Below are 49,295 nucleotides of genomic sequence, written 5' to 3'. Positions count from 1 at the left end.
AAAGACAAGCACATCCTATATTTGGCTAGATCACTAAAAACACGACAATCATTCTTATCTATATGGGAAAAATTAAAGGATTTCTCTTTGCCGTACGACACAGAGAAATCCTAATGACCGATTTGGGATTAACGAAGAAAGCCATTCCGACACCGTGATGATGTCAGAATGGCTTTCCTCCTTTTATATGATAAGATGTATTAGTACTCTTCTTCGGCTACGTCTTCAGCCTCCATGTTCAGGTCTTCGGGGTCGGTGTCGAAGGTGGTGCGATAGCTTTCTTCCGTGAGCTTGTCCTCGTCATAGCTATCGTCGTCCTCGTCATAGTCCTCACCGCTGTCCTCGTTGACATCGTCCAATTCCTCGTCGTCCTCATCCTCGTCAAAGTCACGCATTTTCTTGTCGTCCTCGTCAAATTCCGACTTGTAGCGGGGCTTCTCCACTTCGGGTTTCAGTTTGGCAAAGATGGCCTCCACCCACGAGCCTTTGGGTATCTCGAGCACCTCAAAACCGTCGTTCACTTTCTTCTCATACATGCCGCCGGGCTTGTGCAGACGGTTGGCGGGTAGGGTAGTGGTGCTGATGTCAAAACCGCTGAGGATGATATCCTGAATGCTCTGTGAGAGCGATTCCCAACCACCGCCGAAGTTGCGCTCGAGCACCTCCATGAGCTTGGCAGCCGAGATGTGGCGTATATTTTCATAGGTGAGGTCGGTGACTCTGTTGATAGGACGCTTCTTGACAGCCCACTTCTGTACGTGCTTGTCGTCGAGCTTGATTTGTCCGATTTTGAATCCGCGCTCTTCGTATTTCTCGAAGACTTTGGGGTTGTCAATCTTTATCTCTTCCAGCTCAAAGCCACTCTTGATAATATCCATGTAATGCTGCAGGTTGTCTTTGAAATCGGCTTCCTTTTCGCCACTTTCCCAGAGGCGGAAAATGTCGTTTTCTTGGGCGTCCCAGATATTACTCTTGTTCAAAGTTTTGAGTGTCAGAACTTTATGGTCTTGCTTCATTGTTTGTGTAAAGTTTGGAGTTTGTATTGGCTGCAAATGTATACAACAAATCGTTAAGTTGCAAATTTTTATGCAAAAAAAATCGTATCAATATGAAAAATATCATTAACTTTGCAATAATTATGAGTGAACCGTTAGCTGAAAGGATGCGTCCGCGCACCTTGGATGATTATGTAGGACAGCAGCATTTGGTGGGTCCGGGAGCGGTGCTTCGCAAGATGATTGATACGGGGCATATCTCTTCGTTTATTCTTTGGGGACCTCCTGGCGTGGGCAAGACCACTCTTGCCCAGATTGTTGCCAACATGTTGCAGGTGCCTTTTTACACGCTCAGTGCCGTGACCAGTGGAGTCAAGGATGTGCGCGATGTGATAGAACGTGCCAAGAGTGGGCGCTTTTTCAATTCCGCCTCACCCATACTCTTCATCGACGAGATTCACCGGTTTTCCAAATCCCAGCAAGACAGCCTCCTTGGGGCGGTCGAGCGTGGCGTGGTGACGCTCATCGGTGCCACCACCGAGAATCCCTCCTTCGAGATTATCCGCCCGTTGCTCTCCCGATGCCAGCTCTATGTCCTCAAGTCGCTCGAGGCTTCCGATCTGCTCTCGCTTCTTCATCGTGCCGTGACCCAGGATGTCGAACTCTCCAAGCGCCATATCCATCTGCAGCAGACCGATGCGCTGCTGCGCTATAGCGGTGGCGATGCGCGCAAACTGCTCAACATCCTCGAGCTCGTCATCAGTGCTTCTACCGACGACGAGGTGACCATCACCGACGAGATGGTCGAAGAGCGGCTTCAGCAGAACCCCTTGGCTTACGATAAGGACGGCGAGATGCACTACGACATCATCTCTGCCTTTATCAAGAGCATCCGTGGCAGCGACCCCGATGCCGCCCTCTACTGGATGGCGCGCATGATAGAGGGAGGCGAAGACCCCAAGTTCATTGCCCGCCGCGTGGTGATAAGCGCCGCCGAAGATGTGGGACTCGCCAACCCCAATGCCCTGCTTATGGCCAACACCGCCTTTGATGTGGTCAACAAGATAGGATGGCCCGAGGGCCGCATTGCGCTTGCCGAGGCTGTGGTCTATCTCGCCACCAGTCCCAAGAGCAATTCTGCCTATCTCGCCATCGACGAAGCCCTTGCTGCCGTGCGCGCCACTGGCAATCTGCCCGTGCCACTGCCCATACGCAACGCCCCCACGGCACTCATGAAGGAACTGGGCTATCACGACGGCTATCTCTATCCCCACGACTATCCCGGCAACTTTGTTGCCCAGTCCTATCTCCCCTCCGAGTTGGGTAGCCGCCGCTTCTGGCACGCCCAGCACAGTCCTTCCGAGGAGAAACTCTATCAGCGTATGCTGCAATACTGGGGCGACAGATATAAAGATGACAAGTAAACCAACAATGAATATAGTATTATTGGATATGCAAATAGTATTATTAGACGGATATGCGTCCAATCCGGGCGACCTTACCTGGGAACCCCTCAAAGAGATGGGCGAGGTAACGGTGTACGACCGCACGCAGCCTTCAGAGGTAGTCGAGCGTGCGCATGATGCAGAAATCATAGTAACCAACAAGGTGACACTCACGCGGCAGACGCTTGAGCAGCTGCCCAACCTGCGGCTGATATGCGTCTTGGCCACGGGATACAACACCATCGACACCCTGGCGGCCCGCGACTTGGGCATCACTGTGTGCAACGTGCCTGCCTACAGCACCGACAGCGTGGCGCAGATGGTCTTTGCACAGATACTCAACATGACCAACCGCGTGGCCCACTATGCCCGCCAGACCCGCGAGGGACGTTGGTCGGCAGCGCCCGACTTCTGCTACTGGGATTTGCCCGTGAGCGAGCTCGCCGGCAAGACCCTCGGCATCGTGGGCCTCGGCCATATCGGTGCCAAGGTGGCAAGTATAGCCCGCGAGTTTGGCATGGATGTCTTTGCCTTCACCAGCAAGAACTCCATCGACCTGCCCGACTATATCCAGAAGACCACCCTTGAGGGACTCTTCGGTGTGAGCGACATCCTTACCCTCCACTGCCCGCTCACCCCCGATACCCACGAGCTCATCAACGCCCGCACCCTCGCCCGCATGAAGCGTGGCGCCCTGCTGGTCAATACCGGTCGAGGCCCTCTGGTCAATGAGGCCGATGTGGCCGAGGCTCTTGCCTCCGGACAGCTTGGCGGCTATGGTGCCGACGTGATGTGCAGCGAACCGCCGGCTGCCGACAATCCGCTCTTCGCCCAGCCCAACGCCTTCATCACGCCCCACATCGCATGGGCATCGGTCGAGGCGCGCCAGCGACTGCTCAACGCCACCTTCGACAACATCCGCGCATTCCAGGAAGGCCATCCCCAGAATGTGGTCAATCCCTAAGCGCCATTTGAGATAACCCTTTGCAATGGGCCTGGTCTGTCTGTCAGATTAGGCCCATTGCTTTTTTGTCTGCTGTCTCGCCCCGTCTCTCCCGATGCCATCCATAATATTGTTGCAAACCACGAAACGATTATTTCCCGTCTTTATACCATTGTTTCCAACCACGAAATAACCATTTCGCACCCCGCAAAGATGTTGTCTGTCATCACGGCCATCATCTCTGCCATCGCCGACATCATTGCAGATTGCTGACAACTTTTCGGCTTAACTGCAAAATAATTGGACATTCGCTTTGAATTGCGGGCGAATTGTGCTAACTTTGTCTCATATATAATAATGTAATAGAAAGTAGAATATGGATTTAGTACAACGGTTTATCAATTATACACAGTTTGACACCCAGTCTGCCGAAGACTCTCAGACTGTGCCAAGCACGGCCAAGCAGCTCGTGTTTGCCAAATACCTGAAGGAAGAGTTGGAGCGCGAAGGTCTCTCTGATGTCGAGATGGACGAGATGGGCTACATCTACGCCACCCTCAAGGCCAATACCAAGAAGGAGGTGCCCACCATCGGCTTCATTGCCCACTACGACACCAGTATGGACTGCTCTGGCGCCAACATCAAGCCCCGCATCGTCGAGAACTATGACGGTGGAGACATCGTGCTGAGCGAGGGCATCGTGTCATCGCCCTCCAAGTTTCCCGAGTTGCTCGACCACAAGGGCGAGGACATCATCGTGACCGACGGCCACACGCTGCTCGGTGCCGACGACAAGGCGGGTATAGCCGAGATTGTCGAGGCGATGTGCTATCTGCGTGACCACGACGAAATCAAGCACGGCGACATCCGTGTGGCTTTCAATCCCGACGAGGAGATAGGCATGGGTGCCCATCACTTCGATGTCGAGAAGTTCGGATGCGAGTGGGCCTACACCATGGATGGCAGCGACCTGGGCAACCTGGAGTATGAGAACTTCAATGCTGCTGCCGCCAAGGTCATCATCAAGGGTATGAGCGTACACACGGGTTATGCCAAGGGCAAGATGGTCAACGCCAGTCGTCTGGCTTGCGAGTTCAACGCCTTCATTCCCGAGACCGACATCCCCGAGACTACCGACGGCTACCAGGGCTTCTACCATCTGCTGGGCATCGACAGCCACTGCGAGGAAGCCAAGCTGAGCTACATCATCCGCGACCACGACCGCGAGAAGTTTGAAGACCGCAAGGACTTCATCGAGTCTATCGCTGCCCGTATGAACGAGAAGTACGGCGAGGGCACGGTCAAGGTTGAGCTGCGCGACCAGTACTACAACATGAAGGAAAAGATAGACCCCAACATGCATGTGATTGACATTGTGCTCAAAGCCATGCAGGAGACAGGCGTCACCCCCAAGGTTGAACCTATCCGTGGCGGAACCGACGGTGCCCAGCTGAGTTTCCGAGGTCTCCCTTGCCCCAATATCTTTGCCGGCGGCGTCAACTTCCATGGCCCCCACGAGTTTGTCTCCATCCAGGTCATGCAGAAGGCTGTGCAGGTCATCACCCGCATCTGTGCCATCACCGCTGCATACAACGACTGATTATCCCCAATAGCGATAGAAGCTGTTCCTTGTTGAGGAGCAGCTTTTTCGCTTTTATCCTATACGCTTATGGCTGAACTTCCGGCTCTGGTCAAGGACCTTGCACTCATACTCATCGTGGCTGGCGGCGTCACACTGCTCTTCAAGCGCTTGCGCCAACCCCTCGTTTTGGGCTACATCGTGGCGGGCTTTCTCGTGTCGCCCCACATGCCCTACACCATGTCGGTGATAGACAAGGCCGACGTGCAGATGTGGGCCGACATCGGCGTCATCTTCCTGCTGTTCTCTCTGGGCCTCGATTTCTCGTTCAAGAAGATACTCAAGATGGGCATGGCGCCCATGATAGCCGCCATCACCATCATCCTCTGCATGATGTTTGCCGGCACCGTGGTGGGCCACCTCTTCGGGTGGGCGCGCATGGACTGCGTATTCCTTGGCGGCATGCTTGCCATGTCGTCCACCACCATCATCTACAAGGCTTTCGACGACCTGGGGCTCAGGCAGCAGAAGTTTGCCGGGCTGGTGATGAGCGTGCTCATCCTCGAAGACATCATGGCCATCGTCATGATGGTGATGCTCTCGGCCTTTGCCACCGGGGCCAACCCCGACGGCGAGCAGATGGTGGCTTCGGTCGTCAAGATAGGCTTCTTCCTCACGGTATGGCTGGTGGTAGGCATCTTCTTCATCCCCATGTTCCTGCGCAAGACGCGTCTGCTCATGAATGACGAGACCATGACCATCGTGGCGCTCGGACTCTGCTGCGCCATGGCGTGCATCTCCACGCTGGTGGGGTTCAGCAGCGCCTTCGGAGCCTTCATCATGGGCAGCATCCTTGCCGAGACCATCGAGGCCGACAAGATAATCCAGCTGGTAGAGCCTGTGAAGAACCTCTTCGGTGCCATCTTCTTCGTGTCGGTGGGCATGCTGGTCGACCCCCATATCCTTGTCGCTTATGCCGTGCCCATCGTCATCCTTGTGCTGACCATCCTCGTGGGCCAGAGTGTGCTGGGCTCGATGGGATTTCTCCTGAGCGGTCAGACACTGCGCAACTCCATGCGCTGCGGCTTCTCTATGGCTCAGATAGGTGAGTTCGCGTTCATCATAGCATCATTGGGACTCTCGCTCCACGTCATCGGCAACTTCCTCTATCCTGTCGTGGTGGCGGTATCGGTCATCACCACCTTCCTTACACCTTATATGATCAAGGCTGCCGACCCCGCCTACCACCAGTTGGAGAAGCGGCTGCCCAAGCGGTGGCTGCGGCGGCTGGGCCATCTGGGTCTTGCCACCCACTCGAGTGCGGTGGAAAGCGGCAACTGGCGACTGCTGATGCGCAAGCTGCTCACCACGGCGCTCATCTACAGCATCCTCACCACCGCCACCATCACCCTCATGTTTACCTTCTTCCTGCCCTTCATCCGGCAGATACTGCCCCACTGGTGGGCCAATGGCGTGTGCGGCCTGGTCACAGTGGTACTCATCTCGCCCTTCCTGCGCGCCATCGTGATGAAGCACAACCACAGCGACGAGTTCAAGGCGCTGTGGACGGGCAACCGCATCAACCGTCTGCCGCTGCTCTTTACCATCGTGGCGCGTATCTTCATCGCCGCGGCGTTCCTCTTCTATATCTGCAACTATCTGGCACGCTTTGCCAATGCCATCGTAATCACTCTGGCGCTCATCGTGATAGCCATCTTTGTGATGTCGCGCAATCTGAAGCGTAGCAGCATACATCTGGAGCGACTCTTTGTGCAGAACCTACGTTCTCGCGACATCGAGGCGCAGGTGCGCGGGCGCAAGCGGCCGCTCTTTGAGGGTCATCTGCTTGACCGCGACCTACATATATCCGAGTTTGAGATTCCCCTCAATTCCGCCTTCGCCGGCAAGAGCCTCGCCCGTCTGCAGTGGGGGGCGCGCTTTGGCGTCCTCGTGAGCAGCATCCTGCGCGGTTACCGTCGCATCAACATCCCCGGTGGCTCCACCATCCTCTTCCCCAAAGACAAGATACAGGTCATCGGCAACGACGAGCAGCTGCATGCCTTCGGCATAGAACTCAGCAGCAATCTTGTGCCCGAAGACCCCAATATAGAGAAGCGGGAGATGGGGCTGCACAGTCTCGTCATCCACGCCGGTAGCGCCTTTGTCGGCAAGACGCTCAGCGAGAGCGGCATACGCGAGAACTATGACTGCATGGTCGTGGGAGTAGAAGAGGGGCAGCAGAACCTTACGATGATTAATCCCAAGCGTCCCTTCGAGCAGGGCGACGTCATCTGGGTGGTGGGCGAGCGAGACAGTATTGACCGTCTGCTCCAAGCCTGATGGCGTGGAGATGTGCGTTGCTGTAAAGGTAAAGGGTTGCGTTTAGCCTAAGGTGTTATTACTGGTTTGCCATTATAGCCTACACATTCATGCTCATTATCCTTGCTGCTTGTAACCGGCCGATACTCACATCCGTATCGGCTGAAACTCGCATCCGTGCCGTCCGATACGTATATCCGCATCGTCCGATACGCATCTGCAGAGATGGTCAGCAGAGTTGCCGAGGTACCCTCGGCTCGTGCGGAGGTCATGGCGACGGTGGCGTCTCTTACTATAAACAGAAACAGCAGGCTCTCCCTGATTGGGGGGTGAGCCTGCTGTTGTCTTATGTCTGTGCGAGGGCTGCTGTTGGTGCCCTCGAGTCTTGCCTATGGTCTGGCTGTATGTGGTCAGCGCACCACCACCTTGGCACCCTTGACGATGTAGATGCCCGCGGGCACGCTTACGCGCTTGGTGTCACCAGCCTCGGTACTTACGCGATGCACCAGACGGCCGTCGATACCGTAGATGGCCACGGTCTCGGCCTTGTCGGCACGGATGATAATCTCGCCTTCGCCGCCAGTGATTGCCTTGCCGCCGGTGGTCTCAACATGGTCGATGCCTACGGGCTTGCCTGCCACATAGACAATCTGGAGATTGGCTGGCAGTCTGTACCCCCGACTCTCGTCCTCTACAAGCACCAAATTATAGAAGTAGTTCTCCATGTTTACGTACATTAATGGGCTGAGGTTGTTGTCGATATATGACATCTCGATGCCGCCCATCATGAAGTTAAACCCTACCTCTGCTGGGCTCCATGTCTCTTCTACATAGAGTTCGCTACCATCGTTGGGCACATCAATTTGCTTGTAGCCACCTTTCCAATACTTTTTGCTGCCGTCGCTTGCATCCTCGCAATAGATGAAGTATTGCACCTTACCGGCACCACCTATATTTTTGAATTTATACCTGAATAGGGCGTAGTCATCATTTATCTTGGGGGCTTTGACCCTATTGCCGAAACGGAAAGCGTTCTCGGTCTCGTAGTCGCCCGGTGTGACGTTGGTCTCCACGTTCGTAAGTACCAGGACAGGCTTTGTGGTCATTTCGGCAGTGAATTTCTGGGGCACCGATATATCCTCGCCCGCATCGTCCTTGACCCTGAGGTAGAAGTCGCCTTCTGGTACTTCTACAAGTATAGTGATTTGGCGTGTAATCGTCGAGTGGGCAGGCACACTGATGTAGCAGTCGCCTCCGGGGGTGTTATTGTAATCCTGGTCGTTTCTGCCGGAATGTAGCGTTATAAGTCCGATGTAGTCTTCGTTGCCATTGTTGGTCACCTCCACGTTGAAGGTGGCCTTTTCCAGACCGACTATTTTACCTGCGGGTGTTATGGTGGCGCTGAGCAAGGAGTTGGCCTTGGCCAGCTTATCGGTTGTAGCAATTAGGGTAATGGGCTTCATGCCGTTGATATATAAACACTTGTGCCATGTGGTCTCGCCCTTTTTGCAATAGACGCCGTAGATGGTGTAGGTGCCGTTCTTGGGAGCGAAGTTGAAGTTGGTCTCAACAAATTCACCGCTTAAATTGCTCAGGTTCCTGGGATTGCTGATCAGGGTATATCCGCCCTTGCCATCGCTGATGGCGTAGGCAAACTTGCCGTTAAATGGATTTGCACTGGTGGGGAACAGAGCGTCGCCGAAAGACAGGCTGAATGCCTCTGACTCATTGGCACGGGTGTCCTTGGTGATGTTGAAGTACGTGTTTAGATCATCGCTTGTATATTTGTATACCTCCAACGCGGGTGTAAATACCAATGGCTCGTCTACAATGCCATTGTCGGGCTGGATGCCGATAATCATATCGCAGTTGCGGTTGTATCCATCGGGGGCATTGCCCGAGCCGGCGCCGCCCTTTTTGGGATTGAGGATGGTAATGTCGAAGTATCCGTTCTGATATCCGCCCCAGCCCCAGTTGATGTGGTAAAGTCCAGAACCGTTGCTTCCGTCGCATACAAACTGATGGCCGCTGGTGGAAGAGAAACCTCCATAGAGTATAGGACGTCCGGCGCTGAGCTCGCGGTCTATGAGGTCGGCCCATTCGGCTATGCTGTAGTTGGAACGGAAAACATCGGCAAGCAGGTCGGCGTCGTAACCGAAGTATTTGGACAAATGGTAGTAGTTCACTACGGCTCCCGACGTGCTGCCGTAGTCCATCTCTACCGCTGCGCCGCAATGCAGCATCAGCTTGGCTACTGCCTCTGCTTGTTCAATCTTATAGTTGCCTTCTACATATCGTGGCAACATGTTGTCCCAGTCATAAGTCGCGCCTTGGGAGATACCTGGCATGTTGATTTTGTTGGTTCTGGTGGTGTAGGCGGGAATGTCGGCCATGAGTTTCTTGGGATATTTCCAGAACGCCATAATCTGCGCCATGGCAGTGGCTACACATCCTGTCACCGAACGGTCGTTGCCGTTGTATTTGGGACACATCATGTTGTATGGATAGCCCTGGTTCCACTGTATCTGGCCCAACAGAGGTGCTACCTTTGCTGACGCGCGCTTGGGCGAGGCGGTCATGGCGCGGTGCTCGTTGAGCAAACTCAGTGCGGCGGGGGCTCCAGCCTTGACGGCTTCGGCCATAGCTTTGTAACTATCGAGAAACATGGCCATACCCTCGGTCATCTGGTTTTCGTCGTAGGTTCCGCTGTCGGCATAGCCCAAGATTTCGGGCATACGGTCATCGCCCGACACGATGGTGAAACCCTTGTCGGCGCCGTTGGGAAATACGTAGTAGTCGACTACCTGCTTGAGGTGGCTGTCAACGCCATTGATGGCTCTGGCCTTGGCTCGTGCCTTGCTGTCTATCACTATGCCGAGTCGGGAAGCCTGGTTCTCGGCAATCTTTTGCGCCTGTACGAATGAGCGTGGACCGGCTATAGCCGCCAGCTTCACAAAGAGCACAAGCATCAGAATGAGTAAAGATTTCTTTTGCATAATGAGTTAGTTTGGTTATAGTCAACTGCAAATATACGATTATTTATATACTTTCTATACCAAATCAGTAAAAAATTTTGAATAATAGCTGCTTTTTTGTATTTGATGATATTTATAATGCCTGTTCCGAAGAAAAAACGCGTGGATAATGTCCTTTCTTCTGAACAGGCATTGTGTATGCTTATGGGGTGTCAATGTGACATCAATACCACTGCACGGCGTTGGAATAACCACTGCGCTTGTCGTATTTGAGCGCGTCGGTAAGCGTGGCGGCATTGCAACGGAACGAGAAGTTATAGCTGGTGTATGGCGCGAGCACCACCTGACAGCTCATGTTGAAGCAGTGCAAATCGCGCTGCAACGAGGCGGTGGTCATGCTTATCTTGTGGTTCTCAAAGTCGTAACCCGACGAGAAGCTGATATTCCACCCGTCGCTGATGCGAAGGTTGCCGCTCATGTTGACGGTCTGCGTGAACTTGTAGGGATAGCGCATCTTGTTGTAGTTGAACTTCTTGATGTCGCGGTTCTCGCTCATGGTGACACCATAGCCCACGGTGAGCGACCAGGGCATGGAGAAGAGCATGTAGCCATCGTCGTCGGTGGCAGTCTTTCCGGTGTCCTTGCGCTTCTTGGCTCCGCGCTGTCCTTCTATCATGTCGTCGTCGACATTGCTTTCGATGCCGGTGTCGATGCCTTCCTTCTCTTCTTTGCTGTCTTCTTCGTCGTCACCGCCGTTGAAGAGTTTGCGCAGTTTCTCTGGTGTGAGCGTGAATGAGAAGTTCTGCGACATACCCTGGAAGCGTCCGAAGCGTCCGTAGCCCCACTCTGTGTGGTTGCCCACGTAAGGCCGGCCGTTCTTGTCGAGCTCGTAGGCGTAGGTGGCGAAGACTGCGTGCATGTTGAAGGTATAGTTCTTCCACCATTTCAGACGGATATCCATGCCCAGGTCACTCCAGGGTTTCTCCTTGGCTGCCATGTTGTAAGACATCTGCAGGGCAAAGTTGTCGATGATACTCACCTTCTTGAAGCCGGTACTGTCCTTGTCGCTCTTCATCTTCATCTCGACGTTGTTGGCAAGGCTGAACGACAGGTTGCCGGTCTTTCCGCGTGTGGGGTATCCGAAGGCCGAGCCCTCGTAAGGAGAATACTCGACAAGGTCTACGCTACCGTCGGCATTGGTGCGCTGGTAGGTCTGGTAATAGCCGTAGCGCGCCGCACCGAAGTCTGGGGCGTAGCTGAAGCTGACCTGTGGGGTGAGGACGTGGCGGATGGCCTGTACCTTGTCACCGAAAATCTTGCGGCTGGGCACATAGAAACCATACAACTTGGTGCTGGCGCTCATGGCGAAGTTCCAGTTGTAGACGTTGTGCAGTCCGTTGATGGTATCGTTGACCACGGTGCCGGTGGCCTTGTCCCACGACTTGTTGACCTTACGCAGGTAGGTGCGGTCGGTGAAGTTGAACGCCGGGGTGACGTTTATATAATTAAATAAGGTGAAGGTACCCTGGATAGGGATATTGTGCTGCATACCGTTGCGCCAGTCCTTGGCCAGATTGGACGACATGAGTTTGTCTTCCTTGGTGTCGATGGAGTTGGTGATATGTCCGGTATAGCTCATCGAAATCTTCTCGTACCAGCGCTGCTTTCCGGCTGCGTTCTTGCGACGGAAGGGATAGAAGCGGCTGATGGAGATGTTCATGTCGGGCAGCGTCAGTGCGATGGTGGTATCGCGCATGTTCTGGTTGAGGTTCACTGTCGAGCTCAGCGTCATGCCTATGCTCGAGAAAGTGGTGCTCCAGTTGACCGAAGATGTACGCGTGCTCTGCGTCATGGTCTGCGGATTGTACATACTGTACAGGTTGTTGCGCTCATAGCTGCTTGTGGCGAAGTTGACGCTTGCCGACAGCGTGTTGAACGGATTGGCCTTGGCATCCTGACGGTGACTCCACTGTATCTTGAAGCTGGTCTGTCGGGAGTAGTCGGGCATTCCCTTGTCGCCGGTACGTGTGTCCTGGAAGCTACCTAAGAAACTACCGTTGTATTTGTAACGCTTGCGGTAGTTGGAGGCTGCGCTGAGTCCCCATGAGCCCTTGGTATAAATCTCACCCAAGAGTTTGAGGTCCCACTTGTCGCTCATGGCGAAGTAGTAACCGGCATCGCGCAGATAGAAACCACGGTCTTGCTCGTCGCCATAGCTCGGCATGATGAAACCTGAAGAATAGCTCTTGCTGAAGGGGAAGAAACCATAGGGGATGGCCAGCGGCAGAGGCACATCGGCCACCACGAGATAGGCGGGACCGAACACCACATCCTTGCCGGGGCGCACCTTGGCTCGCGACAGCGCGATGTAGAAGTCGGGGTGCTCGGCGTCGCAGGTGGTGTAACGTCCATGCTTGAGGAAGATTTCTCCCTTGTCGTTGCGCTTGGACAACTGGCTGCTGAGATAGCCTTCCTCCTGGTGGGTGGTCACATTATTGATAAAGCCCTTCTTGGTCTTGAAGTTGAAGGCCATGGTATCGCTCTGGTATTCGGTGTCGCCCATCTTGAATACCGGCTTGTTGCGTATGCCGCCCTTCTCGAGCGAATCGGGGGTACCCACGGCGTGTACCAGACTGCTGTCCATGCTCAAGGCGATGCGGTCGCTGGTCAGGTCCATGTTCTCGTACTTCACATTGGCCTCGCCGTAGATATAGGCACGCTTGGCTTTGGCGTCGTAGACCAGCGAGTCGTTGCCCTTGTAGCTTACCGGTGCGTCGATACCGTTCTTCTTGGCTCGGTTGATAGAGTCGAGGCGTATCGAGTCGTCGATGGCTTTGTTGTGGTGATATATGGCCAGTTGGAGCGAGTCCATCTTGGTGGTATCAATGGCGGGAAGGGTGGGGGTGATGTCTTTCTTAATGGAGTCTTTCAGGGCGATGGTGTCGTTTTTCACCTTCCTGTTTCGCTTCTGACCCGAGGGTGTGGTGGTCTTGGCCATCACAAAGATGATGGCAAACAGGAAGATTACTATAAGCGTTTTAGTCTTCATTAAGACTGCAAAGTTAAAGAATTAATGACTAATTACTATCTGTTTTCTCAATTTTAACGCTATTCGAAGAGATTTTTCCATTCGCGGAAGCGCAAAACGCCCTCTTCTCCGAACTTCTGGAGACTGCGAAGGGCCTCTTCGAAACTCTTTTCGTGGTTGAGCCGGGTCTTGGAGTAGAACTTGTCGGCATAGCAGATGACCTTCTCCTCGATGGTTTCGGGCAGAAAGTCCTCTTCGGGCAACGGCAGCTTCTGGCTGATGATGTCGTGCTTGGTAAGTCCGGCTCCGGTGTGGCGCTCGCATACCCGGGCGTGTCGCGGATAACCTTCGGCGCGCATGAGTTCGGCTCCTATCCGTCCATGACAGATGTAGGGCTCGTCGCCCATGCAGTGTATCGACGGCGCATGGCAGCGGAAGATGCCGATGTCGTGGAGCATGGCAGCCTCGATGACAAACTGGCGGTCGATGTGCAGCTCGGGATGGGCATCACAAATGCGCACAGCACGCTGCATAACGAGCGTGCTGTGCGTAATGAGTATATTCCGGAGGTCGTTGTCCTCCGGATAGTATTTGTCTATTATCTGATTATGCATCTGCCTCGGGGCGCTGAATATAAGCTATCACGTCGCCCTTGCGAACCTTGGCGCCCTGCTTGGCGTTAATCTCTACGAGTTTGCCGCCAAGGTCTGCCTTGACCTCAACAAACTCGCCCCAAGGAGCCTGTATGTAGCAGAATGCGTCGCCTTCCTTGTATTCTTTGCCGATGAATGGCTCAACAGCAGGAGCAGCCTCGCCGTCGCCCTGGAATTCCCAGAACAGCTGTCCCTTGACCGGACATACGATAGCATCGGCCTTTGCGTGCTTGAAAGCAGCCAACTGCTCGGCGCTCAACTGGCTTCCCATCTTTGCATCTTTGGCTTTCTGCAGGTCGGCGAGGAAGTTCTTCTTAGCCTGGCCGCTCTTGAAGTTGCGATACTGCTCGGGGTGCATAGCCAGCTCGAACAGCTCCTCATCGTCCTGACCATACTCCCAACCGTTCTCGTCCATCTCCTTGCGGAAGTCATCGAGGGCGTCGGTGAGCAGTGTGTGGGCGTCGACATCGGTAAACTCGCGGCCCTGCTTCTGAGCCAACTCTACCAGCTCGGGAGCGATGGTGCCAGGAATCTTGCCACTCTTGCCGAGAATCATACCCCACATAGCCTCGTCCATCATCACAAAGCGGCCCTTGCCCTGCTCGATAGTCAGCAGGTTCATCAGCGCGATGTTCTTGACATACTGGCTGAAAGGAGTAACCAGTGGAGGATAGCCCACGCGAGGCCATACATACTCAACCTCATCGAAGAGCTTGATGAGCAGATCGTCCATAGACAGCTCGTCCTCACCCTTCTTCTTGCGTACGTTGTTGATAGTAGTGCGCATACCGCCAAGGTCGGCCATCATAGAACCCATCATACCGCCGGGCAGACCGCAGCCGAGCAGGAGCGAAGACATAATCTTGTTACCGGGGTTGATGAAGTAGCCGAGCCACTCGTCGATAAACTCCTGGGTAAGAGCGCGAGCCTTCATGTAGGCACTCATGTTGATTTCGGGTACCTCGAAGCCCTCGTTCTTGAGCATGCTGATGACAGAGATTACGTCTGGATGCACCTTACCCCATGACAGCGGCTCGATGGCTACGTCGATGATGTCGGCACCGTTGTTGCAGACCTCAAGGATGCTGGCCATAGACAGGCCAGGACCAGAGTGGCCGTGATACTGGATGATGATTTCGGGATGCTTGTCCTTAATCATCTTGGTGAGCTTGCCCAGGAATGCGGGCTGACCGATACCGGCCATGTCCTTCAAACAGATTTCCTCGGCGCCAGCCTCTATCAGCTCGTCGGCGATATTGTTGTAATATTCAAGAGTATGTACGGGAGATGTAGTTATACACAGAGCGCACTGGGGAATCATGCCGCCCTCCTTGGCCCACTTGATAGAGGGCTTGATATTGCGAACATCGTTCAGACCGTCAAAGATACGGGTGATGTTGGTACCCTGCTTGGCCTTAACCTTGTACATCAGAGCTCGTACATCGTCGGGCACGGGATACATGCGCAGCGCGTTGAGACCGCGGTCAAGCATGTGGGTCTGGATGCCCACCTCATTGAAAGGTTTGCAGAATGCGCGCACGGCGTCGTTAGGATTCTCACCGGCCAGAAGGTTCACCTGCTCAAAGGCACCACCGTTGGTCTCCACGCGACTGAAGCAACCCATCTCAATGATTACCGGAGCGATGCGCTCCAACTGGTCCTTGCGTGGCTGGAACTTACCAGAGCTCTGCCACATATCTCTATACACGAGACTGAACTGAATTTTCTTCTTCATATTATCGATAATATTTTTAATATCACTATATTTCAAGGTGCAAAATTATACAAAAAAAACCAATTAGCTCATGATTGCTGCTTTTTTTTGTTCTTTGGTGGAATTTAATTGTCCCATTTCGCTTCCATTGTTGACTTCCGGCCCACTCATTTGGCTTTCCTTTCCCCTTGTTTTCCTCTTCGTCAGCGCCCCCATTGTGCCGCGTTGCAGGCGGGTTATCCCCCTTCTTGCCCTCGCTGTCGCCCTCGGCCGTGGCTTTATTTATAAAAAAATAGTCGCTTCCTCCCTGTTTCTCATAATTTATGAGTAACTTTGCGGCGACTTTTGCCGTGGGCATCCCTTTATCCATGAGAGTGCCGCAGATGAGGAACGCCTTGTCTTCCCTTGTCAGGGTGGCGGCAGAGTCTTACATAACTGACAGACAAACCAAGAATGAAGAAAACAATTTATACCAAGTTTGACAAAACTCTGATTACGGCTCTTCCCGTGGTCGAGTTTCCAGGGCGCATTATCACCATCCTCACAGCGGGTGAGGCCGAGCGCGCCGTCGATTATCTGTTGACGCAGCCCATATTGGGCATTGACACCGAGACACGCCCCGCCTTCCGCAAGGGAAAGACCTACAAGGTGGCGCTGCTTCAGGTTTCGACCCACGACACCTGTTTCCTGTTTCGTCTCAACCGCATCGGCGTGACGCCAGCTATCATTCGTCTGTTGGAGAATACCACGGTGCCCATGGTGGGACTGTCGCTGAGCAACGACTTGCTGTCTCTGCACCACCGCGCCGACTTCAAGCCAGGTATGTTTGTCGATTTGCAGAACGAGGTAGGCCGCCTGGGCATCCAGGACCAGTCGCTGCAGAAGCTCTATGCCAACCTCTTCCACGAGAAGATTAGCAAGCGCCAGCGGCTCACCAACTGGGAGGCCGACGCGCTTACCAACCGCCAGTGTCTCTATGCCGCCACCGACGCTTGGACCTGCATCCGCCTCTACGAGGAAATCTGCCGTCTCGCCGAGACCGGCGACTATGAGCTGGTGACCGTCGAAGATCCCGCTCCGAAACAAGAACGCAAACCCATAAATACAGAAGCATAATGCCACAATACCCATCTGTCATACTCAAGCGAGGCAAGGAAGAAAGCCTGCGCCGTTTCCATCCCTGGATATTCTCGGGCGCTATCATGCGCATGGACGAGGGGATAGGCGAGGGCGACATCGTCAACGTCTTTTCTTCATCGGGCGATTTCCTCGCCTGTGGCCACTATCAGATAGGTTCCATCGCCGTCAGAGTGCTGTCCTTCCGTCAGGTCGAGATTGACGCCGAGTTCTGGGAGAGCCGCTTGGCTTCGGCGCTGCAGATGCGTATAGCCATAGGCATAGCCGACAACGAGCGCAACAATACCTACCGACTCGTACACGGTGAGGGCGACAATCTGCCTGGTCTCGTCATCGACTGTTATGGTGCCACCGCCGTGATGCAGGCCCACAGTGTGGGTATGCACGTGAGCCGCCTGGCTGTGTGCGACGCCTTGGTCCGTGTGATGGGCCACCGCATCGAGAATGTCTATTACAAGAGCGAGACCACGCTGCCCTTCAAGGCCGACCTGCGTCAGGAGAACGGATTTATGTATGGTGGCAGCGACGACAATACCGCTGTCGAGAACGGCCTTCGCTTCCATGTCGATTGGCTCAAGGGCCAGAAGACCGGTTTCTTTGTCGACCAGCGCGAAAACCGTTCTCTTCTCGAGCAGTATGCCCGTGGCCGCACGGTTCTCAATATGTTCTGCTACACTGGAGGCTTCTCTGTCTATGCCATGCGAGGCGGTGCGCAAGCCGTCCACTCGGTCGACAGCAGCGCCAAGGCCATCGAGCTTACCAACCGCAATGTCGCCCTCAACTTCCCTGGTGACGCCCGTCACGAGGCATTCTGCGATGACGCCTTCAAGTATCTCGATGCCAACGACAAGAAGTACGACCTCATCATTCTTGACCCTCCTGCCTTTGCCAAACATCGTGCTGCGCTCCATAATGCATTGAAAGGCTACACCCGACTTAACGTTAAGGGCTTCGAACGCATCAAGCCAGGTGGCATCCTGTTCACCTTCAGCTGTTCGCAGGTCGTTACCAAAGATAATTTCCGCAACGCTGTCTTCACGGCAGCCGCCCAAGCCGGCCGCAAGGTGCGCATCCTGCATCAGTTGCACCAGCCTGCCGACCATCCCATCAATATCTATCACCCCGAGGGTGAATACCTGAAGGGACTGGTACTCTATGTTGAATAAAGAAGTAAGCCAATTCATCGCCGCCCATGACCTCCTGTCTCCGGGCGACACACATCTGATAGCCCTCTCGGGTGGCGCCGACAGCGTTTGTCTGCTGCTGGTGCTCCGACGGCTGGGTTATCAGGTTGAGGCGGCTCACTGCAACTTCCACCTCCGTGGCGACGAGTCCAATCGCGATGAGCAGTTCTGCATCGACCTCTGTCGCCGTCACGCCATCCCTCTTCATCTTGCCCACTTTGACACCCGTGCCTATGCCGACCTCCATAAGGTGAGCATAGAGATGGCTGCACGCGATTTGCGTTATGGCTATTTCGAGCAGTTGCGCCTTTCCATCGGTGCCGCCACCGTGTGTGTGGCCCACCATCGCGAAGACAGCGTCGAGACCGTGCTCCTCAATCTCATCCGGGGTACCGGCATCGACGGACTCACCGGCATCGCTCCCCGCAATGGTCATGTGGTGCGTCCGCTGCTTTCCGTGAGCCGCCGCGACATCGAAGAGTGGCTCAGCGAGCAGGGTGAGGGATATGTCACCGACAGCACCAATCTCGTCAACGACGTCAAGCGCAACAAGGTGAGACTCGATGTCATCCCCCTGTTGCAGACCATCAACCCCTCGGTTGTCGACAGCATCTACCAGACCTCGCTCCGCCTCACCGAGGCTGTCCGCATGGCCAATTCCCCTGTCATCCACGACCGTTATCAGGGCGACACTCTGTCCTTTGCCATGTTGCGCAGCGAGGCGTCTGCCGAGTATGTGCTCTGGCATCGCCTGGCACCGCTCGGCTTTACCCCCGCGCAGGTCGAGGATATGGCGGCAGCCATCGACGGTCGTCCTGGCATGGAGTGGCAGTCGTCTACACACATCGTGGTGACCTCTCGCGACGCCCTGGTCATCGCCCCGCTCGAATCCCAGGCTCCCCAGCCCGTGGTAATGCCCGAGGCAGGTACATACCTCATCTCTTCGGGCGAGCGGTTGAGGCTGGAGCTGGCGCCTTACACCCCCGATATGCCCATTTCCCGTGACCCGCTGAGCGTGATGCTCGACGCCACAGCCGTCGAACTGCCCCTCACCCTGCGCCGAGTGCGCCAGGGCGACCGCTTCACGCCCCTTGGCATGCGCGGCAGCAAGCTCGTAAGCGACTACCTCACCGACCGCAAGCGCAATCTCATCGAGAAGCGGCACCAGCTGGTCGTTACTGATGCCCGTGACCGTGTAGTGTGGCTTGTGGGCGAACGCCCCGACCACCGTAGCCGCATCACCGCCGACACACGACGATATATACAGCTCACATACATACGCCCATGACACCCCTTGTCCTCACAGTCATCATCCCCGTCTACAAGACCGCTGCCACCCTTGACCGCTGTGTCGAGAGCGTGCTCAGCCAGGCTGACGGTTGTGAACTCATCCTCGTCGATGATGGTTCGCCCGACTCCTGTGGTGACCTTTGCGACCGGTGGGCAGAGCGTAGCGACCGCATCAGCGTCGTCCACCAACCCAATCGCGGTCTCAGTGCCGCCCGCAACTCCGGCATCGCCCGCAGCCATGCGCCCTACGTCACCTTTGTCGACAGCGACGATGTGCTCCAGCCCCATACGCTGCCCCCGCTGCTTGCCCTGCTCGCCGCCCATCCCGACTACGACCTCGTCGAATATCCCGTAGAGATACACTATGGCTCGCCGCGCTGCCACCAGCTTGCGTTGGCCGATGCCGTCTATACCGACTGGCGCCGTTACTGGCTTGACGCCCGCGCCTACACCCATACCTACGCCTGGAACAAGGTGTTCCGCCGCAGCCTCTTCGACCATTGCCTCTTCCCCGAAGGACTTACGTTTGAAGACGCCTGGCTTCTGCCGCGCCTGCTGCTCCATTGCCGCGCGATAGCCACCGTCACCACGGGCCTCTATCGTTACTACGACAATCCGCAGGGCATCACCCGCACCGCCACCGGTGCCGACCTCTCCCTGCTGCTTGCTGCCCATTGCTATGTGCTGCCCCTGGTGAGCAACGCCGACTATTATGCCCATGTGGTCAATGTCGCCCTCGATGTTTACCACGCCACCGGCCGTGTGCCTTCGCTGCCCCGGCTGCCTTACTGGCATACTCCCAAGTTATTGATTAACCGATTATTAGGATTCAGATTCTTATGCCGACTACACCAACTGCTCCGGCCACGCCACTGATGACCTTTGTCATCACCTGCTACGACCTGCCCGCCGATATGTTGCGCGAGTGCGTCACCGCCATCTTCTCCTTGGCTTTCCAGCCTGGCGAGCGCGAAGTCATCGTCATCGACGACGGCTCCAAGCTGCCCGCCATCACCGATATCGATGACGTAAAAGACCAGATTATCTATCTGCGCCAGCCCAACAGCGGCCTTGCCTGCGCCCGCAATATGGGTATCAGAGTGGCTACCGGCCGCTACATCCAGTTTGTCGATGGCGACGACTATCTTCTGCGTATTCCCTACGAGCATTGCCTCGACCTCGTGCGTTATCATAACCCCGACATGGTCTTGTTCGACTTCTCCACCCGCTCCTCGGTAGCTACACCTTATTCTTATGAAGGTCCCATGTCGGGCAGCGAGTATATGCAGGGTCACAACCTCCACGGCACAGCCTGTGGCTATATCTTCAGCCGCGAGCTGTTGGGCTCTCTGCGCTTCACAGCCGGCATCCTGCACGAAGACGAGGAATTTACGCCCCAGCTCATCCTCCGTGCCGAGCGCCTGTTTTATACCGACGCCAAGGCATACTACTACCGTCAGCGCCGAGGTTCCATCATGCACGCCGATGCCGCCAACCACATCGACAAGCGGCTCTCCGACTCGCTGGCTGTCATCCTGCGCCTGCAGCAGATGGCTGCCACCATGCCCGAGACCGACCGCCAGGCTCTCGCCCGTCGCGTCGCCCAGCTCACGATGGACTACCTCTACAATACCATCCAGCTTACCCACAGCCGCCAGCGCCTCGACGACGCCATTGCCACGCTCGAGCAGCAGGGACTCTATCCGCTGCCCGACAAGCGTTACACCCGCAAGTATTGGATGTTCCGCCGGCTCGTCCAGTCCAAGATGGGACGCAGCCTGCTGTTACATATAGTAAGATAACGATTATGCGCATACTCCTCATCGGCGAATACAGCAATGTACACTGGACCCTGGCTTGCGGCCTGCGCCAGTTGGGCCATCAGGTCACCGTCTTGTCCAACGGCGACTTCTGGAAAGACTATCCCCGCGACCTCTCCCTCGTGCGTCGTCCGGGCTGGTGTGGAGGCCTCTGTTACCTTATGCGACTCTGCACCTTGTTGCCACGGCTGCGGGGCTATGATGTGGTGCAGCTTATCAACCCCATGTTCCTTGAGCTCAAGGCCGAGCGCATCCAGCCCGTCTATCGCTATCTGCGCCGCCATAACCGTAGGGTGGTCCTTGGTGCCTTTGGCATGGATTACTATTGGGTCCACGAGTGTATTACCCGCAAGCCGCTGCGTTATAGTGACTTCAACTTCGGCGACCAGGTGCGTACAGACCCTGAGGCACAGGTGCATATCGACGACTGGATAGACACCGCCAAGGGGCGGCTCAACCAGATGATAGCCGCAGACTGCGACGGCATCGTCGCCGGTCTCTACGAAGACTGGGTATGCTATCATCCCCACTTCCCCCATAAACTCTCCTTCATCCCTTACCCCATACGCTGCGACGCTCAGCCCGCTCTGCAACCCCACGACAGGCTCAGGGTCTTTATCGGCATCAACCGCAGCCGCTCGATCTATAAAGGCACCGACATCATGCTGCGTGCTGCGCAGGACGTGGCTGCCCGTCACCCCGAGGAGATGACGCTGACTGTGGCCGAGAGCCTGCCTTTCGATGAGTATGTGCGCCTTCTGCACGACCAGGATGTGCTGCTCGACCAGCTCTACAGCTACACGCCGTCGATGAATCCCCTTGAGGCGATGGCCCACGGCGTGGTGTGCGTGGGCGGAGGCGAGCCCGAACACTACGAGATACTGGGCGAGACCCAGCTGCGACCCATCGTCAATGTCCAACCCACCTACGAGAGTGTGGTCGAACAGCTCGAATATCTCGTCACCCATCCCCACGAGGTTGTCCGACTCAGAGAGCAGAGCGTAGAGTATATCCATCGCCACCATGATTATATTAAGGTGGCGCGTCAGTACGAAGACTTTTATCAGAGTTTGCTATAGCGAATGAAAAAAGTAGGCCGAAATCTTGACAGTCCAATCTTTTATTCGTAACTTTGCACTCTGTAACAGACAGGGGTACTTGCTCAACCCCCTTTATCAAAACAAGAATATGAATAATAAAAGACAGAGTGTGAGTATGCTCTTTATGCTTTTCGGCATACTCTTCTGCGTTTGCCTGATTGCGTCAAACGTGTTTGCGACAAAGCAGATAGCGATGGGAAAGTTCAGCGTTACCGGTGGACTGCTTGTGTTCCCAATCAGTTATATCATCAACGACTGCGTATGCGAGGTGTGGGGCTACCGCAAGGTTCGCCTCCTCATCTGGATAGGCTTCGCCATGAACTTCTTCTTCACCCTGGTGGGTGCCCTGTGCGACTGGATACCCGGCGCACCCTATTGGACCAATGACCAGGGCTTCCATGCCATCTTCGGCTTGGCTCCGCGCGTGGCAGCGGCCTCGTTTGCCGCCTTCATCGTGGGCTCTTTTGCCAACGCCTATGTGATGAGCCGCATGAAGATTAGTTCCAACGGCCATCGGTTCTCGCTGCGCGCCATCCTGAGCACGGTGGCTGGCGAGAGTGCCGACTCCCTCATCTTTTTCCCGCTGGCGTTCTGGGGCGTGATACCCTTGAGCGAGATACCCGTGCTGATGCTTATGCAGGTGGTGCTCAAGACCGCCTACGAGATTGTGGTGCTGCCTCTTACCATCCGTGTAGTGCGCTGGGTCAAGGCCTATGAGGGCGAGGATGTCTATGACGAGGGTGTAGACTATAACGTATTAAAAATTTTCAATTTCTAATGGACAGAACTAAAGACGGACTGAAACAGCTGGGATCGGCTACCAAGTATGCCGACGACTATGCCCCAGAGGTGTTGGAGACCTTTGTCAACAAGCATCCGGGCAATGATTATTGGGTAAGGTTCAACTGCCCCGAGTTCACATCACTCTGCCCCATTACAGGGCAGCCCGACTTTGCAGAGATACGCATTTCGTATATCCCGGATATCAAGATGGTAGAGAGCAAGAGCCTTAAGCTCTATCTCTTCAGCTTCCGCAATCACGGCGACTTCCATGAGGACTGTGTCAATGTCATCATGAAAGACCTCATCCGCCTGATGGAGCCCAAGTATATCGAGGTGACAGGTCTCTTCACTCCCCGTGGCGGCATAAGCATCTATCCCTATGCCAACTATGGCAAGCCCGGCACCAAGTATGAGCAGCTGGCCGAGCAGCGCTTCATCCATCACGACATGGGTGACAAGTAACAGCGCGCCAACCACACTATCCCAATCGCCGCAAGCATTCTTCATATTGCTTGCGGCGATTGTCATTTGTGGCTGGAGCGTCTCTGCCTCTTCTCGCTACCCGCGCTGGCGGCGTGGCTGTGGCATCGGCTGGCTCGTATCTTATGTTACGTGGGCTCGTGATTTACGGCACGTGCTTACGTATCGTAAGTCACGAGCCCACGTACCTTCCGTTACGAGCCGGCAACCGCGCCCTCTACGCCGCAGTCTGCGTGCTCCTTATGCGTCGTGACGGTCTCTGCCGCGCCATAAACAATCAGAGCACCACCCGGTGGGTAGTGCTCTGATTGCGATGAGGCTGCGGGGGTAGGGGAGATGGCCTCCCTGTGCCCAGTCTATTGTGCTGTGGTCGCCTCCTTCAGCGCCTTCTTGGCCTGCATGCTGGCTATCGCCTTGGCCTTCTTGTTGATGTCCTCAATGTTGTTCTTGCGATAGTAGCTGCGTGTCACGCCATTGCTGGTCAGCACCAGCGAGTCGCCCTTGAAGTAGTCTATGGTGCAGGTGTCATTGACCAGGTCTGTCACCTCCAGCTTGTTGTCCTTGCCCATCTTCGGCGTGCCGGCGGTGATGACCAGATAGCCGTTCCAGATGTGCCATGCGGTGAAGTAACCCAATGGCGGATAGACCACGGGGCTCTCCTCTTCGAGCGAAGTCTGTTCGCGCACATATCCCACGCTCATGCACGACCACTGGCGCTTCATCCAGAACCCGTATTCACGTGGTATAAGGTAAGTCTTCTTGATGGAATCTGGCATATCTCTCATGATACGCTTCTGCAGGCGAGGGCTCATCTGCTCATAGTCCTTCAGCTTGGGCATGACGATATAGCACCATATTCCCTTGAGCTGGTCCAGGTCTATCACCATGTCTGCCACGGTAGAGTCTTCCTTGTTGGTCACCACGCCTATCCAGTCGCCCACCTTGAGCTGGCCCATAATCTTGCCGCGGCGTGTGGCCTCGATTACGTTGAAACGTATGGGGTCGCTGCCGTCGTTGGGCAGAAGCAGCACCACCGAGTCGGTGCATCCGTCGCACGCCAGACCATATACAGTCTTGTCGCCGCTGAGCTTGAGCTCGTCGGTAGAGGCGCCCAACTTGGCTCCCTTGGTGCCGTTGTCACTGTTGCCCGAGCAGGCCATGATAGCCATCGTTGCCAGGGCTATGCCGATTATCGCAATTCTACTTTTCATCATTCTTGCCGTTGTCTATTGTCTATGCAAAGGTAGTGATTATGCGCGTATGCACCAAGTGATTTGCTGAAAAAAAGACTGGCAGCCACCGTCATTGCCACCCCTCTTGCTGTGACAGCGGTTGCCGTCATTCCAATTATTTTCACCCGCGTTGTAATATTTCTCTCCGTTTAAGCCTGTTTCTACTGAAAAAATTTTACTTTTGTAGAACCATAACTATCAACCACAATTTTTGCCGCTATGACCCACGATATATTCATCAGCTATTCGTCGGCTCAGTCTGACGCCGCTCAAGCCGTCTGCCATCTGCTCGAACAACATGACATCAAGTGCTGGATGGCGCCCCGCAATCTCACCGGTGGCGCGAGCAGGATCAACGGCAGTTTGATGACATCAAGGACAGACTCTCCTTTGCCCATCTGCCCAGCATAGATAAAGTCTGCCGGAGCCTGGCCTCCCGATGAGGTGAGAGAGGTCGAAGGAGTCGAGTATTCGTGGAGGCAGCCGTCGGCTGTCCAGCGTTATCTCCAGTATTACTGCCCGCTGGTGTGGGTGGATGTGTTCCCTGGGGCCACCCCGGCATTTGGGCGCCTCTACAGTCTGGCCCGCCAGCACCAGCAAGAGGCCCTTGCGTCGGGCCAAGTTGATGAGGACGAAGTGGAAAACCTCGTCAATGCCTATGCCAATCTGTGTATGTCGTACAACAAGTATGTGGCAAGTCTTGCAGATAGCGAGCTTAGTCCTATGGATGCCAGCAAAGCAATGCAGGCGCTGTGTCCTGGCAGCCCGTTGGCTGGCGCTGTTGGTGAGGCCACGAGTGCCATGAGTCCGCTTGGTGCCATTGCCACCATACGCCGCGAGACCTGCAAGGCAATGCTCACCCTGCTGCCCTATACAGACCAAGGCTTTAGCCTAACCCTATCGGACGAAGACTTCCTGACATGCTGCGAGTCGCAGACCGACGATGCTTACCTGCAGCTGTTCTTCATCAGCGTTGTGGAAATCCATATAGAGCTCGAGGCGATAATGATAGACATCCATAAAGCCGTTTCCTATGTGGAGAATATGGCCAATATGCGTCTCTGCGACTGTGACCATGCGGGCGGTGACGGCAATTGACGCACTGGCGGCGTATGCCGTGAAAGGCTGGACAACAATGGCTTGGGCAGAGGGTGTCGGGGCGGGGACAATGGAAAATGAAAAAAAACTACGGTTTTCCTTTGTATTGTCTATGACTTGCAGTAACTTTGCACAAGCAATTGGTTCATAGATTGATTAAAAAGGGAATCGGGTGCAACTCCCGAACAGTCCCGCTGCTGTGAACACCTGCGGCCTCGACAGGCGAGGCGGGCAAACCATCACGTCACTGACATTTTTTCGGGAAGACGGTTTGCCAGTGGTCATCACTGCGATGACAGAGGTGTGAGTCAGAATACCTGCCGTTGCTATATATATAATAAGGTGTATGGTCTGCGAGGACAGGCGACATGCCGACAGTAATGACAATGACAGTGAAACGCAACTTGGCTTTAATCCTGACGGTGCTTCTGATGACAGGAGCCACCTCGGTGTATGCCCAGCCGAAGGATACGGCGCGTGTGCATCGGCTTCCCGACGTGGTGGTCGACGGCCAGCAGCGTCGCATAGACAACTCGGCTCCCGTGCGCGTCATTGGCAGTGCCGACTATCTGCGCCTTGGTGTCACCGATGTCGCCGACGCCCTGAACCGTCTGGCTGGTGTCACGCTGCGCGACTATGGCGGTGCGGGCGGCATGAAGACCGTGTCGGTGCGTGGATATGGAGCACTGCATACCGGTGTAAGCTATGACGGCGTGATGCTCAGCGAGATACAGAGCGGCGAGATAGACGTGTCGCGCTACTCGATAGACAATGTGCAGAGCCTGAGTCTCACCATAGGCGATGGCGACGACATCTTTGTCACCGCGTGCCAAGCCACCACGCCTGCCGTGCTTGCCATCCAGAGTCTCACGCGGCTGCCCGCCGACCTCAAGCCCCATCTCACGGCGCAGATGAGGCTGGGCTCGTGGGGCTATGCCAACCCCTTTGTGCGCTACACCCAACGCATGGGGCGCAGCATAGCACTCAGTGCCGTGGGCGACTATGTCTATGCCGACAACGACTATCCCTTCCGTCTGCGCAACGGCAATGTGACCACCATAGAGCGGCGCACCAACAGCCGAATGTGCAGCGGTCATGCCGAGGTGAGTGGACTCTGGACGCCCAACGACCGCAGCAGTCTCTGGGCCAAGATATACTACTATGACAACGACCGCCAGCTGCCCGGCATCGTGCAATATTACACCAATGTGTGCGGACAGCAGTTGCACGACCGCAACTGGTTTGCCCAGACACGCTGGCTGTACCAGGCATCACGGCGGCTGTCGCTCCGGCTGACAGCCAAGGCCAACTGGGCTTCATCGGCGTATCGCGATACACTCTTGCCCGACCGCCGTGATGATGCTACCTACCAGCAGCATGAGTATTATGGCTCGGCATCCATGCTCTATGCTCCCTGCAGAGATGTGGAGATAAACTATGCGGCTGACTACTGCTACAACAACCTGAGCAGCAGTCTGGCCATCGACCGCAGACCCTATCGCCATACACTATGGCAGACGGCGGCGGTGAAGTTTCAGCGCCAGCGCTTTACGGCTCTGGCTCGCGTGTTGTGGACACTTTGTCTCAACGGAGCTCATCGCGGCGATGCCCAGAGCGACATGCGGCGGTGGTCGCCTTCGCTCTCGCTCTCGTATCGGCTGATGGAAGACGAGGAACTCTATCTGCGCGCGTCGATGAAAGACATCTTCCGCGTGCCCACGTTCAATGAGTGCTATTTCCACCATTATGGCAGCCCCGACGTAAGGCCGGAAAACACGCGGCAGTATAACATAGGACTCACATGGCGCCACGCCTGGAGCCCCAAGCTCGTCGCCCAGGTGGCAGCCGATGCCTATCTCAACCGCATCAGCGACAAGATAGTGGCGGTGCCCTACAATATGTTTATCTGGCGCACCATCAATATGGCCAAAGCCCGTGGTATGGGCGTCGATGGCGAAGCGAGAGTAGAGTGGACTCCCTCTGCCGGTCACCGCATAGACCTGTCGGCATCGTACACCTATCAGCGTGTGGCCAACCGCACCGATGCGTCATCGCCACACTATGGCAAGCAGGTTCCCTACCAGCCCCTCAACCAGGGCAGCGCCTCGGTGGGATGGGAGAACCCCTGGATCTCGCTCTCCCTGCACGGTCAGGCCGCCAGCGGCCGATGGGCTACGCCCAACCACTATGAGGGTACACATATCGGTGGTTATGCCGACGTGGGACTTACCGCCTATCGCAATATGATGGTCGGCAAGACACGCCTGCAGCTGCGCGCCGATGTCGAAAACATCCTGGGCCATCAGTATGAGATAGTGGCGCATTACCCCATGCCCCGTACCCACTGGCGCATGAGTGTCAAAATGGAATTATAACAACAATTATAAACAACAATGACAATGAAAAAAAGTTTCTTAGCTATGGTAGCGCTCCTCGTAAGCGCTCCGCTGTTCTTCACATCATGTAACGACGACAACGGCCCATCCTTTCATTACGAGGTGGTATCTGACGGTGCCTTTATCGTCAACTCCGGCAATATGTACTCATCTATTGACGGTTCGCTGACAGGCATCAACTATGCCTCTAATGTTGCGGTGCAGAAGGTGTTTGCCGCCAACAACGGCGGACAGAGCCTCGGTTCTACCCCCAATGACGGACTGGTGTATGGCGACAAGATGTATGTAGTAGTCGATGGCTCGAATACTGTAGAGGTAATCAACAAGAAGACCATGCAGCGTATCAAGCAGATCAAGACTACCGAACTGCTGGGTGCAGCTGAAGGCAAGTCGCCCCGTCACATCATCGCTGGCAACGGCCACATCTTCTTCACTACCTATGGCGGTTATGTGGCTGCTGTCGATACTGTCAATTTCAAGCTCACAGCCAAGTACAAGGTTGGCTCTTATCCCGAGGGTCTGGCTGGTTATGCCAGCAGCATCGTCGTGGCCAACTCTGACTATGCCAAGGGTCACGGCAACATCTCTATCATCAACCTCGGTACCGGCGAAGTGGAGACCCGCAATGTAGAGGGCATCAACAATCCCCAGAAGGTATTCATCAACAACGGCAACGTGTATATCCTCGACTGGGTGTACTATGAGGGTGAGTATCCCAACTCAGTAGAGAAGGGCGAAAGCGCCATAAAGTATCTCGCCGGAAACAAGGCTACCAAGGTGACCGATGCCTACTATGCCAGCATGCTCAACGGCAAGCTGTATATCATCAGCAATCCCTACGCCGTGGCCAAATATAGTGTCTGCGACCTCAACAGTAATCCCTATCAGGGCACTACCACTCCGCTCAACCTCTCTGAGGGCGTCTTCTCTCCTGCCGGCATCGATGTAGACCCTGCTACAGGCGAAATCTTTGTTCTCTCTTACAACCAGGGTGAGAATGGTTATGCCGATTATTACAGCAATGGTTATGTGAAGCGATACAGCAAGAACGGAAGCTATATGTACAGTTATGACACTGGCGTAGGTCCTTGTGCTGTGTTCTTCAATGTAGGTGTGAAGACCATAGTCGACAACTAAAACTGTCGCGATGAACCCTTTGCGCTCTATAATATATATAATAGGTATTGTTGCCGTCCTGACGTCGTGTCAAGGCGGCAACAATCGTGTTGTGACTCTCGAGAAGGGCGACACGGTGAGGTTTGACTACGCCACTCTGCTCACCGTGGTACGCTATAGCGACCATACCCATGTGGAGATAGCCAACCCGTGGGTCAAGGGAAGCGTGCTGCGTAGCTATGACATATCCCGCCCGCTGGGTAAGGCGGTGGTGACCACCACGGCACATTGCCAGTTGCTGGCATGGTTGGGCAAGACCGCGGCCATCGCCGGCGTGTGCGACAGCCGCTATATCGGAGTGGATGAAGTGAGGAAGAGACTGGCCGCTGGCAAGACTGTCGACTGTGGCAACTCGATGAACCCCGATGTGGAGCGTATCGCAGAGATAGGCGCCGAAGCCATCATCGTATCGCCCTTTGAGCATAGCGGTGGCTACGGCCGGTTGGAGAAGACCGGCGTGACCATCATCGAAGCCGCCGACTATATGGAGCCTTCGCCGCTGGCTCGGGCTGAATGGATGAGGCTCTATGGCATCCTCTTCGGTTGCGAAGAGCAGGCCGACTCGCTCTTCCATGTCGTTGACAGCACGTATAATAGTTTGCGTCGCGAGGCAATAAAACTCCCCGAGGGCCGTTCTCTACTTATAGAGCGCAAGACGGGCAGCGTGTGGTATTGTCCTGGTGGTCGGAGTACGGTGGGCACGCTCATCGCCGACGCCCACGGACGCTATCCCTGGATGGACGATGACCACAGCGGTTCGCTCACGCTCGCTCCCGAGCAGGTGGTAGAGCGCGGCGCCCATGCCGATGCCTGGATGTTTGTCTATTCGGGCAAGCCCATCACGCTGCGTGATTTGGCGGGCGAGTATGCGGGTTACAAAATCCTCGACGCCTTCCGCCACGGCGAGGTCTATGGCTGTAATACCGACAGCGTCAATTATTTTGAGGAAATTCCCTTCCGTCCCGATTACCTGCTGCGCGACTATATACAGATAGTCCATCCCGGAGCGGGAAAGGGCGGGCTCAGATACTATAAGCGCATTGACTAAGACTATCTACATAGGACTGGCAGCGGCTATGGCATGTCTCTTCATGGCCGGACTGATGACGGGCAGCGTGTCTATACCCTGCTCGGCGGTGTGGCATGTACTCGTGGGCGACAAGGCAGCCGTGAGCGAGAGCTGGAGGTTCATTATCCTTGAGTCGCGTCTGCCCCAGATGGTCACTGCCATGCTGAGCGGTGCCTGTCTGGCCACTGCCGGACTGATGATGCAGACCGTCTTCCGCAACCCATTGGCTGGCCCCGACGTGTTCGGTATCAATGGTGGTGCCGGACTGGGCGTGGCGCTGGTGATGCTTCTGGCTGGAGGCAGTGTGACTCTGGGTACGCTCGGAGTCACGGGCAATGTGGCGATACTCGCTGCCGCCTTTGCCGGAGCCATGGCTGTGATGGCGATTATCCTGTTCAGCTCTACCTTGGTGCGCGACGGCGTGATGTTGCTCGTCATCGGTATCATGGTGGGCTATCTGTCGTCGTCGGTCGTCACTCTGCTCAACTACAGCGCCACCGAACAGGGCATACGCTCGTTCATGTTGTGGGGAATGGGCAGCTTGGATGGCGTCACCCCGTCGCTTCTGCCGCTCTATGTCACCATCACGCTGGCGGCACTCGTGCTCAGTCTGCTCATGGTGAAGCCCCTCAACCTCCTCTCGCTTGGTGAGAACTATGCCCGCAATCTCGGGCTCAACACGCGGCGTGCCCGCAACTATGCCCTTTTGCTTACCGGACTGCTCACGGCTGTGGTGACAGCCTATTGTGGTCCTATCGCGTTTATAGGACTGGCAGTGCCGCATATCGCGAGGCTCCTGACGGTTACCGACGATATGCGTAGGCTGCTGCCCATAACCATGCTCACTGGGGCGGTGGTCACCATGGCTTGTCATCTGCTCTGCTTTGTGCCCGGAGAGGCAGGCATGTTGCCCCTCAATGCCGTGACACCGCTCATCGGAGCTCCGGTAATCATATATGTCATCATCCGTAAACGATAAACCTTTAGACTATGAACAAGATAACCACTCGACGTGGTGACAAGGGTCAGACCGACCTGTTAGACCACCAGCGTGTGAACAAGACCGACTGCCGCATCGAGGCCAACGGCGAGATAGACGAACTCATGGCTCTCCTGGGAATGCTCAAAGCTAAGCCTGAGTTGCCCGAGAGTATGCGTATCAAGATAGAGCATATCCAGATGATGCTGATGGCAGTGATGAAGCATGTGGCGAGTTCGGGTGCTACGCAGGTAGGCATCCTCCAGGCCGACATCGACGATATGGAGCGTTACATGAACGAGACTCCCACAGAGGGTTGTTTCCGTTTTGTGCTTCCGGGACACTCGCCCATAGAAGCATTGATGCAGTTGGTTCGCGCGAAGGTACGCACAGTGGAGCGCAGGCTATGTGCCGTCAATGCCGTCATACCTCTGCACCCCACCGTGATAATCTACATCAACCGCCTTTCAGACTATCTATTCTTCATGGCTTCGCAGGCGTGAGCCGAGGTGCATGCGAAGTAGCCCAAAACCAAAACCGCCAGACTGTAGCGTATCTCTGCTCTTCAGTCTGGCGGTTTGTTGAATCTATTGTTTCTCTCGGCGTTATGAGTGTGCCGATGTGAACTCTTCGAGGAAACGGGTGTCGTTTTCGGAGAACATGCGCAGGTCGCTCACACGGTATTTGAGGTTGGTGATGCGCTCTACACCCATACCGAATGCGTAGCCGGTGTAGACCTTGCTGTCTATGCCGCACGCCTCGAGGACATTGGGGTCGACCATGCCACATCCCAAAATCTCGACCCATCCTGTGTGCTTGCAGAAGCTACATCCCTTGCCGCCGCAGATGTGACAACTGATGTCCATCTCTGCACTGGGCTCAGTGAAGGGGAAGTAGCTGGGACGGAGACGAATCTTGGTGTCGGCGCCGAACATTTCGCGGGCGAAGGTGAGCAACACCTGCTTGAGGTCGGTGAAGCTGACATTCTTGTCGACATACAGACCTTCGACCTGATGGAAGAAGCAGTGGGCGCGGGCAGAGATAGCCTCGTTGCGATACACTCTACCGGGGCAGATGATGCGGATTGGAGGTTCGTGACACTCCATATAGTGCGACTGGTCGCCAGAGGTGTGGCTACGCAGCAGGATGTTCTTGGTCACGTCGTCAGGATGCTGCTCCAGGAAGAAAGTGTCCTGCATGTCGCGGGCGGGGTGGTCGGCGGCAAAGTTGAGCATGGTAAACACGTGCTTGTCGTCGTCCATCTCGGGACCGTCGGCGAGGGTGAAGCCCATACGCGAGAAGATGTCGATGATTTCGTTCTTGACGATAGTCAGCGGGTGGCGCGCGCCAAGGGCGATGGGGTAGGGAGTACAGGTGAGGTCTACATGACAACAGCTGTCCTCGGTGTTCTCAATCTGCTCTTTCAGTTCGTTTATCTTGCCTTGTACGGTCTGCTTCAGTTCGTTGATTTTCATACCCACCGTCTTTTTCTGGTCGGCGGGGACATCTCTGAATTCTGCCATAAGGGCGGTGATGGCGCCTTTCTTGCTCAGGTATTTCAACCTTAGCTGCTCAACCTCCTCGGCGCTCTTTGCGCTCAGGTTTTCCACCTCCTTCAGCAGTTCTTCTATCTTGTCGGTTATCATAATTACATTAATATATTATAAATTCGTTGCAAAGGTAATATTTTTGGTGGAAAATAAAAAATATATCGAAATAAAGTTGTACTTTTGCAGCGATTTGAGAGCCCGGGACCAGAGATAGTGTACTTATTGTCCCGTATGGTTTTACGATTATTATAAAAGAGATTTTGAACATGAGAAAGTGTTCCTTACTGATGATGTTGGTGATTGTCGTTCTGGCAATCGCTTTTTCCACTACGGCATGTACAGACAAGAAGCCTGAAGCTGTTGACAGTGTGGCTGTGTCTGATACCATAGACACTGTGCCCGAAGACACGTTGGTGACCATGATAGAGGAGCAGCCTATGCCCAAGGCCGCCGACGAACTCTTCGACGATTTCTTCTTCAACTTTGCCGGAAACAAGAAGCTCCAGCGCAAGCGTATTGTCTTCCCCCTGCCCGTGTATGCCGAGGAAGAGTTTCTCCACAATATCCCTGCGCGCCAGTGGAAGATCGACCACTTTTTTATGCACCAGGAGTATTACACCCTGATTTTCGATTCGCGCAGCCAGATGAACCTGGTCAAGGATACCACCATCCACCATGCTGTGGTCGAGAAGATTCATCTCGCCGACGAGCAGGTCAAGCAGTATGTCTTTGACCGCATCAACGGCCTGTGGAAACTTACGAAGATTGTCCATCACTCGGCGCGCCGCGGATACAACGCCAGCTTCCTGGCCTTCTACAACCATTTTGCCACAGACTCCCTCTTCCAGGCCCGCAGCCTTGAAGACGAGGTTACCTTTACCGCCCCCGACCCCGATGACGACTTTGCCACCATTACCGGCACCATGCTCCCCGAGCAGTGGGACGCCTTCAAGCCTACATTCTTCCCCCACGGCACTATCTATAACATTCTCTACGGCCAGCATTACACCGAGAGCAGACACAAGATATTTGTCGTGCGTGGCATTTCCAATGGGCTTGAGATGGAGATGACCTTCAACCGCCGTCAGGGCCGTTGGCGTCTGTCAAGTTTCAGTTATTAATCTTCTTATACCCCCTATACCGATGAAGGATATCAGAGACCATTCACTCTTGGCGCACAATACCTTTGGTATCGATGCGCGCTGTCGTCGCTACCTCGAATATGCCAGTGTAGATGAGGCCCAGACCATCTGCCGCCAACTCTCCGCCACCGACTATCCACTGCTGATTATCGGCGAGGGTAGCAATCTGCTGCTCACTGCCGACTATCCCGCTACGGTCATTACCCCCGAGGCGAGGTTTGATGTGCAGGTGGTTGCCGAAGCCCCCGATGGAGAGACCGTAGATATAGAGTGCTGGGCAGGAACCACCTTCGACGATGTGGTGGCCTATGCCGTAGACCACGGATGGCACGGCGCCGAAAACCTGTCGCTTATCCCCGGCGAGGTGGGAGCCTCTGCCGTGCAGAACATCGGAGCCTACGGAGCCGAGGCCCAAGACATCATCGTGCGCGTCAAGGCTGTAGAGATAGCCACGGGCAACGTGGTCGAAATCCTTGCCGCCGACTGCGAGTATGGGTATCGACAGAGCCGCTTCAAGCATGAGTGGCGCGACCGCTACCTCATCACCTCTGTCGTCTATCGCCTCTCGCGCCGCTTCTCACCGCGTCTCGACTATGGCAACATCAGGGCTACGCTTACTGAGCGGGGCATAGACGTGCCCACAGCCCACGAGCTGCGCCAGGCCATCATCGATATACGCCATGCCAAGCTGCCCGACCCCAAAGTTGAGGGCAATGCCGGCAGTTTCTTTATGAACCCCATCGTTTCCCAGCACCATTTCGAGCAACTTCTTGCACTCTATCCTGATATGCCTCATTATCGCATCGATGCTGACCATGTCAAGATACCTGCGGGATGGATGATAGACCAGTGCGGATGGCGTGGACGTACCGTAGGTCATGTCGGGGTACACGCATGCCAGGCTCTGGTGCTCGTCAACCGTGGCGGTGCTACCGGTGCCGAGGTCGTGGCGCTCTACCAGACCATCCAGCGCGATGTCAAAGACCGCTTTGGCATTGACATCCACCCCGAAGTCAATGTGAAATAACCCCGTATACGCCCATGAACGAGCCTCTTACGTTCACTTTCTTGGGCACAGGCACCTCGGGTGGTGTGCCCTCGTTGGGTTGCAGCTGTGCTGTGTGCCGCAGCCATGACCCTCACGACCATCGGCTGCGCAGTGCGGCGCTGCTCGAGCATGGCGATACGCGCATACTGATAGACTGTGGCCCCGACATACGCCAGCAGCTTATGCCCTTCGACTTCCGCCCGCTCACGGCGGTGCTCCTCACCCATGTCCATTACGACCATGTGGGCGGACTCGACGACTTGCGTCCTTTTTCCACCTTTGGCGACATCAATATCTATGCCGACGAGACCACCGTCGGTGGCATCCATCGCGCCATGCCTTACTGCTTCACCGAGCATCTTTACCCCGGAGTGCCCCGGCTCAACGTACACACGCTCGAGCCTCACAAGCCCTTCCGCGTGGGCGACATCGACGTGCTGCCCCTGCGGGTGATGCACGGCAAGATGCCCATCATGGCCTATCGGTTTGGCTCCCTGGCCTATATCACCGACATGAAGACCATCTCCGACGAAGACCGACAGCTGCTCAGCGGCGTCGAGACGCTCGTGGTCAACGCCCTGCGCTGGGAGAAGCCCCACCACAGCCACATGCTGGTCGATGATGCCATAGCCTTTGCCCGCAGCGTCGGCGCCAGCCATACCTACTTCACCCACATGACCCACCAGTTAGGGTTCCATGATGAGGCCAACGCCCGGTTGCCCGAGGGCTTCGCCTTTGCCTACGACGGGTTGAGGCTGACCCTCTGACCGTGCACCGTGATGACAACCCCCGACGATATATACGAATAAAGCGTGGCCCGAGCCACGCTTTATTCGTTTCTGCTATCTTACCCTCAGCGTGTCGCCCACGCGTATCTGGTAGTCGGGGCCGAGGCCGTTCTTCTTGTACAGGCTCTCCAGGCGCATGCCGTATTTCTGAGCTATGAGATACATGCTGTCGCCGGCCTTGACCACATGGGGACGGTGCCTGAACTCCTTGGGCGCGCGCTTCTGCTTCTTCTTCAGATAGATGATGTCGCCCTTGTGCAGCGTTTCGCGTTTGTCGCGCTCGTTGTACTTGGCCAGCTTGCGCGCACTGATGCCAATCTCCTTGCTCAGCTTCTTGAACGTCTCTCCCTCACGGGCGTAGATGTAGTAGTTCTTGTTGAAATAGTAGATGGGGTGCAGCGTAGGATTGTCGGGAGTGATGCGCTCCGTACCCGAGTGTCGGGCTATGTAGCGGTCGTAGGTCTTGGCACGGTCATACTGGTCGAGCCCGTAGAGTTCGATGATGTTGATGAGCTTGTAGGCATACTGCGGGTTGGTGGCATATCCGGCAGCCTTGAGTCCGTGTGCCCATCCGCGGTAGTCGGTCTGACTCAGCGAGAAGAGCTTGCGGTAGCGGGGCTTGGTAGAGAGAAAACGGCTATGGTCCTCGTAGCTCTCCAGCACCGTGTTGTAGGCGCGGAAGCACTCCTGTCTCAAGTCGTCATCATGATAGGTGGTGGCACCGGTCCAGTCGTGACACTTGATACCGAAGTGGTTGTTGCCCTTGATGGCCAGGTCGCTTCGTCCGGCGCCGCTCTCCAGCAGTCCCTGAGCCAGCGTGATGCTCGCCGGGATGCGGTAGCGCAGCATCTGCTGTATCGCCAGATCCTTGTACTGGTTGATATATTGTTGGTATAGCGTGTTCCTGCGAGCCTGTCCGTATGACGACAGACAGAGCAGGAGGGCATATAGGAAAATACAGATTTTTCTCATGTTACTGATATATGTTTCTGCAAAATTAACGATAAAAGATGGATTATCGGCAGTCAGTGCCAAATAATTCGCAAAAAAGTAGCGCACCGCTTCTGCTCTCGCCGCCACCGACGGGAGCGTTTTTGCCACCGATGGGGGTGTTTTTACCACTGATGCCACCGCTCCAACCGCCGATGAGGATGTTTCCACCACTGATGCCACCGCTCCAATCGCTGATGGGGTTGTTTTCACCGCCGATGCAGTCGTTCCTACCGCCGATGGGGTTGTTTTCACCACCGATGCAGTCGTTCCAACCGCCGATGAGGGTGTTTTCACCACCGATGCAGTCGTTCCAACCATCTTTTCAGCCGCTCTCAAACCCACGAAGAGCATCCATAACAATATTGCAAAGCGTGAAATCACGGTTTCAGGCTTCGATTTTATTGTTTCGTGCTTCGATTTCTCCGTTTCCTGCTTTGCAAGGTACTTATCGAGCCCTTCCATGAGCTTGTTGGCGCTCACGCTGCCGATGCCGATGGCTGTGCAACAAAAAAAGGGGCTCACGCCCCCGATATCTTCGATTATTTTAGTTACTTTTGCAGCAACAAACCCTATAAGTATGACCACCGACCCTTCACCCATCGTGATATTGGCGCTCGGGTGCAACGTAGATGCGCCCGTCAATATGCCCCGACTCCAGGCTGCGCTTGCCGCCCGCTTTCCGTCCATCCGCTTCACGCGGCAGCTCGTCACTCCAGCTATAGGCATAGAGGCGGCGCCGTTTGCCAACTGCCTGGCGTGGATGGAGACAGACCAGGACTACGCCACGCTGCATGCCGCTACCAAGGAGATAGAGCAGCAGCTGGGCAGCACCCGTGAAGACCGGCGCGAAGGGCGTGTGGTCGCCGATGTCGACATCCTCTGCTGTGGCGGCTGCCGCTATCACGCCGACGACTGGCAGCGCCCTTACATCCAGACACTCATGGCCGAGTTGCCTCGTCGATGACTATCGCGACGCCCTCAGTGCCGCCATGTTGGCATAGCGTCGCTTCATCCACCGGTTGTAGATATTGCGCAGCCATATCTTGTGCAGAGCGATGAAGACCAGTCCTATAAGCATCATGATGATATACGACACCGTGTTGCTGCATACCAGTCTGAGCAGGCAGATGATGAGCATCGGTCCCAGATAGACTCCAAAACTTACCAGCATCTGCACATAGTTGCCGTTGATGCCCGCCTTGCCCGTAAACTTGGTGTTGAGAGGCATGGTCTGCTTGTTGTATATCGTCAGCTGGAAGATGGTGAAGTACTGGAAGCCTGCGGTGAACACGCCGTAGGCTATCAGCATCAGCAGACTCCATTTGCCAGCTATCACCTGTGGCAGCATCAGCAGGAAAGGCCATAGCAACAGGGTGCTGTAGATGTAGTATTTGGTGCGAAGGAGCATCAGTATGTTCTCCTTGTGGGTGAGCAGACAGTCGATGTAGTTGCCCTCGTAGCTCATGACCTGCATCACCGTCATGGTGCCAAAGAGCAGATAGCAGTAGATGCACCAGAACGATGAGTAGTAGTCGCCGTCGTAGATGTCGGTAAAGACGATGACCATGCTGAATACCGCCACCATGAAGAACGCCGTTATCAGACCCTTGCGTGGGTTCTTGTTGCGCATCAGCAGCCGCAGTTCCATCTTGGCGTACATGCCTATTTCTCCATACCTGTCGAGATACTTCATCTGCGACACGTTGTGGGTCTTCACCGTTTCCTTCCTCAACAGTTCGCTGCGTACTTGGGTGTACTGCAGACGGCGGTTGATGAGCGTGAGTACCACCAGCAGGGCTATCACACCTATATATATAAGTATGTTGCCACGCTCCATCAGCGTGCCGATGGTGGCGTAGAGGTCAAAGAAGTTTTCCCAACCCTTGAGCTTGCCCCACTTGAGCAGGATGGGCAGCGCCATGGTGCCATAGACACCCACGGGCATGAGCCACCACCACAGCGTGTCGGTGGTGAGGGTCTTGACGATGAGATACCACTGGCTGTTGGCGGCTATGAGCAACCACCACACCAGCAGAAACGCCAGCGACATCCACACGCCGTAGCTGAAAACGAGCGACATGAGCGTGAAGGGCACCAGAATGACAAACCAGGTGAAATTGTAGCGGGTCAGTATGGATGTGGCGACAAACGTGTCGATGCAGTCATAGCGTGACAGCGGCAGCAGATAGTATGGCTTTACTATCTGGGCTGGTGTCTGCTGGGCCATGAAGCGTGACGCGAAGTCGAGCAACAGCAGAAACGGGGCAAGGCCGAAGCAGAATTCGAGCGGGGTGGTGCCTCGGCTGTTGTTGGCGATAAGCGAAAGCATCACCGCAAGGAACAACATGTAGAGGAAACCGAAACTCATGGAGAACCAAACGATGTATTTGGCAGCACGGTTCTGCTCATAGTTCAAGGCGCGACGGTCTGCCAGTTTGCGGTGATGGCGAAGCGTCTTGAATATCTGGTATCTGTTCATAACAAGCGTGGTCTGGTTGAGGATGGGGATAAGTGACTATCTCAGGTCGACCACCTCGGCGTGGGGAAATTCCTTGGCGTTGAAGGTGAAGACGCTGTCGGCCAGACGGCCAGCCTTGAAGTTGCGCACGGTGACGGTGGTCCACTCTTTGCCGCGGCGCATCTTGATGGTCTCGGGGTGCGAGGTCTTCTTGTCGATAAGGATATAGATTTCGGGCACGCTGTTTTTGGGGTTCCGAGCAGTGAGATGCACCCAGTAGGCCTTGCCTTTATCGGTAAGACCGAGGTTGTAGCCGGTCTTATACATATTGATAAATCTGTAGGGGTTCATCTGCAGCTGCTGGGCGGCGGTGGGGGTGCTCACGTTGACCTCTTCGGTCGACTTGAGGTAAGACCACTGTGTCTTGCCGTTGTACCATATTATCGAGTGGGGCGTTGTCACCTGAAACTTGTTGCCCTTGAGCGACAGCCGTCCGCTCACGGTGCCTGTCTTGGCGCTGGAAAGGGTGAATTGGGCTGTTGCGCCGTTCTTGTTGCTCACCACGGCAGCCGTCTTGTCAAGCACCTTGCGGGCTTGGGCGGCGTTCTGTGCGCCGATGGTGAGGGTGAGCATCACCATCAGTGTGATTAAGATAGTCTTTTTCATCATTTATCTGACAAAATACTGTTAAGTTGGTTCTCGTCGTTGACCAGCACCTGTCTCGGCTTGGAGCCCTGGGCTGCACCCACGATGCCGTATTGCTCGAGGAGGTCCATGATGCGTCCGGCGCGGTTGTAGCCGATGCTGAACTTGCGCTGGATGCTGCTGGTAGAGCCTTGCTGGTTGAGTACCACGTATCGTGCCACCTCGTTGAGCATCGGGTCCTTGTCGGCGATGGGCTCGCGGGGGGGGGTGCTGGCGCCTTCGCCCTGCGACACGTCGACAGGCTCGGGCAGTTCCATTGGCTCCACGGGACCTGGCTGGTCTTCGATATAGGTGTTGATGGCGTTTATCTCCTCGGTGTCGATGAAGGCACACTGCACGCGCACTGGCTCAGAACCGTTGAGGAACAGCATGTCGCCCATACCTATGAGCTGGTCGGCGCCCTTGCGGTCGAGGATGGTGCGCGAGTCTATCTGGGCTCCTACGCGGAACGCCATACGGCCAGGGAAGTTGGCCTTGATGTTACCGGTGATGATAGAGGTGGTAGGACGCTGCGTGGCGATAATCATGTGTATGCCCACGGCGCGCGCAAGCTGGGCTATGCGTGCGATAGGCAGCTCGACCTCCTTGCCGGCAGTCATAATGAGGTCGCCGAACTCGTCGATGATTACCACAATGTATGGCATATACTCGTGACCGTTGTTCGGGTTGAGCCTGTGGTTAAGGTAAAGAGCGTTATAGTCCTTTATCTTGTTCACACCTGCGGCCTTGAGCAGGTCGTAGCGATGGTCCATCAGTGTGCAGAGCGAGTTGAGCGTGCGCACCACCTTCTGCACGTTGGTGATGATGGGCTCGTCGTCGTTCTCGGGCAGACAGGCCATGAAGTGCTGGGCTATCTTGTTGTAGGGGGTAAACTCCACCTTCTTGGGGTCTACCAGCACAAACTTCAGTTCATTGGGGTGCTTCTTGTAGAGCAGTGAGTTGATGATGACGTTGAGTCCTACCGACTTGCCCATACCCGTGGCACCAGCCACAAGCAGGTGGGGCAGCTTGGCAAGGTCTACCATGAACACCTCGTTGGTGATGGTCTTGCCCAGAGCCATCGGCAGCTCCATCTTGGTCTCCTTGAATTTCTTGACGCCCAGCACGCTCTCCAGCGACACGGTCGATTTCTTTTTGTTGGGCACCTCGATACCTATCGTGCCCTTGCCGGGGATAGGCGCGATGATACGTATGCCCTCGGCGGCGAGGCTCATGGCAATGTCGTCTTCCAGGTTGCGTATCTTGGCAATTCGGGTACCTGGTGTGGGCGTAATCTCATAGAGGGTCACGGTGGGGCCAACGGTGGCGTTGATCTTGTCGATGCTCACGTCGAAATAGCGCAGCACCTCGACGATGTGGGCATTGTTGACCTTGATTTCCTCCATATCCACGGCGTTACCTTTGCCGGCGTTGTGGTCTTTGAGCAGACTGAGTGTAGGGAACTTGTATCGCGTGAAAGGCTCGCGTGGGTCAATGGGAGTCTTGCGTATCTCGTCGGCAGTGAGCGTCTTCGCCTGGGTGGTCTCGTCGCCCTTGGGCACCTCGATGGTCAGGGTGCTGCCCTTGGGCTCGTCGTTGGCGGCAGGCTCAATTTCTATATCGGGTACGGGCGTGGCGACCGTCGGCTCGTCGGGCGAAAGGTTCACAACCATAGCCCGAGACTCTTCTCTCACCTCGTCTTCAGGGTTGTCCTCGTTGCTGTCATCGCTTGTGTCCTCATCATCGCCAGCATTGACGTTGGTGATGGGGGTATTGATGGTAAACTGGATTTTGGACGTAAAATAGCCCACGGGATTGAGCATCTTGCGGATGATGGTGATGGTCTCGGCGCTCAGATAGGTAAGGAAGGTGATGGCAGTAATGGCCAGCACCACCACCAGTCCGGGCGGGCCTATGAGGTTCTCCAGAAAGTCCACGCAGTACAGACCGTGTCTGCCGCCAGGGTTGAACACCAGGTCTCCGGCGAAAGGCGTGAGAAACTTGGCCAGCGTCACCGAGCACCATACCATAACCACCGTGATGCAGGCAAACCACTTGAGCAGGCTCACCTTATAGGCGCGCATCAGCCACAGTGCCACCATGAGCAGGAATACGGGGATGAGGAATGCGGCAAAGCCGAAGTTGACGGTAATGAGCCAGTAGCTGAGCATAGCTCCCAGCGACCCGCAGTAATTGGTAAACTGGCGGGAAAAGTTCAGCCATTCGCCCGGGCGCATGTCGTCGAGTATGCTCTGGTCTGCCTGACCCGTGTTGAAGTAGGATACCATGGCGATGACCATGTATATCACGAAGCAGAGCACAAGCAGTCCCAGGATGAAGTCGACCTTCTCGTTGCTCAGTATGTTGACGAAGCCCACGGCCTCGCCCATTGATTTTGGCTTTTTCTCTGTTTTCTTCTTTGCCATTATATCGTGCGTGTTTATTATGTTGGTGTGTCGTATATGGGTTCTCTGTCATTGATGGCAGTTAGCGTGTTGCCATGCAGCAACCCGTTGTATCTGCAAAAATACTCCAAAAAAGTCATATACGTTCACGAAATGATTATTATTTTCATCTTTAGCGTGTTTTTTTTATCTTCCTCGAGTATGGGTTGAACCGCCAGGACGGCTGTCGGTATCGTGGAAGTTGCCGTGATGACCATCGCTTGGCAGAAGGGCATAAAAAAACAGCCCGGGCTGACAAACGCTATTGTGCAGACGTGGGCTGTTAGTGTACAATAATCTACATAAGGTTTTATTTTTAGTATTGCACTCTCTCACAGAGTATAACTTTATAACTTACTACTACCATAACAACGCTTACCCTTGTCATCCCTACCGCAGTGATGATGTTTTTAATGATTTTAACATTTGTAATGCCACTCCAAACGATATTTTGGCTAAATTTGTACACCTATATATATTATATATGTCCGCCGGACGATGGCCACGACCGATAGGGGAGTGGGGCAACGGGTCGAGGACGCAAAGGAAGGTATGAATATGACAACGATGATGACGAAGGCCGACAGGCTGATGAAGACGCTCTGTGCGGCGGTGGTGATGGTGCTGGCGGTGACAGCTGCCAGCGCTGCCGACCTGGACTCGTGGCGCGCCGGCACTGTGGGGAGTGCCCAGGAGGGGACACGCTATGGCGTAGACCGCTGCTTTGCCATCGAGCAGATAAGCGATGCGGTGTTTGCCCGTATGCGCTACTCCTATATGCCCAATCCCCACATAGCCCGAGCCGACCTGCGCTATCTGCGGCTGCTCCACCGCGACGCCCACGACCGCATCGTGCTCGGCGAGATGGTCTGCCATCGCCGCATCGCTGCCGACCTGGTGGCTATCTTCCGTCAGCTCTACGATGCCCATTATCCCATCGCGCGCATGGTGCTGGTCGACGAGTATCGGGCTGACGACGAGACCTCCATGCGGGCCAACAACACCTCCTGCTTCTGCTACCGCACCGTGGCTGGCAGTCGCAAGGTCTCTGCCCATGCCATGGGGATGGCTGTTGACATCAATCCGCTGTACAATCCCTATGTCAAGCGGCGTGCCAATGGCCGGCTGTTCATCCAGCCAGCCAACGCCGAACCCTATACCCATCGCGAGCGCCGCTTCGACTACAAGATAGAGCGCGGCGACCTCTGCCACCGCCTTTTCCTCCAGCACGGCTTCAGCTGGGGTGGTGCCTGGCGCTCGCTCAAGGACTACCAGCATTTTGAGAAACCATTCTAATCACTGATATGCAAACAGACAGACAGCCCGCGACCCACTGCGTGAGAGTATGCCACTCTTTCTATCCAGCCATGATGGGTGGCCCCAATTGTGACCATGACGAAGTGGAAACCTATGACCTTGCTGCGCTCAGCCCGGGTGATGCCCTCAAGTGGCGTGGTGAAGGCGGACGGTGGAAACCGCTTGTCTTTGTCGGCGCCGATGACGACGGCATCGACATCCGTTATGGCGACAGCGTCACCCATATCTGCTATGGTGGCGGTCATCACTGCGACACCGACGGCCATGACTACTGCCGTTTTGAACTTTATGTATCTGTAGACTAATAACCCCTTATGCTATGGACCCAGCACTGAACAATTATCTTAAAGCCGCCGATATGGCCTACGACATCGGTGAGATACACGCCCTCACTCCCGACTGCGCCCACCACGATACCCTCCTACGCCAGCAAGAGGTGTTGGGGCTGCTCGACCAGGCTGTCGACGGCGGTTATGTGCAAGCCTATCCCATGAAAGCGCTCCTCTCCGCTGCCGACGACTGGAGTACGTTCCGCCTCGTTCGTCCCGAGCTCTTCAGACAGATACTCCTCGAGGGCATCGACCGTGGATGTCTGGCCCCAGAACACGATGAAGCATGGACATGGATGACTCTGGCTGCCGAAAACAACGACCCCGAGGAGTTTATGGACGACATGGAGCGCTATTACGACCTGCTCATGACCGCTCTGGAGCATGGCAACTATGACGCAGAGACCATCATGGACATGATATGGCCTCCCGAACAGATTATAGAAGAAGACTGATATGGAAAAGGACATCAAGAGACTGGGCAAGCTGTTCTCCAAGATAGACGGGTTTGCCTCTACGCCCAAGCGGTGGCGCAATATCGCCCTGGCACAGGAGGCGTTTGAGTTTATGACCACCCGCCTGCCGTTGCGGGTCGAGGGCGAGCTGTCGCCTTACACCCGTGTGCGTCTGCTCGACATGATGATGGAGTGTGTCGACGAACTCGATGTGCCCCGATTTGCGCTCAAGGTGCGCGAGTACCAGTTGTCGATGCGCGCCCTCATCGATGACGCGCAGGACCTTGCCACCGACACCTCCTTCGACGACTATGAGGGCGACGCAGCCGGCTACCGTCGCCAGCTGGATGTCTTTGACGATGTGGAGCGTGCCCGCCAGAAGTTGGCAGACTATATCGACCCCGCCGTGAGCGACGACGAGTGGATGGAGCGTTACCACGCCACGCTCCGCTTCTGTCCTGTCGAGCGCACAGAGCAGTGGGAAGAGGTTATCTATGAGGTAGAGCGCCGCTGTTACAACAAGACACGGCTGTCGTGGCGAGGTATGGGCTTCTGCTTCAAGTATTGGAGCATCAAGAGGGATGTCCTCGCCGCGATGGGCATCGACTGGCAGAGTCCGCAGGAGATGAACCCGCGGTGCAGGTTTGACTGAGCGCGCGCAGTCACCACCCAGAGAAATGCGAAAAGGGACGCGGAAGGCATGTGGTCTTCCTGCGTCCCTTTTCTGATAAATATAAAGTGAAAAATGGTCTCATATCAGAGGCATACCAGCCTCGGCACACTCGCGGCGCATGTCTTCGGGCCAGATACTCGCCTGGATTTCGCCGATATGTGCCTTGTGGAGCAGCACCATGCACAGTCGGCTCTGCCCGATACCGCCTCCGATGCTCAGCGGCAGCTTTCCGTCGAGCAGCTGACGGTGGAAGTAGAGCTCCTTGCGGTCTTCCTTGCCCTCGAGGGCCAACTGGCGCAGCAGGGCTTCCTTGTCTACGCGGATGCCCATGGACGACAGCTCAAACGAACGGTTGAGTATGGGGTACCAAATCAGTATATCGCCATTGAGTCCGGCCCTCCCGTTCTCGCCCATGGTCGTCCAGTCGTCGTAGTCGGGAGCGCGGCCGTCGTGCTTCTTGCCGTCGCTCAGCCGGCCACCAATTCCGATGATGAACACGGCGCCCCACTTGCGGCAGATGGCGTCTTCGCGCTCCTTGGGGGTGAGGTCGGGGTACATCTGGAGCAGTTCTTCGCTGTGTATGAAGTGTATCTGTCGTGGCAGAAATGCCTTCAGTTGCGGATAAGTCTCACACGCCAGATACTCGGTGCGCAGAATGGCGGCGTAGATGCGCTCTACCACGTTCTTGAGATGACTCACTGTGCGCTCCTCATTGGTTATCACCGCTTCCCAGTCCCACTGGTCCACGTAGAGCGAGTGCAGATTGTCCAGTTCTTCATCGGCGCGTATAGCGTTCATGTCGGTATAGATGCCGTAGCCCGGTTCAATCTCGTATTCAGCCAACGTGAGCCGTTTCCACTTGGCCAGCGAGTGCACCACTTCGGCTTTGGCGTCGCCCAGGTCGAGGATGGGGAACGTCACGGGGCGCTCGGTGCCGTTCAAGTCGTCGTTGATGCCCAGTCCTTTGAGCACAAAGAGCGGAGCAGTAACCCGTTGCAACCGCAGTTCGGTCGAGAGGTTCTGCTGGAAGAAGTCCTTGACCAGCTTGATGCCATGTTCGGTCTGACGGCGGTCAAGTACACGCTTGTATTCTTTATTGATGATAAGTTTACTCATGATTTCGTGTTAAATTGCTTGCAAAGGTAGATAATTTCTTATAAACTGCAAATTAAATTGCGTTATATTTTGTCAATCTGTCGATAATCGTGGGAAATGTATTGACAATCTGTGCGCCGCTGCAAATAAATGATAGGAATTTTGCACATTTCAAAAGAAAGCTGTAACTTTGCATCACAGTTATGGCTCCGTAGCTTAGCTGAATAGAGCGTCAGATTCCGGTTCTGAAGGTCTTGGGTTTGAATCCCAACGGAGTCACTACGATGAAAGAGGAAGTCACCGAGATGGGGTAGGCTTCCTCTTTTGCTTTTGTGTTTGTGCCCAGCGCGACAGCCCTTGTCGCGGTTCTTGTAAAACATTGATATAGCGATCGTTGAGGCTGCGATGTCGCCGTGCTGATGACTTTTGCTGGATCGTATCATAAGTCACGTGAGCCCGTATCGTATGTCACGCGGTCACGTGACAATTGGTACGTGCTCACGTATCATTTGATACGAGCCGACGACGATGGTCAGTGGTCTGCCGATGATGGTCAGTGGGCCGCCGCCGGTGGTTTGTGTACCCATCTATGGCCACTGGGCGATGGCGTAAGCATGGAGGCTGTCGGCCAAATCGCCCCTTTCTGGCTCGAGTTTAGTCATAATAAATATAAATATGTGTGATTTTGCCTCCGGCGTTGTCGGAAAATCAATAATTATTTGTAATTTTGCATCTTAATAGCAACATGCTGATACGACAGATGAGTAATAGCTCTACCGAACACATATTGACACAAACCATCGATGCCCTTGCCGACCCCTCTTCGTTAGAGGGGCTTATCTGTGGGCGCTCATTTCCCTCGTGGCCCGTCCTCGAAGAGATCGTCCAGTTGGCAAGAGCGGTTATATTTCCAGGCTACTACGGCAAATCATCGGTCGACCCCAATACCTTACGCTTCCATATCGGTGTCACTGTCGAACAGTTGCACCACCTGCTCGAACAGCAGATACGTGACGTGCTCTGCGCAGCGCGCCCCGATGATGCCGTGTCGGCTCTGCGGCGTGAGGCCAAGGACAAGGCTATGCAGCTGATAGCGCGTCTGCCTGAGTTGCGCCGCCGGCTTGCCACCGATGTCGACGCCGCCTATCTGGGCGACCCTGCCGCCAAGAGCTTTGCCGAGATTATCAGCTGCTATCCCACCATCAAGGCCCTGTCCAACTATCGTATAGCACATGAGCTATACCTCCTTGGCGTTCCCCTCATCCCCAGGATGATGACAGAGATGGCCCACTCGGAGACCGGCATCGACATACACCCCGGCGCCACGATTGGCGACCACTTCGCCATAGACCACGGCACGGGTGTGGTAATCGGCGAGACCTGCCGCATAGGCCGCAACGTGAAGCTCTATCAGGGAGTGACGCTGGGCGCCCGCAGTTTCCCCCTCGATGACCAGGGCAACCCCATCAAGGGTATCGACCGCCATCCCATCCTCGAAGACAACGTGGTGGTCTACGCCAATGCCACCATCCTGGGTCGCATCACTATCGGCGAAGGCTGTGTGGTGGGCGCCAATACTTGGGTGATGCACGACATGGCCCCTCAGACAAGCAAATACATAAAGAACAAAGACGATAATAACAATGGAATTTGAACTCATCGCCAAAACCTTCATGGGCCTGGAGCCCATTTTGGCACAAGAGCTGACCCAATTGGGTGCTAACAACGTACAGATAGGACGCCGCATGGTGTCGTTTACCGGCGACAAGGAGCTGATGTATCGCGCCAACTTCCAGTTGCACACCGCCATCCGTATCCTCAAAACCATCAAACACTTCAAGGCCCGCTCTGCCGAGGACGTCTATGAGGCCGTAAAGCAGATAGAATGGCAGAAGTATATCCTTGATGGCAAGACTTTCGCCGTTGACTCGGTGGTCTACTCAGAGGAATTCCGCAACTCCCGCTTCGTAACCTATAAGGTCAAGGATGCCATTGTCGACCAGTTCAGAGAACAGACCGGCAACCGCCCCAACATCTCTGTGACCAACCCTGATATCCGTCTGCATATCCATATCGCCGAAGACAACGCAACCCTCTGCCTCGACTCGAGCGGCGAATCGCTGCACCGCCGTGGCTACCGTCAGGAGAGCGTAGAGGCACCTCTGAACGAGGTGTTGGCAGCCGGCATGATACTCATGACAGGCTGGAAGGGCGAGTGTGACTTCATAGACCCCATGTGTGGGTCGGGCACGCTGCTGGTCGAGGCTGCACTGATAGCCCGCAACATCAGCCCTGGTGTCTTCCGCAAGGAGTTTGCCTTTGAGAAGTGGCCCGACTTCGACGCCGACCTCTTCGACAACATCTACAATGACGACTCTCGCGAGCGCGAGTTCGAACACCACATCTATGGTTATGATGTGGATATGAAGGCGGTAAACACCGCGCGTCTGAACGTGCGTGCCGCCGGACTCACCAAGGACATCACCATAGAGAATGCCGACTTCAAGAACTTCACCAAGCCTGCCAACAAGAGCATCATGGTGACCAATCCTCCTTATGGCGAACGTATCTCTACCCCCAACCTGCTCGCCACCTACAAGATGATAGGCGAGCGTCTCAAGCACCAGTTCATGGGCAACGAGGCTTGGGTGCTCTCTTACCGCGAGGAATGTTTCGACCAGATAGGTCTGAAGCCCTCTATCAAGATACCCGTCTACAACGGCAGTCTGGAGTGCGAGTTCCGCAAGTATGCCATCTTCGACGGCAAGATGCGCGACTTCCGCTCTGAGGGCGGTGTGGTGAAGACCGAAGACGAGAAGCGCGAGATGGCACAGAAGCACCGCTTCCGCAAGGAGCGTGAGTTCAAGCGCCGTCTGGACGAGCACGAGGAAAACGAGGAAGGCGACATCCGCTCATTCAAGTTC

Annotated in this window: 44 protein-coding genes, 1 tRNA gene and 1 riboswitch (1 of these 46 only partly in view); of the genes, 31 read left to right on the top strand and 14 right to left on the bottom strand. The window is 55.3% G+C overall.

Going from position 1 to position 49,295, the window contains the following annotated elements; genetic code table 11:
* Positions 1–200: 200 nt before the first annotated feature.
* Positions 201–1,016, bottom strand: a complete 816-nt coding sequence (locus tag CIK92_RS02610) for a hypothetical protein (RefSeq protein ID WP_094388062.1) — start codon at positions 1,014–1,016, stop codon at positions 201–203.
* 122 nt (positions 1,017–1,138) lie between these two features.
* Here CIK92_RS02610 and CIK92_RS02605 point away from each other — a divergent pair, with 122 nt between their 5' ends.
* The 4 genes from CIK92_RS02605 to CIK92_RS02590 all read left to right on the top strand — a co-directional run bounded on the left by CIK92_RS02605 (position 1,139) and on the right by CIK92_RS02590 (position 7,302).
* A complete protein-coding gene (locus tag CIK92_RS02605; protein WP_094385014.1) occupies positions 1,139–2,419 on the top strand; it encodes a replication-associated recombination protein A in 1,281 nt (426 codons plus the stop codon).
* A gap of 28 nt (positions 2,420–2,447) precedes the next feature.
* Positions 2,448–3,404, top strand: coding sequence for a D-2-hydroxyacid dehydrogenase (locus CIK92_RS02600; protein WP_094388061.1), 957 nt, complete (start codon positions 2,448–2,450; stop codon positions 3,402–3,404).
* A gap of 355 nt (positions 3,405–3,759) precedes the next feature.
* Positions 3,760–4,983, top strand: coding sequence for a peptidase T (gene pepT / locus CIK92_RS02595; protein WP_022311634.1), 1,224 nt, complete (start codon positions 3,760–3,762; stop codon positions 4,981–4,983).
* A 69-nt stretch (positions 4,984–5,052) separates the two neighbouring features.
* On the top strand, positions 5,053–7,302 hold the full coding sequence (locus tag CIK92_RS02590) for a cation:proton antiporter (protein ID WP_094385020.1): 2,250 nt from the start codon (positions 5,053–5,055) through the stop codon (positions 7,300–7,302).
* Between the two features lie 389 nt (positions 7,303–7,691).
* Here the strand turns inward: CIK92_RS02590 and CIK92_RS02585 are convergent, their stop codons facing one another.
* The 5 genes from CIK92_RS02585 to CIK92_RS02565 all read right to left on the bottom strand — a co-directional run bounded on the left by CIK92_RS02585 (position 7,692) and on the right by CIK92_RS02565 (position 16,021).
* Positions 7,692–10,277: a C10 family peptidase gene (locus tag CIK92_RS02585; protein WP_094388060.1), complete on the bottom strand. Its 2,586-nt coding sequence runs from the start codon at positions 10,275–10,277 to the stop codon at positions 7,692–7,694.
* A 202-nt stretch (positions 10,278–10,479) separates the two neighbouring features.
* Entirely contained in the window at positions 10,480–13,305 is a 2,826-nt protein-coding gene (locus tag CIK92_RS02580) for a putative LPS assembly protein LptD (protein WP_094388059.1), read from the bottom strand.
* A 59-nt stretch (positions 13,306–13,364) separates the two neighbouring features.
* Positions 13,365–13,898, bottom strand: coding sequence for an HD domain-containing protein (locus CIK92_RS02575; RefSeq protein ID WP_094385026.1), 534 nt, complete (start codon positions 13,896–13,898; stop codon positions 13,365–13,367).
* Positions 13,891–15,672 (bottom strand): biotin/lipoyl-binding protein, encoded by a 1,782-nt coding sequence (locus CIK92_RS02570; protein ID WP_094385028.1) that lies wholly within the window; start codon positions 15,670–15,672, stop codon positions 13,891–13,893. The genes CIK92_RS02575 and CIK92_RS02570 overlap by 8 nt, the downstream gene beginning before the upstream one ends.
* A 25-nt stretch (positions 15,673–15,697) precedes the next feature.
* Positions 15,698–16,021 (bottom strand): hypothetical protein, encoded by a 324-nt coding sequence (locus CIK92_RS02565; RefSeq protein WP_094388058.1) that lies wholly within the window; start codon positions 16,019–16,021, stop codon positions 15,698–15,700.
* Positions 16,022–16,104: 83 nt separating this feature from the next.
* On the opposite strand from CIK92_RS02565, the gene CIK92_RS02560 reads away from it, so the two are divergent.
* The 9 genes from CIK92_RS02560 (at position 16,105) to CIK92_RS13310 (ending at position 23,753) form a co-directional block, all read left to right on the top strand.
* Positions 16,105–16,767, top strand: coding sequence for a 3'-5' exonuclease (locus tag CIK92_RS02560; RefSeq protein ID WP_094388057.1), 663 nt, complete (start codon positions 16,105–16,107; stop codon positions 16,765–16,767).
* Entirely contained in the window at positions 16,767–17,954 is a 1,188-nt protein-coding gene (locus CIK92_RS02555; protein WP_094388056.1) for a class I SAM-dependent rRNA methyltransferase, read from the top strand. The genes CIK92_RS02560 and CIK92_RS02555 overlap by 1 nt, the downstream gene beginning before the upstream one ends.
* Positions 17,944–19,260, top strand: a complete 1,317-nt coding sequence (gene tilS, locus CIK92_RS02550; RefSeq protein ID WP_094388055.1) for a tRNA lysidine(34) synthetase TilS — start codon at positions 17,944–17,946, stop codon at positions 19,258–19,260. The genes CIK92_RS02555 and tilS overlap by 11 nt, the downstream gene beginning before the upstream one ends.
* Entirely contained in the window at positions 19,257–20,138 is an 882-nt protein-coding gene (locus tag CIK92_RS02545; RefSeq protein WP_094388054.1) for a glycosyltransferase, read from the top strand. The genes tilS and CIK92_RS02545 overlap by 4 nt, the downstream gene beginning before the upstream one ends.
* Complete coding sequence (locus CIK92_RS02540) at positions 20,102–21,064, top strand: glycosyltransferase (RefSeq protein WP_094385039.1); 963 nt, start codon at positions 20,102–20,104, stop codon at positions 21,062–21,064. The genes CIK92_RS02545 and CIK92_RS02540 overlap by 37 nt, the downstream gene beginning before the upstream one ends.
* Positions 21,065–21,069: 5 nt before the next feature.
* Complete coding sequence (locus CIK92_RS02535; protein ID WP_094388053.1) at positions 21,070–22,161, top strand: glycosyltransferase; 1,092 nt, start codon at positions 21,070–21,072, stop codon at positions 22,159–22,161.
* 109 nt (positions 22,162–22,270) lie between these two features.
* Complete coding sequence (locus CIK92_RS02530) at positions 22,271–22,960, top strand: queuosine precursor transporter (protein ID WP_094388071.1); 690 nt, start codon at positions 22,271–22,273, stop codon at positions 22,958–22,960.
* Positions 22,960–23,427 carry a preQ(1) synthase gene (gene queF, locus CIK92_RS02525; RefSeq protein ID WP_022311619.1) on the top strand — a complete coding sequence of 156 codons (468 nt, stop codon included), beginning with the start codon at positions 22,960–22,962 and terminating at the stop codon, positions 23,425–23,427. Before CIK92_RS02530 ends, queF begins: the two co-directional genes overlap by 1 nt.
* A 68-nt stretch (positions 23,428–23,495) precedes the next feature.
* Positions 23,496–23,753, top strand: coding sequence for a hypothetical protein (locus CIK92_RS13310; RefSeq protein ID WP_144007774.1), 258 nt, complete (start codon positions 23,496–23,498; stop codon positions 23,751–23,753).
* 48 nt (positions 23,754–23,801) lie between these two features.
* Here CIK92_RS13310 and CIK92_RS02520 read toward each other — a convergent pair whose 3' ends face one another.
* Positions 23,802–24,659: a hypothetical protein gene (locus tag CIK92_RS02520; RefSeq protein WP_371593969.1), complete on the bottom strand. Its 858-nt coding sequence runs from the start codon at positions 24,657–24,659 to the stop codon at positions 23,802–23,804.
* Between the two features lie 237 nt (positions 24,660–24,896).
* Between CIK92_RS02520 and CIK92_RS02515 the strand changes: the two genes are divergently transcribed.
* From CIK92_RS02515 to CIK92_RS02485, 7 genes are all read left to right on the top strand, one after another.
* The gene (locus CIK92_RS02515) at positions 24,897–25,088 is read left to right on the top strand and encodes a TIR domain-containing protein (RefSeq protein WP_094388052.1); all 192 of its coding nucleotides are present in this window, start codon (positions 24,897–24,899) and stop codon (positions 25,086–25,088) included.
* Between the two features lie 33 nt (positions 25,089–25,121).
* Positions 25,122–25,775: a hypothetical protein gene (locus CIK92_RS02510; protein WP_144289310.1), complete on the top strand. Its 654-nt coding sequence runs from the start codon at positions 25,122–25,124 to the stop codon at positions 25,773–25,775.
* Positions 25,776–25,899: 124 nt separating this feature from the next.
* Positions 25,900–26,115: riboswitch (cobalamin riboswitch) on the top strand.
* A 46-nt stretch (positions 26,116–26,161) separates the two neighbouring features.
* The gene (locus CIK92_RS02505) at positions 26,162–28,150 is read left to right on the top strand and encodes a TonB-dependent receptor (protein ID WP_094388069.1); all 1,989 of its coding nucleotides are present in this window, start codon (positions 26,162–26,164) and stop codon (positions 28,148–28,150) included.
* Between the two features lie 24 nt (positions 28,151–28,174).
* On the top strand, positions 28,175–29,308 hold the full coding sequence (locus CIK92_RS02500; protein WP_094388050.1) for a YncE family protein: 1,134 nt from the start codon (positions 28,175–28,177) through the stop codon (positions 29,306–29,308).
* A gap of 91 nt (positions 29,309–29,399) precedes the next feature.
* Positions 29,400–30,395 (top strand): ABC transporter substrate-binding protein, encoded by a 996-nt coding sequence (locus CIK92_RS02495; protein WP_254045982.1) that lies wholly within the window; start codon positions 29,400–29,402, stop codon positions 30,393–30,395.
* Positions 30,396–30,423: 28 nt separating this feature from the next.
* Positions 30,424–31,395 carry an iron ABC transporter permease gene (locus CIK92_RS02490; protein WP_094388048.1) on the top strand — a complete coding sequence of 324 codons (972 nt, stop codon included), beginning with the start codon at positions 30,424–30,426 and terminating at the stop codon, positions 31,393–31,395.
* A gap of 11 nt (positions 31,396–31,406) precedes the next feature.
* The gene (locus CIK92_RS02485) at positions 31,407–31,898 is read left to right on the top strand and encodes a cob(I)yrinic acid a,c-diamide adenosyltransferase (protein WP_094388047.1); all 492 of its coding nucleotides are present in this window, start codon (positions 31,407–31,409) and stop codon (positions 31,896–31,898) included.
* 102 nt (positions 31,899–32,000) lie between these two features.
* Here the strand turns inward: CIK92_RS02485 and pheS are convergent, their stop codons facing one another.
* Complete coding sequence (pheS, locus tag CIK92_RS02480; protein ID WP_022311611.1) at positions 32,001–33,041, bottom strand: phenylalanine--tRNA ligase subunit alpha; 1,041 nt, start codon at positions 33,039–33,041, stop codon at positions 32,001–32,003.
* A 170-nt stretch (positions 33,042–33,211) separates the two neighbouring features.
* Here pheS and CIK92_RS02475 point away from each other — a divergent pair, with 170 nt between their 5' ends.
* Genes CIK92_RS02475 through CIK92_RS02465 form a run of 3 tightly spaced genes read left to right on the top strand, consistent with a single transcriptional unit; the run spans position 33,212 to position 35,902 of the window.
* Complete coding sequence (locus CIK92_RS02475) at positions 33,212–34,066, top strand: DUF4348 domain-containing protein (protein ID WP_094388046.1); 855 nt, start codon at positions 33,212–33,214, stop codon at positions 34,064–34,066.
* 22 nt (positions 34,067–34,088) lie between these two features.
* The gene (gene murB / locus CIK92_RS02470) at positions 34,089–35,114 is read left to right on the top strand and encodes a UDP-N-acetylmuramate dehydrogenase (protein ID WP_094385050.1); all 1,026 of its coding nucleotides are present in this window, start codon (positions 34,089–34,091) and stop codon (positions 35,112–35,114) included.
* A 14-nt stretch (positions 35,115–35,128) separates the two neighbouring features.
* Positions 35,129–35,902: an MBL fold metallo-hydrolase gene (locus CIK92_RS02465; RefSeq protein WP_094385052.1), complete on the top strand. Its 774-nt coding sequence runs from the start codon at positions 35,129–35,131 to the stop codon at positions 35,900–35,902.
* Positions 35,903–35,977: 75 nt separating this feature from the next.
* Here the strand turns inward: CIK92_RS02465 and CIK92_RS02460 are convergent, their stop codons facing one another.
* Entirely contained in the window at positions 35,978–36,895 is a 918-nt protein-coding gene (locus tag CIK92_RS02460; protein WP_094388045.1) for a glucosaminidase domain-containing protein, read from the bottom strand.
* Between the two features lie 43 nt (positions 36,896–36,938).
* Complete coding sequence (locus CIK92_RS14230; protein WP_371593974.1) at positions 36,939–37,175, bottom strand: hypothetical protein; 237 nt, start codon at positions 37,173–37,175, stop codon at positions 36,939–36,941.
* A gap of 318 nt (positions 37,176–37,493) precedes the next feature.
* Between CIK92_RS14230 and CIK92_RS02455 the strand changes: the two genes are divergently transcribed.
* On the top strand, positions 37,494–37,880 hold the full coding sequence (locus tag CIK92_RS02455; protein ID WP_158214718.1) for a 2-amino-4-hydroxy-6-hydroxymethyldihydropteridine diphosphokinase: 387 nt from the start codon (positions 37,494–37,496) through the stop codon (positions 37,878–37,880).
* On the opposite strand, the gene CIK92_RS02450 is transcribed toward CIK92_RS02455, so the two are convergent.
* The 3 genes from CIK92_RS02450 to CIK92_RS02440 are packed head-to-tail and all read right to left on the bottom strand — an operon-like array spanning position 37,881 to position 42,484.
* Positions 37,881–39,395, bottom strand: coding sequence for a DUF5687 family protein (locus CIK92_RS02450; protein WP_094388044.1), 1,515 nt, complete (start codon positions 39,393–39,395; stop codon positions 37,881–37,883).
* Between the two features lie 36 nt (positions 39,396–39,431).
* Complete coding sequence (locus CIK92_RS02445; protein ID WP_022311604.1) at positions 39,432–40,043, bottom strand: LolA-like putative outer membrane lipoprotein chaperone; 612 nt, start codon at positions 40,041–40,043, stop codon at positions 39,432–39,434.
* Positions 40,040–42,484, bottom strand: coding sequence for a DNA translocase FtsK (locus tag CIK92_RS02440; protein WP_094388043.1), 2,445 nt, complete (start codon positions 42,482–42,484; stop codon positions 40,040–40,042). Before CIK92_RS02440 ends, CIK92_RS02445 begins: the two co-directional genes overlap by 4 nt.
* 570 nt (positions 42,485–43,054) lie before the next feature.
* On the opposite strand from CIK92_RS02440, the gene CIK92_RS02435 reads away from it, so the two are divergent.
* Genes CIK92_RS02435 through CIK92_RS02420 form a run of 4 tightly spaced genes read left to right on the top strand, consistent with a single transcriptional unit; the run spans position 43,055 to position 45,255 of the window.
* Entirely contained in the window at positions 43,055–43,798 is a 744-nt protein-coding gene (locus CIK92_RS02435; RefSeq protein ID WP_158214717.1) for a M15 family metallopeptidase, read from the top strand.
* Positions 43,799–43,806: 8 nt separating this feature from the next.
* Positions 43,807–44,124, top strand: a complete 318-nt coding sequence (locus tag CIK92_RS02430; RefSeq protein ID WP_144007775.1) for a hypothetical protein — start codon at positions 43,807–43,809, stop codon at positions 44,122–44,124.
* A 14-nt stretch (positions 44,125–44,138) separates the two neighbouring features.
* On the top strand, positions 44,139–44,603 hold the full coding sequence (locus tag CIK92_RS02425; RefSeq protein ID WP_094388041.1) for a hypothetical protein: 465 nt from the start codon (positions 44,139–44,141) through the stop codon (positions 44,601–44,603).
* Between the two features lies 1 nt (position 44,604).
* Positions 44,605–45,255 (top strand): hypothetical protein, encoded by a 651-nt coding sequence (locus CIK92_RS02420; RefSeq protein ID WP_094388040.1) that lies wholly within the window; start codon positions 44,605–44,607, stop codon positions 45,253–45,255.
* A gap of 99 nt (positions 45,256–45,354) precedes the next feature.
* Here CIK92_RS02420 and asnA read toward each other — a convergent pair whose 3' ends face one another.
* Positions 45,355–46,392 (bottom strand): aspartate--ammonia ligase, encoded by a 1,038-nt coding sequence (gene asnA, locus CIK92_RS02415; protein WP_094385069.1) that lies wholly within the window; start codon positions 46,390–46,392, stop codon positions 45,355–45,357.
* Between the two features lie 184 nt (positions 46,393–46,576).
* Between asnA and CIK92_RS02410 the strand changes: the two genes are divergently transcribed.
* The 3 genes from CIK92_RS02410 to CIK92_RS02400 all read left to right on the top strand — a co-directional run.
* Positions 46,577–46,650 (top strand) — tRNA-Arg (locus CIK92_RS02410).
* A gap of 481 nt (positions 46,651–47,131) precedes the next feature.
* Positions 47,132–48,025: a serine O-acetyltransferase EpsC gene (epsC, locus tag CIK92_RS02405; protein WP_094388068.1), complete on the top strand. Its 894-nt coding sequence runs from the start codon at positions 47,132–47,134 to the stop codon at positions 48,023–48,025.
* Positions 48,015–49,295 carry the 5' portion of a class I SAM-dependent RNA methyltransferase gene (locus tag CIK92_RS02400; protein ID WP_094388039.1) on the top strand. 192 nt of this gene lie beyond the right edge of the window, so the window shows 1,281 of its 1,473 coding nt (coding positions 1–1,281); it begins with the start codon at positions 48,015–48,017; its stop codon lies beyond the right edge, outside the window. The genes epsC and CIK92_RS02400 overlap by 11 nt, the downstream gene beginning before the upstream one ends.

The organism is Prevotella sp. P4-67, assembly GCF_002251325.1.
Lineage (GTDB): Bacteria > Bacteroidota > Bacteroidia > Bacteroidales > Bacteroidaceae > Prevotella.
Note: the sequence above shows the minus strand (reverse complement) of the source record. Positions and strands in the feature narration are given on the sequence as shown.

What these genes read in the sequence shown, in the direction of transcription:
- CIK92_RS02610 (WP_094388062.1), bottom strand. Translation starts at nt 1,016, where the DNA reads ATGAAGCAAGACCATAAAGTTCTGACACTCAAAACTTTGAACAAGAGT.
- CIK92_RS02605 (WP_094385014.1), top strand. Translation starts at nt 1,139, where the DNA reads ATGAGTGAACCGTTAGCTGAAAGGATGCGTCCGCGCACCTTGGATGAT.
- CIK92_RS02600 (WP_094388061.1), top strand. Translation starts at nt 2,448, where the DNA reads ATGCAAATAGTATTATTAGACGGATATGCGTCCAATCCGGGCGACCTT.
- pepT (WP_022311634.1), top strand. Translation starts at nt 3,760, where the DNA reads ATGGATTTAGTACAACGGTTTATCAATTATACACAGTTTGACACCCAG.
- CIK92_RS02590 (WP_094385020.1), top strand. Translation starts at nt 5,053, where the DNA reads ATGGCTGAACTTCCGGCTCTGGTCAAGGACCTTGCACTCATACTCATC.
- CIK92_RS02585 (WP_094388060.1), bottom strand. Translation starts at nt 10,277, where the DNA reads ATGCAAAAGAAATCTTTACTCATTCTGATGCTTGTGCTCTTTGTGAAG.
- CIK92_RS02580 (WP_094388059.1), bottom strand. Translation starts at nt 13,305, where the DNA reads ATGAAGACTAAAACGCTTATAGTAATCTTCCTGTTTGCCATCATCTTT.
- CIK92_RS02575 (WP_094385026.1), bottom strand. Translation starts at nt 13,898, where the DNA reads ATGCATAATCAGATAATAGACAAATACTATCCGGAGGACAACGACCTC.
- CIK92_RS02570 (WP_094385028.1), bottom strand. Translation starts at nt 15,672, where the DNA reads ATGAAGAAGAAAATTCAGTTCAGTCTCGTGTATAGAGATATGTGGCAG.
- CIK92_RS02565 (WP_094388058.1), bottom strand. Translation starts at nt 16,021, where the DNA reads ATGGATAAAGGGATGCCCACGGCAAAAGTCGCCGCAAAGTTACTCATA.
- CIK92_RS02560 (WP_094388057.1), top strand. Translation starts at nt 16,105, where the DNA reads ATGAAGAAAACAATTTATACCAAGTTTGACAAAACTCTGATTACGGCT.
- CIK92_RS02555 (WP_094388056.1), top strand. Translation starts at nt 16,767, where the DNA reads ATGCCACAATACCCATCTGTCATACTCAAGCGAGGCAAGGAAGAAAGC.
- tilS (WP_094388055.1), top strand. Translation starts at nt 17,944, where the DNA reads ATGTTGAATAAAGAAGTAAGCCAATTCATCGCCGCCCATGACCTCCTG.
- CIK92_RS02545 (WP_094388054.1), top strand. Translation starts at nt 19,257, where the DNA reads ATGACACCCCTTGTCCTCACAGTCATCATCCCCGTCTACAAGACCGCT.
- CIK92_RS02540 (WP_094385039.1), top strand. Translation starts at nt 20,102, where the DNA reads ATGCCGACTACACCAACTGCTCCGGCCACGCCACTGATGACCTTTGTC.
- CIK92_RS02535 (WP_094388053.1), top strand. Translation starts at nt 21,070, where the DNA reads ATGCGCATACTCCTCATCGGCGAATACAGCAATGTACACTGGACCCTG.
- CIK92_RS02530 (WP_094388071.1), top strand. Translation starts at nt 22,271, where the DNA reads ATGAATAATAAAAGACAGAGTGTGAGTATGCTCTTTATGCTTTTCGGC.
- queF (WP_022311619.1), top strand. Translation starts at nt 22,960, where the DNA reads ATGGACAGAACTAAAGACGGACTGAAACAGCTGGGATCGGCTACCAAG.
- CIK92_RS02520 (WP_371593969.1), bottom strand. Translation starts at nt 24,659, where the DNA reads ATGATGAAAAGTAGAATTGCGATAATCGGCATAGCCCTGGCAACGATG.
- CIK92_RS02515 (WP_094388052.1), top strand. Translation starts at nt 24,897, where the DNA reads ATGACCCACGATATATTCATCAGCTATTCGTCGGCTCAGTCTGACGCC.
- CIK92_RS02505 (WP_094388069.1), top strand. Translation starts at nt 26,162, where the DNA reads ATGACAGTGAAACGCAACTTGGCTTTAATCCTGACGGTGCTTCTGATG.
- CIK92_RS02500 (WP_094388050.1), top strand. Translation starts at nt 28,175, where the DNA reads ATGAAAAAAAGTTTCTTAGCTATGGTAGCGCTCCTCGTAAGCGCTCCG.
- CIK92_RS02490 (WP_094388048.1), top strand. Translation starts at nt 30,424, where the DNA reads ATGGCATGTCTCTTCATGGCCGGACTGATGACGGGCAGCGTGTCTATA.
- CIK92_RS02485 (WP_094388047.1), top strand. Translation starts at nt 31,407, where the DNA reads ATGAACAAGATAACCACTCGACGTGGTGACAAGGGTCAGACCGACCTG.
- pheS (WP_022311611.1), bottom strand. Translation starts at nt 33,041, where the DNA reads ATGATAACCGACAAGATAGAAGAACTGCTGAAGGAGGTGGAAAACCTG.
- CIK92_RS02475 (WP_094388046.1), top strand. Translation starts at nt 33,212, where the DNA reads ATGAGAAAGTGTTCCTTACTGATGATGTTGGTGATTGTCGTTCTGGCA.
- murB (WP_094385050.1), top strand. Translation starts at nt 34,089, where the DNA reads ATGAAGGATATCAGAGACCATTCACTCTTGGCGCACAATACCTTTGGT.
- CIK92_RS02465 (WP_094385052.1), top strand. Translation starts at nt 35,129, where the DNA reads ATGAACGAGCCTCTTACGTTCACTTTCTTGGGCACAGGCACCTCGGGT.
- CIK92_RS02460 (WP_094388045.1), bottom strand. Translation starts at nt 36,895, where the DNA reads ATGAGAAAAATCTGTATTTTCCTATATGCCCTCCTGCTCTGTCTGTCG.
- CIK92_RS02455 (WP_158214718.1), top strand. Translation starts at nt 37,494, where the DNA reads ATGACCACCGACCCTTCACCCATCGTGATATTGGCGCTCGGGTGCAAC.
- CIK92_RS02450 (WP_094388044.1), bottom strand. Translation starts at nt 39,395, where the DNA reads ATGAACAGATACCAGATATTCAAGACGCTTCGCCATCACCGCAAACTG.
- CIK92_RS02445 (WP_022311604.1), bottom strand. Translation starts at nt 40,043, where the DNA reads ATGATGAAAAAGACTATCTTAATCACACTGATGGTGATGCTCACCCTC.
- CIK92_RS02440 (WP_094388043.1), bottom strand. Translation starts at nt 42,484, where the DNA reads ATGGCAAAGAAGAAAACAGAGAAAAAGCCAAAATCAATGGGCGAGGCC.
- CIK92_RS02435 (WP_158214717.1), top strand. Translation starts at nt 43,055, where the DNA reads ATGAATATGACAACGATGATGACGAAGGCCGACAGGCTGATGAAGACG.
- CIK92_RS02430 (WP_144007775.1), top strand. Translation starts at nt 43,807, where the DNA reads ATGCAAACAGACAGACAGCCCGCGACCCACTGCGTGAGAGTATGCCAC.
- CIK92_RS02425 (WP_094388041.1), top strand. Translation starts at nt 44,139, where the DNA reads ATGGACCCAGCACTGAACAATTATCTTAAAGCCGCCGATATGGCCTAC.
- CIK92_RS02420 (WP_094388040.1), top strand. Translation starts at nt 44,605, where the DNA reads ATGGAAAAGGACATCAAGAGACTGGGCAAGCTGTTCTCCAAGATAGAC.
- asnA (WP_094385069.1), bottom strand. Translation starts at nt 46,392, where the DNA reads ATGAGTAAACTTATCATCAATAAAGAATACAAGCGTGTACTTGACCGC.
- epsC (WP_094388068.1), top strand. Translation starts at nt 47,132, where the DNA reads ATGAGTAATAGCTCTACCGAACACATATTGACACAAACCATCGATGCC.